Consider the following 56,404-nt stretch of genomic DNA (forward strand, 5'->3'; position numbering starts at 1 on the left):
CAGCCGGTTTCAGCAGCAACAGATGCCGCAAGGTCGCCAGCCCGATGCCCGTCGACATCGGATACGGTTAGCTTGCTAGCGCCTGCGGACGCAACCGCAAATGCGATGGCGCTCCCCGCACCTCCGGCGCCTAAGAGAAGCACGGACTTATTCGCCGGGTGGTTGCCTTCCCACTGCATCCCAAGAACGCAACCGACGCCATCAAATATCGCGCCGACCCAACGTCCATCTGCTTCACAACGGATGACGTTGAGCGCGCCGACCTGACGGGCAGTTGGATCTAGTTCATCGACAAATTCCAGCATCCGTTGCTTATGAGGCATGGTGACGAGCAGGCCGGAGAGATTGCCCATCGCTCGTGCACCGCTGACGAACTCGGACAGGTTTTCCGCCTTCACCCAGAACGGAACGCAAGCCGCGTCCACGCGCTGTTCAGCAAAAAGCTGGTTCAACAATTGTGGCGACTTAGCTGCCGTCAGTGGATCGCCCACTAATCCATAAAGTCGCGATTTACCTGTGATATGTGGATCCATGGCTGTTTGGTGTTCGATGTTGGCTGAAGGCGTAGTCTTGCGTGACTGCTCGGAAATGTGGCGTACCAAGCGCGTGTCGGACACATACAATCTCCGACCGAGCCCCTTTGATGACGAAGACCGCATCTCTTTGACGCAACGCGCTCAATTCGACTTTGGGCCGTCTGCGGCTGTCGGATGCGCCGAGAACTGGCGATCTCATGACACTCGAGAAGGCCCCAAGGGTATAAACAGTCACTTCCAAGGCGCCGGCGGTACGTCCAGATCCCAAGTCCCGTAGACAGCGGGCTCGTTAATCTCGATGACCTCGAGGTCGTCGGAGCGCCCTATCACGTTGTGCGGCACGCCGGCAGGCTGCGACAGGCCGTCACCAGCGTTAAGCGTCACGTCGCCCTCCACTCCGGCGAAACGGAACGTCACGGATCCGCGCAGCACATACAGGTAGTGCCCAGTCATGTCGTGCCAGTGCCAGCCAGTGGGATCGGTGAACGGCTTCAGCGCACGAATGTGTTTCGCTCCGATGCGACCGTTGGTCACCGCGGCGAGTCCGAGGTCGCGATACTCAGAGTCGGCGCGCAGGCCCTCCTGGTTCCAGGGCGACTCGGCCGCGCTGATGCGCGCAAACGCGCTTAGAGATTGCGCGAGCTCGCGCGGGCCGTCGTAACGGGGTGTGTCTTCGTTGTGCATGTGCGTTCCCTTTGTGCGGTGTCAATCGATTTGCAAGCGCCGCAGTCGCATCGTTTATGTTCGGCTCATGCCAAGTTGCACCAACACAGTGGTCGCAATGAGTAGGGCCGGCCAGAACGGCTACGAGCGAATCTGATTTGCGAGATCCTGGGCATCGGCAGTTTTGATTCCTCCGGCCATCGCTTCGCCGCGCAAGCGCTCGTACTCGACTTTGGGTACCGGGACCGCATCGCGGTCGCCGAGATCGTTGAGGCGGATCCGATACGTCTCCCGCGTAGTGAAAGCAGCGAACGCGGCGACAAGACAAATGCCGAACGTCAGCAAACCGATCTTCAGCGGAATATTGGTGGAGCCGGGGGGCGCGACAGCTACGAAGAGTGTTGGCGTCAGTGCAGCAAGCGTCGTCCCAACGTTTTGTCCGATGGCCATTCCCGTCACGCGCACCCGCGTGCGGAATAATTCTGGGAAAAGGCTCGGGAAGACACCGTTGAAGCCTTGGTAGGCAACGCCCCACATCAGCATCGAAAGAATCAGCGAGAGCCAGAGGTTATGGATGCTGATGGCGTAGAGGTATGCGAACGAGAGCAGCCCGGCGCTGAGGACGCCTGCGAGAACGGGCGGCCTGCGGCCAATTCTGTCAGAGAGATTGCCGACGAAGGGAATCAGTATGACCGAGCAGATGTTGCCAAGAACCGGAATCAAAAGAAAGACGCCGGCAGAAAAGCCGATACCGTAGGCCGGCTGGACCGCATACGCGGCGCCGAAAACCGTAGCGAGAAGCGCGATGACGGCGGTGAGCGCCATGCAGATTACGCGCAAGACATCGTCCCAACTCTGCCGGAGGACTTCGACGACCGGTGAGGCAGGAACTTCGCCATGGGCCTGCTCCTCGGAGAAAGCCGGAGTTTCCTCGACCTGGCGGCGAATGACGTAGCCGACGATGATAACGACAAAACTGAGGAGGAACGGAATTCGCCATCCCCAGGAAGCGAACTGGTCCTTCGGCATGTAATGCGCGAGGGGCAGGAAGACCGCTGCCGCCAGGAGCTGCCCAGCTTGCACCCCTTGGAGCGTGAAGCTCGCAAAGTAGCCACGCCGACCGAACGGTGCATGCTCAAGAATCATGGAACTGGCGCCGGAGACCTCTCCCGCGACGGCGAACCCCTGAATGAGCCGGAGGGTGACAAGCATCACCGGAGCCCAGATGCCGGCCTGCTGATACGTGGGCAAGAGTCCCACGCCCATCGTCGAAATGCCCATTAAAAACATGCAGAAAATCAGCACCGTCTTCCGGCCGTGTCGGTCGCCGACGTGGCCAAGCACCATCGCGCCTATTGGTCGGGCGACATAGCCGACGCCGAAAGTCGCCAGTGATGCGATGATGGCAACCGTCGGGTTGCCAGAGGGAAAGAAGAGCTGCGGAAAGAGTAATGACGCTGCGGTCGCGTAAATAAAGAAGTCGTAGTACTCGAGCGCTGAGCCGATCCAGCCGCTGGCCGCGGCTATCTTCGACTGGCGCTGACGATGGGCCTCAACCTGGGTGCTTCCGTTCATGACTTGTCTCCGTCGTGGATTGACTTTTCGGCGCCGTTCCGTTATTGTTGTAACACCGTTCCAGTAAGAACAATGTTATCCATATTATGAGAGTTGTCAAGGGAGCAGTTGACCGTTCGCTTCAGGCGATCGAGTTGCTCGCACGTGAAGCGCGCTGGATGCGTATGTCCGATATCGCCGCTGAACTCGAGCTGGAGAAAGGCCCCGCCCATCGCGTGCTTGCGCAGCTGTGCGAGCAGGGCTGGGCTGAACAAGATGAACAGACCTCCCAGTACCGCTTGACCTTGAAGCTTTCTTTGCTTGGTCAGCGGTTCCTGCACGGGCTCGGGTTGCCGGGCCTGGTGCAGCCGATTCTCGACGAACTCGCAGCGCAATGTCACGAGCTAGTTCGGCTGACGGTCGTCAATGAAGGGACACTCGCGTGGTTCGCTGCGTCTCAAGGCGCGGCGCCCGGTCTCATGTATTCGCCGTCCATGCATAGTCCCATCGCATTGCATGCCACATCGGTCGGAAAGGTGTGGTTGGCGACAATGTCAAACGACGAAGCAATCGGGCTCGCACTGCGCGGGGGGCTCGGCCAGCCCAACGGCGCAGGGACATCGAAGGCGATTAATAGCGTCGACCGATTGATACCGGAGCTCGAACTGACGAGGCAACGTGGCTATGGTCTGGTCGTCGAGGAAGCCGAGCCAGGTGTCGTCGCGATGGCCGTGACCGTGCGCTCGCTGATTGACGGGGCGGTAGTCGGGACGATGAGCATTGCTGGGCCGGTCTTACGCATACCGCCGGAGCGTTACGACGCCTTTTACGCGCTTCTGCGCGAAGCATCCGCGAAGTTGGGAGCTGTCTGGCCGCGACAGAGCGTCGATCGGCACGTCAACGAGGCGGCCTGAGATGCCGGACGCAGTTCATGCTTCTCAGCGAGTCGCCCTTTGGCATGAGAAGGCAGCAAGCATTCTCGTCGCAGCGCGCCGTCAAGGCACGCAAGTGGAGCGCCTCCCCGTTGAACTGCGGCCTTCAACGGTTGACGAGGGCTTCGCGATCCAGCGAAAGGTGAGTGATGCCCTTGAGAGTAGAACCGGCGCATGGAAATGCGCGCTGCCGTCGGCGGACAAGGTCATCGCCGCGCCGATCTACGCGGATTTGATCTACCGCAGCGTCGAATGCAGCTTCAGCGCCGGCTCGGTGCAGTCTACCGTGAAGGCAGAGCCCGAACTCGCCTGTTATCTAACCCGCGACCTGCCACCTCGAAGGTACGCATACAGCGAAGCCGAGGTGCTCGATGCTTTAGGTGACGTCCACCTCGCGCTCGAATTGCTCGGCAGTCGTTATTCGCATCCGGCGTCCCTGACATTTCCGGAATTGCTCGCGGACGGTTTGTTTAATGCCGGGCTCGTCATTGGGCCGCGCGTTGAGTTCGTCGAGGCGGCGAGGCCGGACGATCTTCCTGCAGAATTCGTCATCAGTCTGACTGCCGCCGGTAAAACCTCGGTTAGTTTTGCTGGTCGGCACCCTGATGGCAATGTCGTATCACCGATCGTGTGGCTGGCCAATTTTCTCCGCGAACGCGGCCTCGGACTGCAAGCCGGCCAAGCAGTGATCACGGGCTCCTACGCAGGCGTGCTCGAGTTGCCGCTCGGTCGGCAGTTGCAAATTGGGTTTGGTGCGCTTGGCACCTTGCCCATTCGCTTTCTCTGTTCTGAATAGGAGTACTTAATGCGTCTCGTCCGTTTTGGCAACCCTGGCCAAGAGCGTCCCGGTGTCCTTGACTCAAGCGGAGAAATCCGCGACCTCAGCGGCATCGTCGGTGACATCGATGGAAAAACTGTTTCGCCAGCCGCCTTGGCAGAGCTGCGCGGACTCGACCTCAGCAGCCTCCCGGTTGTGGAGACGGGCACGCGGCTTGGCGCTTGTGTTGGCAACGTCCGCAACCTTGTCTGCATTGGTCTGAATTACTCGGATCATGCTGCCGAAACCGATACGCCGATCCCGCGGGAACCCGTCGTGTTCAACAAACATACGGGCTCGATCAGCGGTCCAAACGACCCGGTTATCTTGCCGACAGACGCGCAAAAGCTGGATTGGGAGGTGGAATTAGGCGTCGTGATCGGCACCCCCGCCTGGCAGATCGACGAAGCAACCGCCCTGGATCATGTGGCGGGTTACTGCCTTGCCAATGACGTTTCTGAACGCGCATATCAGCTCGAACGTGAAGGCCAGTGGACAAAGGGCAAAAGCAGCTTCTCCTTTGCGCCGCTCGGCCCGTGGCTCGTGACGCGTGATGAAGTCCCCGACCCGCAGGTACTCGACCTGTGGCTCGACGTCAACGGCACACGTCGTCAGACTGGCAACACACGCACGATGATCTTCAACGTCGCGCATATTGTGGCTTATCTCAGCCGCTTCATGCCACTCATGGCGGGCGACGTCATTATTACCGGAACTCCGCCCGGCGTGGGCCTCGGTCAAAAGCCGCCTGTCTTTCTGAAAGCGGGCGATACGATGACCCTCGGCGGTAGCGGACTTGGCGAGCAAACGCAGAAGATCGTGCAGTATTCGGAATCGCTTGGCGCGGCGTGGAGCCGTGGCGAGTATCCGTCGGCACGATAAGACAACTCCACCTGCAAAAAGGAAAAGATATGAGCCTTGCTGGAACAGGCGTCGTCGCGATTTGGCATGATCTGCTGCCGGAGGCGAAGGATGAATTCTACGAGTGGCACAACCGTGAGCACATGCCCGAACGCGCGGGAATTCCTGGGTTCAGGCGCGGGCGGCGCTACATTGCGCTGGATGCGGGACCCGAGTACTTCAATCTCTATGAAGCCGACACCGTGGAGGTGCTCGGCGCGCAAGACTATCTCCTCCGGCTAAATTCGCCGACGTCGTGGACGAAGCAGGTCGTCCCCTCGTTTCGGAGCGTAGCCCGCTCGATCTGCCATGTAGCATATTCAGACGGTGTCGGACAGGGTGCCTATCTTGTGACGGTGCGCTTCGACGTGCCTTCGACGGCGCGCACGGAAGTCGTGAAAGGTCTGCGTCAGCACGTCCTGCCACCACTTGTCGAGATGGCGGGCATCACCGGAGTTCACCTTTGCCTAGCCGATGAGGTTGTCAGCAAGGTAGAGACAGCGGAGAAGCGGGCGCGGTCTGAAGGCACGCAAGTGCCGACATGGATCGTCTTGATCGAAGGATGCCGCGCTGACCGCGTCCGTTCAGCGGTGGACGCTTTCAATGCCGGACTCGTGGCTTTGCCCGGCGTCGGGATAGCTACGCCTAGCTGCGCGCTTTATCAACTCGAGTACACGCGCTGCAAGACGCCGTGGAGCGCCGGGTGACGCGTCGTTTGCACTTTCGAAGCAAGAGGCAGTGGAACTGTGGCATTACCCCCCGGTTTCTGTGCCGCAGAGAACCGCTGCTGTCACACGTCGGTGTGACGGGCGGCTTGCCCTCCGATAGCCGACATTGAGACGACGACAGTACGAGCGTCGCCTGTGGGTCGATCACCGTCATTCGAACCGGTAAGTCGCTATCTCCTCGGCTACCGCACGCGGCAACGTCGTGCTTCATTGTCCAATTGCCGAGCTCGCGGCAAGTCAGTCGCGCGAACCCTGTTGCCCTGCAGCGAACACTTACGCTTAACCAGGTTTTCCGTTCCACTACGCTCAAACGCCAAAGTCCGCGACGCGAGCCTGCCCGGCACCGCGCCCCTGAAATGTGGTCATGAATTGAACTGCAATTCCGCTAAATGCACAGTAATGCTTATCATCCTGTCAAACTCTGACCCATGACACGAAGAAACCGGCCGTCCGGAGCACAGCAGGGGCAATTCCGGCGCGTTCAGGTTCCATCAGTCGCAGGTCGCTAGTGCAAATCGTCATATCAATAGGAATGCGAAGCAAATAGAGCGCGCAAATCTGCCGATGGCGGGTTGACGCTGGTCCGTCGCTGACCTATATTGGCCGGGTAGTTCGATTCGGTCCTGTCGTCATGGCAATAAATGCTTACCCACGTCGAACCGAGCGGGTACTTGTACCTGTCCTTTCGACCCCATCGTCCACGCCCGAAGCACCGTTCGCGTTTTCGTATGACGGAAGGTTCAACAATGGGCGATGAAACCACACGTGACCCGATTTTTCCGGCAACCTGCGTGCGCTGCGGCGGCAGGGTTTCGGAGGCGGTTTCTTTCTGTCCGCATTGTGGCGCGCATGCGTGGCTTGCGTTCGGCGATCGTGCGTGGACGAAGAAGCCCGATGTAGCCACGGCGAGCGCAGCGCACGCGCGTGCGCATGTTCCGCATGACAAGCTGCTGTGGCCGTCGCAGTCGAGACCCGTGTTCGCGTCGGCCGATGTCCATCCATATGGCCACACGCGCCCGCATTCGCTTGGCGGTGCCCGCCATTGGCGATTGAAAACGAGCGTAGCGCTGGCGTTGCTGGCATGCGTCGCCCTTTATGGCGGAACGGTGCTGTTGCACCGGGATGACTCCGCCACGCGTGAACAGCAGACGACGTCGAGCACGGTGGAAGGCAGCGTCACGACAGATGGCGTGAGCCAGGCGAACCAGGGCTCCGTGCCGCCGCAGGGGCCGACGATGGTCCAGGGCCCCGGGGCGGCACAAGGCTCGATCACGCCGCAAAGTCCGACGGCGGGGCAAGACCCGGCGACGGCCGCGACTGTCGCGGCAGCGGCGATCGCTTCTTCGGCGGCGCCCGCTGCAGCTGCTTCCTCGGTGGTGTCCGCGCAACCTGTTGCGCCTGCGATCCCGGATCGCGAGACACATTCGCAGGACGAAAAAGCCTCGTCACCGAGCTCGACAGCGAGCAACAAGGGGTATGGCGACAGGAATCACAGGCTGATGTCGCTCGCCCTTGCGCGAGCGCATAGCGGTCTCGAGAAAAATGATCTGGCTATGGCCCGATCAGGGATCTACTGGGCGCTTTCATTGCAGCCGGACAATAGCGAGGCACTCATGCTGAAGCAGGATTTGCTCTCGCGGCAAAAGGCGCGTGATGCGGGGTTGCACGCGGCTCGCACCCGATAGCCTCCATAGCGACGATGTAATTCGTGATCGGGAGCGCGGCACGTTCGCCGGGATGATGAACGCCACGCGCGTGGGCGCCGCTTGCCACCACGATGTGCCTGTCGATAACTCGTCCATTCGACGTGCTAGCCAATATCCGTGGAGGGCGACCCGAAAACGCCCGGGTCGCCTCCGGAACGCGATCGGGTGGACCGACCACGACTTGAACGAGCCGACATGGCCCCACGAGGTCGGGCAGCGCTAGCAACTCGGCGCGTAATGCCGGATAGCCTGGCAGCCGCGCCACGATCCCAACGGAAAATCTCTCCTGCGGTGAGCATAAGGGGACGCATTTCGATGCGCCGGTCCACTTGCGAAGCGATGTACCTTATTGAGGCGCGTTACTGAGCGCTTTGGCCGCTCGGCAACGCGCTGTACACCGCTCAGCCTGACTTCTAGTACGCGACCTTGAAGGTCGGCGAATCTTCTGGCCGGCCGCTCCCATGTACGTGTGGAGGCGTGCCGCGCTTACCGGATGGAGCGGGACGTAACGGGTCCTGCCGCCCTTGCCGTGCACGCGCAGATGCGGCACGCCGCGGCGGTCGTGAATGTCACGAACCTTCAGCAGGCACAGTTCCTCGCGGCGCAGCCCGTGATACAGCAACACGGCCAGCATTGCACGATCACGCTGTCCCTTGAATGTGGTTGGATCGGGCGCATCGAGCAGGGCGCGGGCCTGATGATCACCGAGCGCCGGTGTTTTGCTCTCGTGGCTGTCGACCTTCGGGCGCTTCGCGCCCTTGACCGGGCTGAAGTCAACCGCATTCCTTTCACACAGGTACGCTGCCCCAGTCCCACCAGTCACGATGGTGATCCAGCCGTCTGAGCAGTTTTCGGCGCATTTGCTCCCGGTGATAGTGAGCGGCGACGCACGCTGTTGCCGTCACCAGCACGAATGACCCTACAACGATTGCCACTGCTTCGCTCATCGGAACCTCCATGGCTGATCTCCCGGGTTCACTGCAGATGTTGCCCTCCGTTGATCGCGATGTTGGCGCCGGTCACAAAGCCCGCTTCGCGCGAGCACAGGTACAGCACGAGTGCGGCGACCTCGTCGGGCTGTCCGAGCCGGCCGACCGGAATCTGCGGAATGATCTTCGTCTCGCGGATCTCCTCGGGCACCGCAATCACCATCTTCGTCGCGATATAGCCGGGCGAGATCGTGTTGACAGTGACGCCTTTTTTCGCCACCTCGAGCGCCAGCGATTTCGTGAAACCGTGCATGCCGGCCTTTGCCGCCGCATAGTTGGTCTGACCGAACCCGCCCTTGGAGCCGATGATCGACGACACATTGATGATGCGGCCCCAGCCGCGCTCGACCATGCTGTCGCACACCGGCTTCGTCATGTTGAATACCGAATCGAGATTGGTCCGGATGACCGCGTCCCAATTGACCTTGTCCAGTTTCTTGAAGCTGGCGTCGCGCGTGATGCCGGCGTTGTTGATCAGGATGTCGACCGGTCCGACTTCCACTTTGATCTGCGCCATGCATCTTTCGCACGAGTCGTAGTCGGCGACGTCGACCGCGTACGCGCGGAACTGTCGTCCCTCGGCTTCCATGCGTGTGAGCCACTCGTTCGCACCGGTGTTGCCGGGCGAATAGGTGACTACGACCGCATAACCGGCGTCATGCAACTTGATGCTGATCGCCTCGCCCAGTCCACCCATGCCACCCGTTACTACCGCGATCTGCTTTGCCATCGAATCGTCCTCACAAATACCAGCGGCGTGCCCGTCTGGAGCAACACTGCCTTCAGTCAAAAATTGGATGCATTGAAATGCCGGATTCTTATCCAAAATGAATAAAAGGAATCCTACATATATATATGGAACCGATAACGCGAGCATCGCTGCCCGCGTGAGTCTTAGCGCTTCGCGCTCGCGGCTACGGCAGCCGACTCGGCGGCACTACGTTTGGCGGCCCTGGACGCTGAGGCCGTGACGGATTCGAGATTGGTCCCGGCCATCTCCACGGCCTGTTGCCCCGTCTTCTGCAGCGATTCGTACAGCGTGGTGGTGGCGCTGATCGCGGACTTCCATGCGGCGATCGCCGCTTCGGAACCCGCGGGAGCACTCTTCGCCGCTTCCTCGACGAGTGCCTGAACCTTAGCGTTGTAGCGTTCGTATTGCGACTGTGCAACTTGCGCGATCTCGGCCTGCGTGGTTGACGCGATGTCGAAGAGTTGACGGCCGTATGCCAGTGATTTCTCCGCAAAAGGCGCGGTGAAACCGGCTTGCAGCGTGAACCACTGCTGCGGGTCTGTAGTGGCGGGCGCCTTCGTCAGGTTCTCCTGCGACTCCGCCAGCGTGGACTTGACGACCTGCAGGTTCAGTGCGACCAGTTTTTCGACGCCTTCAAAGACCTTGCCGGTCAATCCGAAGAATGCGTCGAGGCCGGCCTTCTGCGATGCGGCGATTTGCTCGGGACTCGATAGAGCCATTATTGAAATTCCTCAGGATTCAGTCCGCCGCGCGAAAACCCGGTCGACCGGATGTAGCACGGCGAATGGCGGTGATTGATGGACCGAAGCGCAGGGACGCCTGCCAGGTAGCATGCGTCGCGAACACTTCGGAGGGTCGTTACAGCAGGAGGCACTACACATTAAAGTCCAACAAAAGCTTACTTCGCTTACTTTTCTTCGGCGCGCTCGCGGCGTGATGCAGCGGCACGCGCCGTAATTCCCTAGCGCCTACGCGCGACGGCCTTGAGAAGGGAATCGCCGTCGCTGGTGACATGAGGACGCGAGCCTCCTGAAGCGAGGTTTTCCAGTGATATGAGTTGCTGCTCGAACAGCGTGTCGAGCTCGGCGCGGCCTAGATCAATCTGATCCGGCGAGGCCTTGATGAGCATCAAGGTGGCGAATTCATGGGGACTCAGCATATCGGGGTGCCGTCAAGATTCGGGCTGGCTTGTACGCTTGCGATCTGGAAAGTCCCACTGCGTAGGGATCGGCACAAACCGTGCTTCGAGCGGTTGAGCCGGGGACAATCTCATCACAGCAAGTGCTTGATTTGATTAATTGTGCAGCGCCGCTATCGTACGTTGGCGTCCGAATCTTGACGGCACCCCAAATACGACGCCGTGCGTGACAGGGTACTCGCCCTGTCGCGCGAGAACTCACAGGAAGCGTTCACGCTCGCCAAGGAACAGATCAGGCGGCACAGATAATCAGTCACGCACTGCGCCCCCGATGCTCGGACGACCGCTTTTCGGTTGAACCCGCCGGTTGGTGTTGACCACATAGTCGGCAAGCCGAGTCCGGCCCTCGGGCACAGCCCCTCGAACGCGATCGGTAAAATGACATTAACGCGACCGCGTTACGGATAGCTTCGACAATATCGTACGAGGACGACCGTTCCCGGAAAATCTGCTCAAATACCTCCCAGCGGTATTGCCAGCTGCCTCACCCTGAAAAAGGAAATCCGTTGTTTCAACTCGACCGTTTGCCGAACCAGTGAGGCTGCAGCGGCCGACGCCTGCTCGACGAGCGCTGCGTTTTGCTGCGTAGCCTCGTCCATAAGCGAGACTGCCTGATTGACCTGTTCGATACCAGTGCTTTGCTCGCGAGATGCGCTCGATATTTCGCTCATAAGCGCCGTAACCCGTGCCACGGCCGTGCTTACCTGGCGCATGGAATCGCCCGCTCCCTGGGCGAGCAATGCGCCGCTTGTCACCCGTTCATTCGAAGTCAGGATCAGATCCCTGATTTCTTTCGCGGCGGCCGCGCTGCGTTGTGCCAGCATGCGGACCTCTGACGCCACCACTGCAAAGCCGCGCCCCTGCTCGCCCGCACGGGCCGCTTCGACAGCCGCGTTTAGCGCCAGTATGTTGGTCTGAAACGCTATTCCCTCGATGACACCAATGATGCTGCTCATTTGCTGTGCGCCCGTCGCCAGCTGACTGATCATCCCGGCAACACGACCCACCTCCGCGCTACTGCCGCCAGTCGCTTCGGACGCGGCGCTCGCCAACGTGCTCGCCTGCATGGCATTCTCGGCAGTGTGTTTAACGGTGGCCGTCAGTTGCTCCATACTTGCCGCCGTTTCTTCCAGGGACGCGGCCTGTTGCTCCGTGCGCCGTGACAGGTCGTCATTGCCGGCTGAGATCTGTGCCGATGCTGTCGCGACGGACTCGGCGGTCTGGTGAACGTGACGGACGACGTCGGAGACCCTCTCGTTCATGCTGCGCATGGCGTCCAGCAATTGCCCCGTTTCGTCAGCCCTGTCGACGATGATCTCGCTAGTGAGGTCACCGCTTGCGACTGCCCTGGCGACAGTCACAGCGGCCCCGATCGGGCGCGTGATGCTTCGGGTCATGAAGACGGCGAGCAACGTCGCGGCAATCAGCGCGGCAATCGTGACCACCACGACAGCGACTTCCGCGACATGCGCCAACTCGGTAATCGTCGCGCCCTGTTCTGTCGTGCGCTGCATGACGATCTGGATCATTGCGTCCAGCGCCTTTCCGATCGGCTTGTCTGCGCCGGCGACGCTCCTGTCCCGAACATCAATTGCCGCCCCTGACTCCACAAGCGGAGACAGTCGGTCCATCGACGCCCGATACGCTCTCGTTGCATCGAAAAGCGCCTCGCTTGCCGTCTGTTCGTCCGGGCCGAGATGCCCACCGGTTTCCAGCGCCTTGACAGCAGCATCGATGTCGTCCATGTTCGCCAGAAACTTCGCCTTGTAGGCGCCCCCGCGAAGCACATAGTCCTTGTAATTATGAACGGCATCGCCGAAAGTGCCTTTGGCGTGCTGCAGAACCTTTAGCTTGGCAAGAGTGACCGATTCAAAATCGGTCCATTCATTTGTGATTCGCGTGAGCTTGATGAATGCCGTCGCGCCGAGTACCACTGTGAGGAGCGCGGCAAGGGAGAACGCGATTGCGAGACGCACCCCGATACGGAGATTTCTGAACCGAAGGAAAGTACCTGTCATTGTTTGTCCTTATCCTGGTCGTGAGAATCGAGAACCCCTTCAGATGCATCGCTGCTGGTCTCATCGAACCGATCGGGCTCAGGCAGATTCCGGAAGCGTGCCATGCTTCATGTATTACGGCCTGATTCAACGCGGACTTAAGAGACGGAGCGGCACGAAAAGGTTTGCGACCGGATTATTTTTTCATCAGAATTTACCGATAATTGACAAAGTAATTTCCTAATCGCGAAAGGAACCTAACTAACCTTCAGGTAAATGCCATAGAGCCTCTGCTGGAGTTCTCGATATGGTCCACCGCAATATCCTGGTGCAAGGTAGAAGACACCCAGGCAGGCGATTCCGGGCACGGGCCGACGCGGCACCCGACAGGTAGTCGGACGGGCATCCAGATCAGTCAGAGCCAGACGCACATCAGGTAGAGGACCCATCTGTTGTTCGATCTGCCAAGTTCAAGATCGCTTGCCGGTTAGCGGCCGAACGTTATTGGCTTTCCTGACTAAAAAGATCATCAACAATTCGCCGTGCAGCGCTGTGACCGCCCATCAAGGCATCTGCCTCCGTCGCAAACGGGCGACCGCCGATCTCACCGAAGCGCAGCGGCGAAAATACCGCGACCGCATTGCCTGCCTGAAGAATTCTGACTATCGCCACGTAGTCCGCGCGCGCAGCGGCCCCGGCATTCGGCCGCCCGCTAAAGTCAGATTCGACACCCACCACAAGGGTGTACCCGTGATATTCATACGTACGCGTCATGGCCTACTCCGCTTTCATCTGCCATCCGGCACTCACGGACGCCCGGCATCGCTGCCAGCCGTGTGCGGATCATCTCGAATTGGCCGTCGCGCGCGACAGCCCGATCTGCACGTCGTCGAGTTCAGGGTTGTCTTCCGATTGTTGGACCATGAGCTGCTTGACCCGGACACTTCCCGTACCCAGGGCGTTGTGCCCACTGTCGAGCGATACGCTGCAGCGTTCGACCAACAGGGTTATGTTGCGCTGTTGTTTGACCGAAATGAAGCGACGTTCGAGCAGCGTCACGCCTGCAAGGATGATCAGGATACTGATCGTCGCGCCGAGGGCGGCGGTGTACATCCCACCACCGATCGCCAGACCAATTCCTGCGACCGACCAGAGGCTGGCAGCGGTCGTCAAACCTCGCATGATCTCTCCACGCAACAGGATTGACTCCGCGCCGACCACTATAAATGGCCGCTCAGGATCGAACCGAGTCGGCCGCGTCGGGCAGAGGTCGGCCACCAAGAGTCATTCGCCGGCAGCCGTCGATTGGACATCAGGGCGACCGCTCCACACCAGCAACCGGCCGTTGCATCAAGACGGACATCGTGATTGACGCGCTGACGATGGCGTGGTCCCGACGTCGTCCTGAGCCCGGCGCGCTGCATCTCTTAGCGCGCCACTTGACGGCCGAGGCTATTAATCCAATAATTGAGCAACCACTTACTCAATCTAAGATACCTGACTATGGCTCGTCCCTTGAGCGAGGAAAAGCGTGATGCCCTGCTTGAAGCTGCTGCAGCGCTCATTGCCCAACTCGGCCCTGGCGCTTCTACAGCGAAGATCGCCAAAGCAGCTGGCGTGTCTGAGGGGACGCTGTTTACCTACTTTCCGTCGAAGGATGATCTCCTGAATGATCTGTTCGTTGAGATAGAAGGTGAGCTTGCGGAGTCGATGCTGGCGCCATACCCGATGGAGGCGTCAGCACGTGACAGGCTGTTCATCGTTTGGAGTCGGCTGATCGAGTGGGGACTGAATCATTCCACGGCGCGCAAGGCGTTTCGCCAGTTGAAGGTGTCGGATCGAGTGACTGCAGCGAGCCGCAAGCGCTGCCACGCCATGTTCCGAGAAGCTCGCTCGATCGTCGAACAGTGTCTTGCGGGGCATTCTGCTCCTGAACGAGTCGCTTTCTATATCGACACGATTCTGTTCGATTTGGCGGATATCACCATGAACGCCATTGCGGCCAAGCCGAAGGAGCGTGAAGCGATTCGACAGGCGGGGTTCGACCTCTTTTGGAAAGGCTCTGCGGCCTAAATTTTTTGCCAGTTAAATGAGTATGTAATCACTCATAATAAGGAGTTTGTATGTCGGACCACAAAGGCTTTACCGAGGTAGATGTCCCGAGTCAATCGGGCAAGTGCTTCATCGTCACAGGCGCCAACGCGGGCGTGGGGCTTGAACTGACCAGAGTGCTTGCTGCGCGGGGTGCACGCGTGCTGTTGGGTTGCCGCGAAAGGGGCCGGGCAGAGGGGGCCATTGCGCGCATCAAACAACAGACGCCCAGCGCCAACCTCGCATGGTTGCCACTGGACTTGGGCGACATCGAGAGTGTGCGTGTCGCCGTCGCGAACGTGTCGAAGGAGCCTCGCATCGATGCACTCATCAACAACGCGGGCGTCATGAACCCGCCCCTGACGCGCACCAGGCAGGGATTCGAATCGCAGTTCGGGGTCAACCATCTGGGCGTGTTCGCGCTTACCTCGCTGCTGCTGCCCAAGTTGGCGGAGACGCCGGGCTCGCGCATCGTTGTTACATCCAGCATTGCGCATTTGAAGGCAAAGATCGACTGGGACGATCTCAATGCCGAGCGCAGCTACTCCAAGGGGGAACGTTATGGCGCCAGTAAGCTGGCGAATGCGCTGTTCTTCTTTGAGTTGGATCGGCGCCTGGGCGCGACCGGATCCCCCATCACGGCTGTCGGTGCCCACCCCGGTGTGGCAAGCACCAGCCTGGGTAGGCACATGGGGCCCGTCCAGTTAGTAGGTCCCATCGTCGGCCTATTGCTCAACAGTGCCGCCAAGGGTGCGTGGCCGGCATTGCTGGCCGCGACGGGCCCCGTGAAGCCAGGAGGCTATTACGGCCCGACCGGATTCAGAGGGATCAGAGGCGTCGCCGGAGAGGCCAAACGCGCACCGCAGGCTGAAGACCCGGCACTTGCCAAGCGGCTTTGGGACGTTTCCGTCGCCATGACCGGGATCGACCCCGGATTGCCTGCAATCTGACCGTGCGGGCTGTTTCCACTCCCCCAGCCGCTGCATCGGGCAATCAACGAAGCGATCTGATTTGACCGCAAAATTTGGGGCTACACCTACGACCGACGATGTCCTTGTAGGACTGGACCTGAAAGGCAAACGCGTTCTCGTCACCGGTTATGCCTTCTGGCCTGGACATCGAGACCGCTCGGGCACTCGTTGCTAGTTCGTCGATTCGGATCCTGTTATCAGCAAAGTTCAAATTTGAAGGTGGCCTGTCCTACGAGGAGCCGGCTACACGGTGGACTCCTCGGATTGCGTTTGCTTCCGTTCCAATCACGCGGCGAATATCCCATACGCTCCCAGACATGCCTGCTTGAATGACCCTAACAGCATCGATTGTGTTGAAAAAGTCGCCCGTGGTTCGGAATGTTCGGTATCCTGGAAGACATCGATCGACGGGAGTGATTCGTCATGATGGGTCAACTGGGCCGCGGACAGGACAAACTCTTCTACTCGTTTAACCTCGATAATCACGTCCCTCGCGAACACCTGTTGAGAGGCATCGATCACTTCCTTGATCTGCGCGATCTACGCCAGCATCTCGCGCCGTTCTACAGTCCGATGGGGCGGCCATCGATTGATCCGGAGCTCATGATCCGCATGTTGATCGTCGGCTACTGTTTCGGCATCCGGTCCGAGCGCAGGCTATGCGAAGAGGTACATCTGAACCTGGCGTATCGATGGTTCTGTCGCCTGGGCCTGGAGGACGCCGTACCCGAACACTCGACATTCTCCAAGAACCGCCACGGTCGCTTCCGCGATAGCGATGTACTACGCCATGTGTTCGAGTCGGTGCTGGGTCGGTGCATGTCCGAAGGGCTCGTAAAGGGTGAAGGATTCGCGATTGACGCAAGCATCATCAGAGCCGACGTGAGCTCTGCACGCGGTGTTCCGGGTTCCGGGCCCATCGACTGGGGTTGCGTCAAGGGACAAAGCCGTGCAGTGCGCGAGTATCTGGAAGCATTGGAAGAAGCGAATCCAGCGGGCACCGAAGCGGCGGAGATGGCAGAGACATTGCCCCCTCCAAAGAGGATATCTCTGACGGATCCCGCCGCGAGCTGGACAGCGGCCAAGGGTGGCTTGCCGTTCTTCGCCTACTCGACCAATTATCTGATTGACCTGCAGGCAGGGATCATCGTTGACGTCGAGGCGACGCCCGCGAACCGTTCGCACGAAGTGGAATCAACCAGGACGATGATTGACCGCGTTGAGCGGCGGCATGATCTCAAACCTCGACGTCTTGCAGGCGACACCGCGTATGGCTCGGCAGCGATGCTTGCCTGGATGATCGAAGAGAAGGAGATTGCACCACATGTTCCGGTCTGGGATAAAACGACGCGCAAGGACAATACATTGTCCAGCAGCGAGTTCCTATGGGATGAACTGGCCAATGAATATCGCTGTCCCACCGGGCACGCACTACGCAGTGATCGGCGCAAATTCACGAATCCGCGCTCGCGCGTCACGAAGGCTGACACGATCATCTATCGGGCAAGTCAGCTCGACTGCGAGAGCTGTTCGATGAAGGATCGCTGCTGTCCGAATACACCATTCCGCAAGATCGCCCGCAGCATCCATGAAGCTGCGCGTGACGAAACGAGGCGTATTGCGAAGACGCCTGAATACAAGCGATCTTGCCGTGAGCGAAAGAAGGTGGAAATGCTCTTTGCCCATCTCAAACGCATCCTGAAACTGGACCGTTTGCGACTGCGAGGTCCAAGCGGTGCTCATGATGAGTTCCTGATGGCAGCGACTGCGCAAAACCTGCGAAGAATGGCCAAGCGGTTCATGTCAGGAAGCAAGCAGATGAACCAGGCAGTTGCATGACGAGAAATGAGGATCGTTGCCTCGCCCAAGTTCACCGCTTCGCCGATCGTCACAACTCGATAACGTCGTGCCAACTCCAGCGCCCTGATCCAAAACAAGACTTTTTCAACACAATCGCATCGTTACCAGACATTCAATATTTTCCGCGCGACTGTCGCCTGTGGGTCGATCTGGGACGGCCATCATGCAGCTATTGCGTCAGCACGCCCCTCTGCGCCGGTCCGATTAGCTTATCGAGTCGACTGAAAACGCGATGTCCTTCTGTGCTTCGAGCACCGTCAGGCGCTCAGCCAACGCAGCCCTGATCGAGTCGTAGGCACCGCCGCCAAGCGTCAGGCGTAACGGCGGATGTGCCGAGTCCGCCGCGACGATCATTGCGGCGACCGTCTCGCCTGCATCGCCCCGAATTGCAAAGCTGTTGGACGCAATCGCCCGCCTGACGTCGCCCGCCGGGGTATCGTCGTACTCGGGCATCGGCACCGCGTGATCGAGACCGGCACCGAACTGCGTGCTCGTCGGCCCCGGCTGCACGATCACGAAGTCGATGCCGAATGGTGCCACCTCCTTCGCTACTGACTCGACGAAACCTTCGATGCCCCATTTCGTAGCGTGATAGAGGCTGAAATTCGGGTAAGCGATCTGTCCACCTTCGGACGAGACCTGAACGATCCGGCCGCCGCCCTGGCGGCGCAGGTGAGGCAGCGCGGCACGGATGACCTGAATCGATCCGGTGAGATTGGTGGCGATCTGCCGGTCGATCTGTTCATCAGTCACTTCCTCGGCTGCGCCGAATAACCCATAGCCCGCGTTGTTCACGACCACGTCGATACGGCCCATCGTTTCGAATGCGGCAGCGATATTCGTGTGCACCGCACGGATGTCGGTGACATCGAGTGTCAGCACATGCAACCGGTCGTCGTACTGTTTTTTCAGCTCATCGAGCGCCCCCTCGCGCCGCAGCGTCGCGACGACCCGATCGCCGCGTTGCAGCAGGCGCTCGGCGAGTAGTCGGCCGAGGCCTGACGACGTGCCGGTGATAAACCAGGTCTTCATCATGGTGTGTCTCTCCATAAAGTGGATGGAATGGCATTGCCTGATCACCAGTCTAGGTACCCGTCATTGGTCAGAGAAGTCTCTATAGTGCGTATGACCCCGTGAAAATTCGCCACCAATGACCAAGCCGACACTTGCCGATCTCACCGCGTTTTCCACTGTCGCAGCGCATCGGAGTTTCCGCCGTGCCGCCGATGCACTCGGCGTTTCGCGCTCTTCGCTAAGTCACGCCATGCTCGCCTTGGAGCGCGAATTGGGCGTGCGCCTGCTCAATCGCACGACGCGTAGCGTAGCGCCGACAGAAGCCGGCGAAGCATTGCTCGCGCGGCTTGCGCCCGTGCTCCGCGATCTTGACGAGGCACTGGATGCCGTCGCCGATGCGCGCGGCAATCCGAGCGGCACGCTCAGGATCAATGCCAATGAGAGTGCGGCGCGGCTGTTGTTGAAAACAGTGGTGCCGCGTTTTCTGAAGCGCTTTCCCGGCATGGCGCTCGATCTGGTCGCGGAGGGACGGCTCGTCGATATCGTCGAGCAAGGTTTCGATGCCGGAGTACGGCTTGGCGAGTCGATCCCGCGCGACATGGTGGCAGTGCGCATCAGCGATGATCTTCGCTTCGTAGTCGTTGCAGCGCCTTCGTATCTCGCGGGTCGAACACCACTCATCACGCCCGACGACCTTCGTAGCCACGACTGCATTCGCCAACGTCTGCCGAGCAGCAAGCGCTACCGCTGGGAGTTCCGCAAGCACGGGCAGGAAGTGGCGATCGATGTTCCCGGCGTGCTCACGCTGGATCACAACGGTCTGATGGTTGAGGCCGCGTCCGATGGTTTGGGCCTCGCGTATGTACCGGAGTCCGCGGCCCGCGACTGGCTGGACGACGGCCGGCTGGTTACCGTGCTGGAAGACTGGTGCCCGTTCATCCCTGGGCTCTGCCTGTACTATCCTGGGCATCGCCACGTGCCTGCTGGTCTGCAGGCGTTCATCGACGTGCTTAGGGAGGTAAATCGTTAACGCATGTGAATGTCCGTTGTCGAGGATCCTGACCGACCGCTCAGGTCACGTGCCACCGATCGACGACGGGCAGGGGGCGGCCAACTTCTGTCATTCGCGAGGATGGCGTGGACGACGGCTTTCCGAGGCACAACGGAGATTTGCTCATCGCCGTGCAAGCCCGCAAAGGGACACGAGACTAACGAAGTTCGCCCGCAAACACACCACAGTGTCTGTTCACCGCAACGTTCGTGTGATCGAGCCCGGGAAGGGTGCCACGGGTTTTAGGACTTCCGCGACATTCCACCGCATGAAAGTGTAGGGCGCTTCATACTCATAAGCTCTGTCACCTCATGCCGATCTTCCGCGGATGAGATCGGGACAGTCAGCCATTTCCCGTCAGGGTATGCTCGGGCTTCATCGTAGAGCTTGACCAACTGTGGGCTCCAGGAATAACGCCGCGCCTCAAACTTCTCTCGCTCAGCTCGCCCCAAGACCACCAGAACCGAAAGCAGCCTGTACGCCGGCAGCAGGGTGCAGAAGGCCTTGGTCTTCTTGTAGCGCAGTGACCAACCGCGTTTCTTGCCACCATATAGCCAATCTGGCGCGAAAACACCGGGGTAGCATGCCTCGATCCAGCTCCGCAGTTCGACCCAATGCTCAAACGCCTCCGGCCCTATCCAGTCGCGGACAGTACGCTCATCGGGTTGTGAAGATTTGTCAGCGATTCTGTCGCCGATATCGTTGAACTGTTTCAAGTTGCTTTCCTCTTCGTCTTCATGCGTGGAATGCTTCTGATGGTGCCGATGCTCTCCTTGCCGACGAATCTTTCATAAGCCTCTCGCAGGCAAATTAAATGCTTTGCAAGAGTCCCCATATCCTCTGCAAGCTGCAGTCGAGGTATCTAAAGTTCATCTATCCACGCTTCGGTAGGACCAATCGCCTTAATCGGAGACGGCCATGGTTGCGATGTCATCAAGGCAAATAAGCCGGCGCCGAAACCGAACTGGTCAAATTCAGGCGACTGCTAAAAATCGCCTGCGCATACCCATAATCGTCTTCCGCCAGTACGCCGTGATAGGCAGCTTCCTTGCCATTCGCTACGCTCCTGTGGGTAATATCTCATGTCCCGCCGAATATGCCGGTCCGGATATCTTGCCTTCTGTTCAGGTCACGACTTTTGAACGATAGGCCTCGTGGGCTGGACGGATGCCAGAAGGAGGGAAAGCGATGCAGCCAGCAGAACGACATCCTTAAGAAGGAACTGGCCCGGCAAGGCTGAAATTGCTGGAAACCCACCCGCTGTCGCTTCGGCGACCCCAGGGGTGCTCAAGAAGAAGGTGAGTGTGATCAGATAGGTCGCAGCCGACATCGCTGCTCCCAATGCGGAGAAAATGGGCTGGAAGGCTCCGATAATCAGAGCTGCTGCAGTCGACAGTTCAAGTGCACCTATAACGTAACTTGCACCTTGAATTCCGAATAGGGAGTGCAACCAGCTCATGATGGGGCTGTTGATGATGAACGGAGCGATGCCGTTGGCTTCGTAAGCAGTGAATTTCATTGCACCGAACCAAATAAAGATGACGACCAGCGCCCATCTGAGCACGGCCAGACTCGAGAGCGATCCAACGCTTTTTTCGGCGATTTGAAGACGGAACTGATTTGCGCGAATGCTCATTTTGGGTTTCCAATTCAGGTTGTTTTCCGGGTCGCTAGGAGCCGCCACTTTAGGCCTGCCCAGTACCGGTTGCGAGACTGCATGTGCTCAATGAAATGCGAAAAAGGATCAAAGTCACGAGGGGGCTGCTCGACGCCAACCACCTGTCGTTACCTTGCCAGGCCAACGATGTGTCGCACGAGTCCTGGGGACAGCCCCAACGTGCATTTCAGGCGAATAGTTTCCGGTACTGGACGAAACCCGAGCGATCACCGACGCTGTCGTAAAGCCGCATGCCGGTATAGTTGGTTTCGTGTGTCAGCCAGTGCACACGGGACACCCCGCGACGTTTCGCATCCGCATAAACATGCTCGATCAGCGTGCGGCCAATGCCGCGGCCACGTGCATCGGGAGCAACAAACAGGTCCTGAAGATAGCAGTAGTCGCCTGTTGTCCATGTGGATCGATGGTAGATAGAATGTACCAACCCGGCGGCGTGTTCGCCCACCATGGCAAGCGCCGCGTGCATCGGCTCAATCGGGTCCAGGAAGCGCGCCCATGTCTCGAGCGTCACGGACTCGGGGATATCCACTTCGTAGAACCGCTGATAGCCTTTCCACAGAGGAAGCCAAATATCAAAATCGTTGTTTTCAACGGCTTTGATCTCAACCGATAGCATAGATTTCTCCTGAGATTCAGCTCGGCGCGCATCAACGGGACCGGCCTCGCGAGCCCCTTGCGCACTTACCCCGCGCCTATTCGCCGATGGGTTTCACACCGTACTTTTGATAGTAGGTGTTCCTGATCTCGTCCTGACTTCGAGCAGGCTCGGCGAATACATGCGCCGGCGACAGCAGTGAAGTGATCGAAATGGTTTTGATCCTGACGACGTGATCGACGGGGTACTCGAGGCCGTTCGTCGCGCGGACCCAGTCCGCGATCATCGAATACTCATCATCGCCTGGCGGCAGTATCGACGCATGGCCCTTGAATCGATAACCGCGCCTCTGGAAGATGTCGATTACGTTGATCTCGACGGCGGGATTGCGCCTCAAGTTTCGTATCGTCCGGGGCGAGGCGATATCGGCGAAGTAGAGAACACGGTTCCTGACCGTCAAGGACGCCTTCGGCGAAAGATTGGGCGTCCCGTCCTCGTTGACTGTCGCGACGAATGACAATATCGCCTGCTTGATGATCGTCTCCACGTCGGCGTTGATTTCAATCACGGATATCCTCGCTTGAAAAGAATTTGAGCGGCTTTATGCATCCCTTTGCAGAACTTCCTGACGGCCTTGCTTCAGGCCGCGGTCACTGCCAACCCGCGCTGCACCGCCGGACGCGCGAAACCACGCTCGAACCAGCGCTGGACATGCGAGAAGCGGTCGAAACCGACAAGCTCACGCGCTTCGTAAAAGCCGATCAGGTTGCGCACCCAGCCGAGCAGTGAAATATCGGCGATGCTGTAGTCAGCGCCCATCACCCAGTCGCGGCCCGCGAGCCGTTGGTCGAGCACACCGAGCAGCCGCGCTGATTCTCCGACGTAGCGGTCGCGCGGGCGCTTGTCCTCATAGGCTTTGCCGGCGAATTTGTTGAAGAAGCCAACCTGGCCGAACATCGGCCCGACACCGCCCATCTGCCACATCAGCCACTGGATCGTTTCGTAACGAGTGTTGGGACCGGTGGAAAGGAGTTGCCCAGTCTTCTCGGCGAGATAGATCAGGATCGCTCCCGATTCGAACAACGCAAGCGGCCGTCCACCCGGACCGTCGGGATCGAAGATCGCCGGAATCTTGCCATTCGGGTTGAGGGCGAGAAAGGCCGGATCGTGGTGCTCGTTCGCCATGATGTCGATGCGGTGCGCCTCATACGCAAGACCCGTTTCCTCCAGCATGATGCCGACCTTCACGCCATTGGGCGTCGGTAAGGAAAAGAGCTGGAGCCGATCAGGGTACCGCGCCAGCCAGCGCGTGAAAATTGGATGATGGAGTGTCATGCTTTTTTTCCTGGGTAAACAAGCGGTGCCGAGCCGGGGCATGGCCGGCTCTTCCGCCTGGATGCATGCCGGAACAATCGCCACGAGCCAAAAGGACAACGATGATCCAAGGGGGACGCCAGAACGTTTCGCGCGCTCCCCGATTTCTCGCGGACTTATCACGACCGAACGCGGATAATCGTCTTCCCGTGGATCCGCTCGGTCCCGTTGAAGGTGGCAACGGCGTCGTCGAGGGTCGCGACGTTGCCGATGTTCGTGCGCAGCCGTCCGTCACGCACACGCTCGATGATCGCGGTCAGTTGGGCGCGGTCAGGCACGACGACGAAGTCGATCGCCAGGCCGTCGGCGGGACGTGCCTCGGTCGGGCCAGCGATAGTCACCAGCGTTCCCCGGCCTCGAATCAGGCCTGCGGAACGCTTCGCGATGTCGCCGCCGAAAACATCGAAAACCTGATCGATCGCGCCAATGTCTTCGAGGACGTCGTTCTCGAGGTCGACGAACTCCTGCGCGCCGAAGTCAAGTGCCGTCTGCCGATGGGCAGCACGTCCGGTCCCGATGACGTAGGCGCCGGCCTCACGTGCGAGCTGGGTGACCATCGAACCGACAGCGCCGGCCGCGCCGTGCACGAGCAGGCTCTGCCCAGCCCGGATGCGACCGTGCTCGAACAGTCCCTGCCACGCGGTCAGGCCCGGCATCGCCACGCTTGCGCCTACCGTGTAGTCGACGTCGCCCGGCAGCGGCGCGAGGTTGCGTGCCTCGACGGCCACATACTCCGCCAGCGTGCCGCTGCGATGCGAGTCCGTGATGCCGAACACCCGCTGTCCGACCGACAGCCCCGTCGTGCCATAGCCGAGCGCGCTGACCACGCCAGCCAGCTCTTGCCCGGGAATAACCGGCGTCCGGTCACGGCCGAGGCGATCGGTCCAGGTCGAGGGCCACGTCAACTCATCCCCCGTGAATCCGGAAGCATGAACCTGAACGACGACGTCGTTTATCGCTGCCTCCGGCTCGGGCCGCTCCGTCAGCTGCATCCCGGCCGTTCGCGCGGCCTGGTCCGTCACAATAATCGCCTTCATCGTCCACCTCCTTGTGAGTGGTCTATTGTCATTTCCGAATTCCCTCGCAGACGGGGGTATAGAGTTCAGATCGAGCCGGCCGGCGTAACCGCGGGAAAGTCCTTCTCGGGATCGAACACGTTATTGAAGAAGTTCGTCAGCGAGTACATGGCTACCAGCGCTACGATCTCCATCACGTTTGCATCTGTGTAGCCGGCATCGCGGACGGCTTTCAGATCGGCGTCGCTGACTTGCCCGCGGGCCTCGATGACCTTGCGCGCAAACTGGACGGCGGCGTCGCGCTTCGGGTCGGTAGCATGTCCTCTGCGGGCGAGAATGATTTCATCGGCTGGCAGCTTGGCCATGTGCTCGGCAGTAAAGCTGTGCACCGTCAGGCAGTAGTTGCAGCCGTTCACTTCGGAGACAGCGAGACCGATACCGTCACGCGTCTTCACGTCGAGCGCCTTGCTTAGCGAACCGAGCAGGGTGGCCCATGCGTTGAACGCGATCGGGCTTTGCGCGAAGCTCGCCATCATATTCGGGGTGAACCCGATATTTTTGGTGAACGCATCAAGCGTCGGCTTCGAATCGGCCGGCACTTGTTCCTGCGTCAGAGCAGTAGTTCTTGGCATCGTAGTCTTCCTTAAGTTACTGGTTTTACAGATGGAGAACGGTCCCCGCGGGGACCATCCGTTGGTTTACTTCGCGCCCAGGTCCTGGGTCGAAGCGGGTTTGCCCTTCAAGCAGGAGACACCTTGTGCTTTTCTTTCACTTGAGGTGGCTCGGTCTTTTCGGTTTGGCCGCTGCCACGGCGCAGCGCCTATACCAAATCCAGCACTTCGGCCACGGGACGGCGCGGCTTCTGCGCCCAGTTTCCGGCTCGCTCCGTTCCTACGGACAACAGCAGGACCGGTACTTCGTCCGCGGCCAGTCCGAACTCGCGGTGTACTGCTTCGTCATCGAAACCGATCATCGGCGTTGAACCCAGGCCCATCGAGCGGGCCGCATAGATCATCGCCGCCGCGCCGAAAGTGGCGGTGCGTACGGCCTCGTCGCGCCGGCGCTGCGGGTAAGCCATATACAGATTGCGTGCCGGGATTTCCCACTCCGGCACCATGGATGCAGGCATGACGCCCGCTTCCACCAGCGGTGCGAGACGCTCCGGTATCACACTGGTTTCGACCAGCTGGCCGCAGACGATGAAAGTGACCGCTGCATCTTTGATCGCGGGCTGGTTCCAGGCAATCGGACTCAGTCGCGCCTTGGCTTCGGGCGTTCGTACGGCGATGAAGCGCCAGTTCTGCAAGTGGAACGATGTCGGCGCGCTAGTGCCGATTCGTACCAGCTCGCGGATCTGTTCGTCGCTCAAGGTCGCGGCTGGGTCGTAGTACTTGGCCGCGCTGCGGCTCAGGATGCATTCGATGACGGGGTTGATCATGGTGATTTCGCTTTTCATGAGAATTCCTGTGCGTAGATGAGGTGCCGGGCGAAACCTGAATGTGTGATGCCATGCGCGCGCGGCAAGGCGGCTTAGATATCGGCAGTGACGCCGGTGGCGGATTCAATCGCGGGAATAGCGATACGGCTCATGGTGTGAACCCTTCGTCAGGTGGTTAGGAGCCTCCACTTTAGGCCTCGTCGATACCGCTTTCGAGTCTGGATTTACTCAATAAAATATCCAAAAGGATCAAGTCGACGCGGACGATCCATCCCTCGGTTCTCAACACGGCACGGCGCATGTCGTCTCGTCGAGATCGAGGCTTATGTGCTGCGGGTAAAGACGAACGCGTCGAGGGTCGCTCGCGCGAATGAGCGGCAGCGCCGACCCCTCTAGCGCCTCATTCGGGCCGCACACCGAAAGCGAAGCGATGATTCGCGGCCGTTACTGGACCTTGCGCGCGAAACGGCGCCATTGCCCCGGCGTCATGCCCATCCTCTCGGTGAACACGCGCCGGAATGACGACACGGATTGATACCCCACCGACTCGGCCACGGCCTCGGTGGTCATCATCGGTTTCTTCAGCTCGTTGGCAGCCAGGCTCATCCGGATATCGGTCAATAGTTCGACGGCCGAGCGCCCGAGCGTGTCCTGAAAGTGCCGCATGAAGGTGGCGCGTGACATGCTGCATAAGTCGGCTAACTCAGGCAGGTTCCAGGGCCGCGCCGGATCGGCGAACATGGCTGAAATGGCCGGCGCCAGTCGTGGATGGCCGGCCAGCGCCAACAGGCCTGCCGGGGCCTGTTCGGATTCGCTCGCCTCGCGCAGTACCAGCGTGAAGAGCACCGAGGAAAGGGCGTTGAGGATCGCGTATCCACCGACTTTGTCGCCCGTGGACTCCTCGCGCATCAGCCCCACGAAACTGGCCAGGTGGTTCGAAGCAGACCCTACACCCGTTTCACCATGACCTTCCATGGTCCGGACAACTACATTCGTGGGCAGGTAATTGCGAATCAGCCGATCATGAGGCGGCCCGATGAGAAATCGCCCGCACAACATGTCCAGACGCTCGCCTTGGCCGTCATTCTCGCTAAACGTCAATCCGGCGGAATCCCGGCGTTCGCACGTAGGCCCGGGCGCATGTCCGCTGCCATCGTGCAGCACGTGCGCCGACCCGTGAGGCAGCAGCACGATATCGCCGGCCACCAGCTCCCGGGCCGTGTCTGTCTCAGGATCCTCGATTATGGCCCGGCCCTTGAGCACGACGTGGTAGGGAACCTCATGCGCAGCGGACTGGGCCCAGGCCACACGCCATGGCGCACCATAGGCGCAGCGGACCTCCAGCCGGCCGGTGATGGTGATCATTTGCAGTAGGTGGCTCAGCCAATCGACTTGGGACATAGGACTCCGTTAGGCCTCGGCATGGAAAAGATCCGGAAGTCAGGGTACTCATGGAGGGTATTACGCCTCCAACCGAGAACTGGCACAATGCGGTTTTTCCAATATTGCCTTCGGATTGTCCGAAGGAAGTCGAGCTGACTACCGAGCAGGCCCGCGCGTGGAAATGGATGATTGAGTGTCGCTTTCTTCGTCCTTCACGGACAGCGCCGGCGCATCTCAGTGGCCAGCGCTTTGCCCGCCATCGACGTGCAGAATTTCTCCAGTAATGAACGGCGCCGAATCGAGAAAGAGGATGGCGTCGGCGATATCGCGTGTTTCACCCAGGCGTCCGATGGGGTTGAAAGCTCCCAGCGCTTCGTGAATTTCAGGCGCGTGCATCGGCGTCTTTATGTTTCCGGGTGCGACGGCATTCACGCGGATTCCCTTCTTCGCGTATTCGATCGCCAGTGACTTCGTGGCAGCGTTGATGCCGCCCTTCGTCAGCGCCGCCAGGACCGTGTAGACCCCGCTGATTGCAACCTCATCTATGCTGGCCGTGACACTCACCACATGACCACTCGAATGCTTTTCCATCTCGGCGATCGCGAGCTGCGTGATGTAATAGAAGCCCGCCATGTTCACGTTCATCACGGCGGCATAGTCTTCCGCGGTGTGTTCGGTAAAAGGCTTGCCGATGTAGATGCCGGCGTTGTTCACCAGCGTATCGATCCGGCCAAATCGTGCGACACCCTCGAAAATGACACGTCGGGCGGTTGCGGGGTCGCCGATGTCACCGGCTACCGTCAGGACGTTCGCGTCGTCCGACGGCTTGGTCGAACGTGAGGTTGCAACGACGGCATAGTCGAGCTCGCGAAATGCCCGAACGATCGCGGCACCAATCCCGCGCGAGGCGCCGGTAACGACAACAACCTTTCGTGACGTGCTCATACTTTAGTACCTAACGTGATGGTTTCTGGGGAAAGCCAGCTGCTGCGGAAGCAAGAATCATCCGATGGCGATTGATGGGCACTTGCGATCGATATAAACGCGGACGAAATATCGAATCCCCGCGGCGTATCGGCTTACCGGACAGCACACAAATGGCATCCGCGCGCGCAAGACCGATACCCCAGATCTGATTCGCGTAATGACCCAGACAGGGATCGCTCCAGCGTACGCTAATCGTCGTCGACGACAACTTCTCCACGATTGAGACGTGCAAGGGCGAATGTTCGTTTTGCATGGTCGGGCATCGCTCATCATCAAAACCTTGTCGGTAAGCCCGGATGAGTTCCCAAGAATTTTTGGCATCCGGGCTTTAGCGTCACGCTCGTATCAACCTCCAGGTACACCTGGAAATGGTCGATACACCGTCAGATCGAGCCGGCCGGCGCAACAGCGGGAAAGTCCTTCTCGGGATCGAACACGTTATTGAAAAAGTTCGTCAGGGAATACATGGCCACCAGCGCGACGACCTCCATCACGTTTGCATCCGTGTAACCGGCATCGCGAACAGCTTTCAGATCGGCTTCACTGACCCGCCCTCGGGTTTCGATGACTTTGCGCGCAAACTGGACGGCCGCGTCCCGTTTCGGATCGGTCGCGTTGCCCCTCCGGGCGAGAATGATTTCATCGGCCGGCAGCTTCGCCATGTGCTCGGCCGTAAAGCTGTGAACCGTCAGGCAGTAGTTGCACCCGTTCACTTCGGAGACAGCCAGGCCGATGCTGTCACGCGTCTTCACGTCGAGTGCCTTGCTCAACGAGCCGAGCAGGGTTGCCCATGCATTGAACGCGATCGGGCTCTGCGCGAAGGCCGCCATCATATTCGGGGTGAACCCGATATTTTGAGTGAACGCATCGAGTGTCGGCCTTGAATCGGTCGGCACCTGATCACGCATTAAAATAGTAGTCCTTGTCATTGCATTTATCCGTGTAGGTTACCTGGTTTTATTTTTACTTAAATGGGGCTCCGCACGAGGCTTACCATCGCCGGTTGGATCGTGGCTATAAGCGACCCGCGGAGTTCGGCCGCGCGCGCCTCATCGATGAAGCCTGTGGCCTGCAACGGCAGATAATGGACTGCATGGAGACCGATGCAGCCGAGTACAGCGGTAAGATAGGGCGTTAAGAAATCCGGCTGATTGGCCCGATCGCCCGTGAACACACCACCCGAAGCGATCGCGACGAATACGGGACGGTCCCGAAGCATTCCGACCTTGCCGGTCGGTGTCGACTTCATGGTGCGGCCGACACGAAGGATCTGATCGATCCACGCCTTCAGGACGGACGGGACCGTGAAGTTGTTCATCGGCGTTCCGATGACGATGACATCGGAACGCTCGACATCCTGAATAAGTCCCTCGGCCAGAAGTACTGCGTCGGCGGACCGCCCCGCCGCGGCCAGCGACGCGGGCGTCGAGAGCGCGGCGGCATAGGCGGCCCCGGTATGAGGTATCGGTTCATATCCCAGATCCCGGCGGTGAATATGCGCGTCGGGGAGGATCGCGAGAAGCTTCTCGACGACCGCCGCCGACAGCTGTCGACTGTGCGACTCCGGTCGCGGGCTGCAATCGATATGCAGGATATTCATGCCTCTTTTCTCCGGCCGCTTCACGAAGGCAATGGCGGCATCGAGCGCCTGTTCGGGATCAGAGTGGCGGGTCTTACCGCGTACCTTCCACGTGTCATCGGTTCCACCGATCATTAAACGAGCGCCAACACATCGGCCACGGGACGACGCGGCTTCTGCGCCCAGTTTCCCGGTCGCTCGGCTCCTACGGACAGCAGCAGGACCGGCACTTCGTCCGTGGCCAGTCCGAACTCGCGGTGCACCGCTTCGGCATCGAAACCGATCATCGGCGTCGAACCCAGACCCAGTGAGCGGGCCGCATAGATCATCGCCGACGCGCCGAAGGTGGCGGTGCGTACGGCTTCGTCGCGCCGGCGCTGCGGGTACGCCATGTACAGATCGCGTGCGGGGTTCTCCCATTCCGGCACCATCGCGGCCGGCATGACGCCCGCTTTGACCAGCGGAGCCAAGCGCTCCGGTATGACACTCGTATCGACCAGCTGGCCGCAGACGATGAAGGTGACCGCCGCATCAGTGATTGCGGGCTGGTTCCAGGCGATCGGACTCAGCCGGGCCTTGGCCTCAGGCGTGCGTACGGCGATGAAGCGCCAGTTCTGCAAGTGGAAGGATGTCGGCGCACTGGTGCCGATCCGCACCAGCTCGCAGATCTGTTCGTCGCTCAACGTAGCGGCAGGATCGTAATACTTGGCGGCGCTGCGGCTCAAAATACATTCGATGACAGCATTGGTCATGTTTCATCCTATAGGTGACAGGATAGGCTGTGGTACGAGAGGCTTTGCAGGTTTGGATTTGCTTGCGTTCCGGCAGATGCAATGGTTCGCGTCAGGCGGTTCGGATCAAATCTCTCCGACGCGGTAGACGCTTACTTCACCATCGTTAATCCTGGATTCGATTGCGCCGGATACCACCTACGCGCAAACGAAAGCGAATTTCTCGTGCAGGTGAGGTACCGAATCAGCGACCGGCGTGTACGAACTTCTATAGCGACCAGCGATTTGCCCGCAGATTGGGGATCTCCTGTTCAAAATTCGGCTTCACGATTTCGGTGGCCTCGTGTGCAGCAGCGCCAGCGCTTACGAAGCTCGCAGCTTTCACGCAAAACGCAGACAGAATCGGACGAATGATCATGGCCAGCTATCTCCGTGTTGGCCTTACATTTGTATCAACGATGGTGCGATTATTCTGTACCATCGATGGTGCGAATTGAAGAACCAAGATCACCCATTTTTGTGTGTACTAAGAACATGGATTCAGACTTGCAGATTCAGCTCGACCGGACAGCGAAGCTGTCCCTGGCAGAACAAATTCGTGAGAGCATCAGCAGGGCCATAGGGTCAGGCCTGCTCGCACCTGGCACCCGACTGCCCTCGTGGCAGGACCTGGCCGCGCAGCTCGGCGTGGCGCGCGGAACAGTTCAAGCGGCATATGAACGGTTGTCCGACGCGCAGATGATCGAAACATTCGGGGCAGGGGGTACCCGCGTGGCCCCGCGGCCCCGCGTGGCAGCGACTCAACCCCGAGCGCCGCGGCTCGGACCGTTTATGAGGGCCTATGAGGAGATGAACGCTGGGCCGGCGATCTTTCAGCTCGGCATTCCGGCGTTTGAAGGGCTACCGGAGAAGCTTTTTTCACGGGCGCGCTCTTCCAATCTACTGAAAACCGGATGTTTATCGTCCCTGCTCTATCCCGATCCAAGAGGGGAGTTCGAACTGCGCAGGGAGATCGCGGGCAATCTCTCCATCGCTAGAAACTTCCACTGCCACCCTGAGCAGGTGTTTATCACTTCGGGATACAGCTCCGGCTTAGGCCTGGCCCTGCGGGTGTTAGGTTTGGACGGTAAGAAAGTCTGGATGGAAGAACCCGGTTTCATGGTCACCCGAAAAGGGTTGGAGCTCGCTCGCTTGAATATCGTGCCGATACCGGTGGATGCAGACGGTCTCAACGTAGACTATGGCATCGAGAAAGCCGAGGACGCTGCGTTAGCCGTCTTGACGCCCGGTCAACAGGCTCCCCTGGGCTCGACGCTGTCGTTGAGGCGACGTCTTCAACTGCTTGAGTGGGCGGCCTCGAGCGATGCCTGGATCATTGAAGATGACTACCTCGGCGAGCTACAACTGCAAGGCAGGCCGGCACCTGCCATGGCGTCCTTGGGCGAGGGCAAGCGGGTCATCCACATCGGTTCCTTCAGCAAGACTGTTAGCCCGGCTCTGCGGCTTGGATTCGTCGTGGCGCCAACCGAACTGGCCAACGCATTCGCCGAGGTAGCCGCAACACTTGCCCCCGCGCCATCACCAGTGGTTCAACTCGCCACGGCTCAATTTATGCATGACGGCCACTACATCCGGCGCGTGCGTCGGCTCAAGCGTCTATATTCTGCCCAGCGTGACGCACTATCCGAGCAGTTGCGAATGCGCGACGCGGAGTGGGTTAATGCCGGCCTGGCAGTACTTCTCCGACTCCCCGACGGCGCACCCGACGTGCGGATCGTTCGCGAAGCGATGACCGTTGGCATGGCGCCATCGCCTTTGTCCGTGTGGTTCGCAAATCCGTCCTGGACTTTACCTGGCCTTTTGCTCGGGGTTGCTACGGCACCTGAACAGCACCTCGCCACATCGTGTCATCGACTATTCGAGATCATTGACCGATATCGCTCATGAGACATGCCGGGCGTCACTTGGGGTTTGATGAGCATGACGAATTGCGCCAGGGCATGTTCGATCTGTATAACGTGCGTTGCGAGCCGCGCTCGACTCCCGCGGGTTCGCAACTGCACAAATTCATCGGGGTCGCGCTTACCTGAAGCCTGCGGCGCGCTCCCCGCGCGCGCAAATCCGCTACCGTCGCGCTTCCATCGCCATCCGAACGGCCAGGCCCGTCAACACAGTTCCCATCATCCAGCGCTGCATCGCAAACCATCTGGGCCGGCGCGCGAGAAATCCGGCGATCCAACCCGCCGTCATCGCGACGAACGCGTTCACGCTGATACTCACCGCGATCTGCACGAAGCCGAGTGCGAGCGACTGGCCCAGCACGCTACCGTGCCGCGGATCAATGAACTGCGGTAGCAGCGAAAGATAAAGCACCGCGATTTTCGGATTCAACAGATTCGTCACAAAGCCCATCATGAACAGCTTGCGCGGGCTGTCGGCCGGCAGGTCGCGTACCTGGAACGGCGAATCTCCGCCCGGCTTCACCGCTTGCCACGCAAGCCAAAGCAGATAAAGTGCGCCGCCGAAGCGCAAAGCGTCGTACGCAAACGGCACCGCGAGTAGCAGCGCAGTGATGCCCAGTGCCGCAAACAACATATAGACGACGAATCCGAGCGCGACGCCGCCTAGCGAGATCAGCCCCGCGGCGCGGCCCTGGCAGATCGAACGTGAGACCAGGTAAATCATGTTCGGGCCCGGCGTAAGCGCGATGCCCAGTGCGACGAGGCCGAAGGCCAGAAGAGAAGTGTGTTCAGGCATTGCATGTCTCCATGACAAGATCGTGGTAATGTCCAGGCGCGCGGTGGTTCGCGGCTCCGGCCGACGGGAGGCGACGTCGAAGCGCGGTTTGCGTTCCCTGAGGGTGACCCATTGCGCAGCGCCAGTTGCGCGAAGCCGTTGACTATTCCACGACAACGGCTTGATATCTCTCGTATCGGCACGCGTTACGTCCATGAGGAGCCGGGCGAAACCTGGATGTGTGATGCCATGCACGCCCGGCAAGGCGGCTTACTCGACTTGCGGAAAGTCGACGTCGGTGCCGTTCATACGATTGAAGGTATTGGTGAAGATGCCGAGCGCAATGGTCAGCGAGATCTCCGCCAATTGGGTGTCGGTGTAGCCGGCCGCGCGGATGGCATTAAACTCGTCCTCGCTGATCGTGCCGCTCGTGGTATGCAGGTGGGACACGAAGCGCACCAGGGCATCACGCCTGGCGTCACCCGTGGGCTGCCCCGCGCGAATGGCGCGCAGCGCATCGACCGGCAGGCCCACTAGTTTGCCCACGAAGCTGTGCGCGGCCACACAAACGTCGCAACCGGTCTTCTCACTGACTAGCAGCTTGATGGTTTCGTGCTCTTGCCGGCTCAGGCTGCTCGAGTTCAATGTGCGCTGGGCATCGAGCACCGCAGCCAGAGACGCCGGTACAAGGTAGCCCAACGCGGCGTACGTATTGGGGACGCGGCCACCGGAAATCTTCTTCACCCGCGCATAGATATCGGCAATGGCGCCGGTTGCGGACATGATGTCGGGAATAGCGATACGGCTCATGGTGTGAACTCTTCATTAGGTGGCCAGGACTCAGGAGAACGGACGCAGCGTCAGTTCGAGGCCCAAGATGATGAGGAATAGGAGAAAGCAACGGCGGAAGGCTTTCGGGCTGATCTTCTGCCGCGCTATCGAGCCCAACCACATTCCAGCGAGAGCGGGAATGACAGCCAGCAGCGACAGGCCGAGCTGGTCGAGCCGGAACGCGCCATTGGCCAGGAGCCCTCCTGCGAGTGCAACCGTGGAGACGGTGAACGAAAGGCCAAGAGCCTGCACGAGCTCGTCTTTCTGAAGACCGAACGATTGCAAATAGGGCACAGCGGGAATCGTGAAGACGCCGGTGGCGCCAGTCAACAACCCGGTAACAATGCCGATGACGGGCGAAAGCCAGAACTCGAGCCGTTCCGGGACCGAGAGCGTTGGCAAGAACAGTGCATAGGCCGCATAGGCGATCAGGGCGATTCCCAGAGCACGTCCCGACCAGACGGGATCGACGACTACCAGCAGTCGCGTCCCCAGAACGGTACCGATCACGATGCAGAGCATCATTGCCCACAGCCGTCGCATGAGGCGGAGTGTGTCTCGCCCAGCCAGCATTTGCCACACGTTGGTCACGAACGACGGAATTATCAAGATCGCCGCCGCCGTAAGCGGTGACATGGTAGCCCCAAGCACGCCCATTGCAACCGTGGGCAAGCCCATTCCGGTTACGCCTTTAACGACACCGGCTCCGAGAAAAGTGGCAAGGAGCAGGCCGGTCAATTCGATGTTCAGAGTATTCATGCAGGGTATTACGCCTCCAACCAGGAACTGGCACAATGCGGTTTTTCCGATGTTACCTTCGGATTGTCCGAAGGTAATCTGTCAAGGTGGCTGCATGAGATTCGATCTCGCGGATCTGCGTCTGTTCCTCTGTGTGGTCGACGCCGGCAGCATTACAGCCGGGGCCAGACAGGCAAATCTTGCATTGGCCTCGGCAAGCGAGCGCATCAGTAACATCGAATCGGATGCCGGTGTCGCCCTGCTTGAAAGAAGCCGCAACGGGGTGGTAACCACCGAGGCAGGAGAGGCCTTAGCGCACCATGCGCGTCTGATACTCCGACAGCACAGCCTATTGCAGGGAGAACTGCGCGACTTTGGCGCCGGTACGCGAGGTACGTTGCTGCTGTACGCGAATACGGCGGCGTTGATGGGCCTCCTGCCGCAGAAGCTCGCACCGTGGCTGGCTCAGCGTCCGCGCCTGAACATTGATCTGAGAGAGCGTACGAGTGCCGAGATTGTGAAGATGATTGCCGCAGGCCTGGCCGAAGCGGGCGTGGTATCGGATGCGGTCAACGCCACAGGCCTCACAATCCAGCCTATCGCTAGTGACCATCTCGTCCTGATTGTTCCTGTTGCGCACAGACTCGCAGAATCGAAGGCAATCTGCTTTGCTGATGTCACGGATGAACGGTTTATTGGCTTGGAGGCCGGGAGCGCGCTTCAGGATCATATCGACGAACACGCTGCCGATCTGCGCAAGACGTTAGAACTCCGTATCCGTATGAAGAGCTTCGAGGGATCGTGCCAGATGGTGTCGCAGGGAGTGGGGGTAGCGATCATCCCACTGGCGGTCGCCAGGCGCTTTCGACGCAGATATCCGTTCAAAACTATTACGATCAGCGATAACTGGGCACGCAGACGGCTTTGTCTGTGCTTCCAGCAATGGCACACGCTGTCTGCTCCGATGCAAAGCCTGCTGTCGCATCTCGGCGGCGGAGCGCAGAGCCTGTAGTCGCGCGGCCGGCAGCGGGTGAATGCCATCTGGATTTCCCGGCCGAAAAGATCCATGTCGACGTGCGCTGATTTCATGTTCACGATGTGCGGATGCGATTAGTTCTACCGCGACACCACCACCGAGCTGCTGTGCGTCATACTGGCGGCCCCGTTCTGGCAGACCGTCAGGCATACGCCAGACACCTTCGATTTCGCGCTCCACGATGCCGGCCCGACGCATTTTCTCGGCGACAAACCGATCAACACCAGGATTCTCCTCGCGCCGTGGTAGGAATTCCTGCGACTGGCCATCTCAATCAAGCAAGGTACGGTGACAGCCTCGCTCATGCTTCGCAAGCTCGCGAGCTACCCCGGGCAAAATGGACCCGCGCGCGCCCTGCGCGAGCTCGGTCGCATCGAACGCAGACTCTTTCTGATCGCGTGGCTCCTCGGGAACACCGTCTATCTCGAACGCGCGGTCCGCTATGCGGTTGCATCCGGACGTTCCACTGTTGGGGTTGAATGACCGCGAAGGCTCGCGTGCCGCCGATCGACCTCGGGCAGTGACCGGTGGCAGGAGCATAAGTAATTGGGCGGTCACGAAGGTGGTCGGACACGCGCATGCTCATCGTAATCATCTCCGGTCTTGCCACACAAAGCCTCCACAGGAATCGGAGGTCAAGCATGGCATGCCGTCGCAAATAAGCTGCGACATCTGTATTTAGCTGAGATGCGACATTACAATTTGGCGCCTACATCAATGAGGTTGACTCTTGGCACCTACGGCGCGGTGTTGAGCGACAAAGGGAATGGCCAGTGTCAGCGTTTATCGACGCCTGAGTAATGTTTTGCAAGGAAAAGCCAGCAGGAACCGTTGCGTCGCTGCCCTGGCCGTTTCTGTTGCGCGAATTCCGGCCGTGAGCCTTGATCTGTCGTCGGTGGACGCCATAAAAACGCAACGCTCCCAAACATACCAGTTGTCGAGGCCATTCTCAAATGTCGTAGTGGCAGCAAAGTAGAAATGTCGTGGTTTGTGCCTTTGTTATCTCTTTGACGAGGTTTTGAGTACAGGGTCCTGGAGGCTGGCCGTGGTTCTGCCAATCGCGGTGTTCAGATCCTCAACGGTAATCTCGCGCTGCTTCCGGGTGCCGGTGGGGCGCACCTTCGGCCGCGGCGCTTCGCCCTGATTGGTTCGTGATGGTGAACCCGACGCACGGCGGTTATCGCGATCCGCCTGGATCAGCTGCGCGACCTGCAGCACGTGACCCAGCCGCTTGTGATCAACCACGGCGCCCTGATCGATCTCGGAGAGCCGGTCGTAAGGCCTGCAGGGAAGGGCGGCACCGTCGGCGCGGATCTCGATGCGCCCATCCGGATACTCATACACATCGATGTAGCGTCCGACCAGCCTGCGGGTCGCTTCCGTATCGTCGAGCAGGTAGATCACCCGGTCATACTGCAGCGTCAGCGAGCGCGTGACCCGACGCGGTTCACGCCACGTCAGGATGGTATCGAGGTCCTCGTCCGCACGCAGTGGCCGGTGTGCGTTAAATGCGCTCCTTGGTGCCTTGCCAAAGCGCGTGTTGTAGTCGGCGATGAAGCGGGGCGCATAGGCATTGGCCGCTTCCTGCGTGTCGATGCCACGCAACCGCAGTTCCTTGACGAGCCGGTCCTGCAGCGTCAGGTTCGCGCGCTCGACGCGCCCCTTGGCCTGACTCGAATTCGCACATAACCCATCGATGTTCAGCTCGAACATCGCCCGGCCGAAGTGTGTCACGCCTTTGCCGCCGGTCGTTGCCGTCTGCGTCGAGCGGAACACGCTCGCCTTGTCGCTGTAGAACGCCACCGGCTTGCCATGCTGTTCCAGATACACCCGGGTCACCTCGAAGTAACTGAAGGTCGATTCGGTCGCCGTGAAGTGCAGCGCCATGATCCGGCTGGTCGCATCGTCCACATACACCAGCAGCGTGCACGCCGGCGCCCGTTCCTCGAACCAGCGGTGATCGCTGCCGTCAATCTGCACCAGCTCGCCCAGACACGCACGACGGCTTCTCGGCTGGTAGATCTTCGGCGGCCGCTGCCGGCGTGGAATCCACAAGCCGGCATCTGTCATCAGGTGCCGCACCGTTTCCTTCGACAGCGCCAGCCCGTGACATTCACGCAGCTTCTCGCACGCGAGCGTCGGCCCAAAATCCGGGTAACGATCCCGGATCAGGTTCAATGCGCGCTCGGCCACGCCGTCTGCCAACTGGTAGTTGCTCGGGTGGCCACGATGCCGTGACAGCAGTCCCGAAGCGCCCTGGCTGCGATAGCGCACGGTCAGCCGCTCAACCTGACGCCGGCTCAGATGGAGCCGTTCTGCGGCCTGCCACGTCATCAGCATGCCATCGACCACCGACTGGATCGTCCTGAGCCGGTCAACCTCGCGCATCGTCATGGTGATCGTCCCGGATGTCGTCATGCGAGCCTCCCGTCAAAGGTCAGCCAGCATGACATGCGACGTTTCAGCTTTGCCCAGGTACGACATTACAGCTTTGCCGTAACACCAGTTCGGTTGATTAATATAATTATGTCAAATAAAGGAATGCGAACTATATTGGCAGCCGAATCAATTATGCACCTACCCAGTCGGCAGGATCTCGGCCCGAATGATAATCTGCCAAGGCTTGCCGATACGTCGATTACGGGATCGGTGAATGGTCCGTTCCCATCAAAAACCCCCTCAGTTGCCGCTCCGCTTCGAATACTTCGTGAAGAGGAGCCCTTGCGAGCTGGGCGTCATACAGCGTCAGCAGCGCTTCAAAGTCGCTGATTGCCTCAGACGCGAGCCGCCACTCCCCCGTCTCATGAGCGTGCGCCAATGTGTTCTCGACCGCGTATTCGGCGATCTTGAACTGCTCCACCGGTTGTTTGCCATAACCAGCACGCTCCAGATACCAACTCAGGTACACCGCGCGCATACCCGAGTTTCGAGGCCGACCACATCGGCAGCCTGTCGGTCTGGCGTGGCAAGTTCGACAAGTCGCAGGGCACGGTGACGCTCGATCGCGCGGCAAAGACCGGTAGCGTAACCGTTGGCACGCCGGCGTACCAGCGATCGCTCTTGCGCGGGCAGCAGCAAGAACTTGACCGCAAGGCGATCGAGCAGCACGAGCGCATGGATCAGCAGCGGATGGCCGACCAGAGGCGCCAGAAAAATTTGAATCCCCAGATGGGATGGCCTGGAGGCGGGCCCTCTGGTTACTCAACCCGGTCGCAGCCCCCTTTTATAATCCGGCGGCCAACCCCATCACTGGCAACCCACTGAATTTGCGACCTGTACGAGGGATGGTCAGCGAAGGCCCGGGATTTTCAGTTACCGGCTCGTTCGGCTCACCGGCATATCAGCGGTCGATTATTCGGGGACTTTAGACGCATTCAGCCAATTCATAGGCGATTAACGACGCGGACACGTTTCCGGACGCAGAATAGGAAGACTCTGCTGCCACGGCGGACAATGACGAACAGGTGGCGGCATGAGGATCACGAGGCCAGCTTCGTCGAGCGGAAACCTGACGGAGTCAACAAGCGCGAAGCGGAAAAAAACCGGCCGTCTGCGCCGTCGCGTCACCGGTGCTGGCCGATATCTGGTATCTGATTCGCGGCGCGACCTGCGCGCATACCAGCGCTGCTTTCTGAAGTCGGCCACGCTCCACAATCAGATACTTGAATATTTTTGAAGTGACCGTCGGGCAAACCGTTTTGTTGGGGCCGCGCGGCGTGCGGTCGTCTCATGGTCAGCCTGCAAGCGGACTGTCGCTAACATTGACTGAGTGGCCCAAACAGGTCGCAACGGTCCTCAGGCTGCAGTACGGTAACGGCGCCGTACATAGACTAATAACTGGGAAGATCAGGGACAGCGTAACGCGAAGACTCTAAAGAGCATCCTAGGGGCGAGCGCGAACCCGCCATGACCCGTTTCGATGGCCGGCTGGCAAAGGCAGCAACCTAAACACTTGCGGCCATTCGCCCGCACTTTCGCGCGGACAATCGAACGGCGGTTTTGCTCACGATAGTGTTGAAAAAATCGGTACCCCTCCGTATCGGGAGGTTTTCATGGGTCACTTTGCCCTTAACTGACACGCACGAGCGGCGTGTAGACCGATCTGAGAGATCCATTTTTCGCCGAGCGGATCGGCAACGGCGCACAGCGACTTTTTCAACACTATCCTCACGGTAACGGACATTCGCGCCGGTCGTGCCCGTCCGACGACTTCTTTTTCCGTACTTGCTCATGGTGGATGGTTTATTGTTTGCTTGTTTCCGCCCTTTGACGATCAGATTCTCAGCTGAAACCTCGACCGCCTTCAATCTCCCGCCTCAATCCCCGTACACCACTTCCGACTTTAGCTCTCGATCGTACTGTCGGTAGGCCCGAGATTTTTCGGCAGATCTTCCGGTTCCAGCTCAGCCTGCGCGACATCGAGGAATGACTGTTCGAGCGCGGCGTGAACGTCAGCTACGAGACTATCCGCCGCTGGTGCGCGGGGGCATATAAACTACCTTGACACATGCCATTTCTCAACTAAATTCCTATCTACGCATTGTTCCATTCGACGGAGGCCACGCCAAGCCTTCCAGCGTTACGAAGCCCGCATCAAAAGTGGATCGCGCCGTTGCATCCCAATGCCATGGCTTGCTCCAAACACCGCATTGAACCTTGGGGTTCAGGATGTCAGCGTACGAGCAAGACCAACATCGGCTACGAAGCCACCAATCCGGCAGGCTCCGCCGCCGGTACTTGAGCGTACTGGGGAATGGCCGATGAAGCCTCACCTTGTCGTCAAGCTGTTCAAGCGGCTGGTCGACGGTCGCGGTATCCCATATTGGGTTGATTTTATTAACGACAAGTCGGCTTTGCGGGAGACTTTTCATCCCGATGTGGATCGCTTGCTGCGGGAACTGGGTTATAAGTTCTGGGTCACGCAGGAATACCAGGCTGCAGCAGGCGAATGGAGTGCAGCAGAGTTGCGCGAAGGTCTGGACCGGACTTACCGGTTGATTCTTCAGCAGGACGCCTGCCAGCCCAGAGATCTCCTGCAGCGGATAAAAGCCATCCCGGCAGTCGAGGATGTTCGTGACTTGCGGGTCGGAGAGGCGGAAATACCGGCGCACCAGTTTGCGCTTGGCGCCTCGCTCGGGATCCAGCGGCCTTCCGATCTAATCTATCTTCCCTACGCGCGAGCGATGACCAAGGGAATACCTGAGATCAAAATCGCGGTCCTAGACACCGGCGTCAACCTCGATCATGCAGAGCTACAGGGCAAGATTGCCGACCGCGCCGATTTCGTGGATCTGACGGGGCTCAATACGTCGGACTTCATCGGCGACATCGACGGCTACGATGATGCCCCGGAAGACGAGATCGGACACGGCACTCATGTTTCCGGGATCGTCGCCAGCCGGGGAATAGCGATGGACGAGGGGGTCTCGCCTGGGTGCCGGATTATGCCGGTTCGCGTACTGGCGACGATGAAAAGCGGCGGCGGCCTAGTCGGCGCGGGTATCGTTGACAACATCAATACCGGCATCAAATGGGCAGTTGATCGCGGGGCAGACATCATCAACATGAGCCTTGGGATCAAGCACACGGGCGGCGGACTGCCGCATGAGGATGTCATCCGGTATGCATTGAGCAAGAACGTCACAGTGGTGGCAGCGAGCGGCAACGACGGCACTGCCGAACGCTACTATCCCGGCGCACTGCCAGGCGTATTTGCCGTCGGCGCTGTCGATAGCGTCGGGCAGGTCACCACCTTCACTTCCTATGGTGCGAATATCTTGGTCGTAGCGCCGGGTGTGAACATCTACAGCTCGTTCGCGCACCATACCTACGCGTTCGCGTCTGGGACCTCACAGGCATCTCCGTTTGTTGCGGGTGCCTTGGGATTGATGAAATCCTATGCCATGGAAAACGGTACGAAGCTTTCCAATGAGGATATTGCGCTTATCCTGAAGAGCACGTCGGACAAGGCCGATAGCCGATTTCGAAGCGAACGCGCGGGATACGGGCTGCTAAACCTTGCTGATGCGTTCAAACTCTTGGCTCATTCGCTCCGCTGACCATTCAGGCGGGAGGTAAATCGAGATGTCAGTCAATCTCAGTTTCGACGGTGGAACATCGTTTCCGGTCAACGGCGGCTCCGCCTTCAGGATCAGGCGGCCCCTGATTACGACTAATGGGTTCGTCTCCGATGTAGATCCGACAGTGAAGAGCATTCTTGACGAGCTCAATACCTTAATGGGCAAGAGCATCTTCAGCCCGCCGGATTTCACAGCCAGCCACCAAGCGCAGCCAAATGCGCGCCAGCAATCGGGCGGCGGAGACGTCAAGTCCATCCTCAAGCATCCACTGACGCCGAAGCGTATTTCCGAAACTGGGGCGGACTGGGAGGATGCCAGCCTCGGGCGCATCCTCAGCAATGACCGCGGCGACCCGAACAATCACCTTACCCTGTCTGAATACATTGACCGAGTGCCTGCCCTGTCCGAGCTGAAGTACGCCTTCCAAGGTGACCTTTCGGCCAACTGGTCCACGCTGGACTACAACACCCAGACTGTTATTGACGGGCATTCGGCGATCGTCGATTACCTGATTACGTACGCATTCCTAGTGATGAAAGTTCAGGATGTTGACGTTATTGGCATCAGGAACTTCGTCCTGGGAAACCGGGCCGGCGTCAAGAACATTGTGAATTACGCGGTCGTCAGCGCTGCAAGGTCCGTCGTCACCGACGAGCACCTCGACGTACCGGACTACAACAAGCGGGGTGACCTGGTCGCCAGGCTCACCGGCGCCGGCCCGTCGCTGTCGTCGGCGTCGTTCCGCAAGTCGGTGCTGGCGCTGATCCACGACTACACGTTCAACATCAACGAGATGACGCTGATCAAGAACGTTGAGGTAAAGATCGGCTCGATTCCTTCTGGCATCAAGCCGCTGCTAGTCAAATACATCAAGAGTTCGCCGATACCCATCACTGCGACAAATGCCGAATACTTCATGCCGTTGTTCATCTCTAAAATCAATGGCGCGGCAGACATTACCGATAGCGCACAGACGGCCGTCACGGAGGATTCCGACAAGGATTTCGCCGTGGATTATCTGCAGGACGACTCCTCGCAGATCCAAATCAGCCAGTCAGCGATCCGCTGCGCTGCCCAGCTCTACTACGACATGGTGCTCGGGGACGAGTTGGACACCTTCAGCGTCGTAAATTTCTTCACGCACAAGTACCTGGTACGGGGTAGCATAACCATTGAGGATAGCCAATTACGAGACGATCTTCAGACCTACGTCTTTTCAAATAAGTTTACCGATCTCAAGACAAAGCAACTGGTCGATCGGACGCGACCGGCGGAACGGCAGATGTTTTACCGTCAGGTGTTCAACTGGGGCAATGCCCAGATCACCGAAGATATCGTGCCGAACCCGGAGTTCGACAAGCTATGGAAGGTGCTGATGCTGGAATCAGCGAAATACCTGGAGCGAGCGCAGTTGAGCCCGAACCCTGACAGCTTCGTGTCGCGGCAGAACGTCATGCAGGCGGTGGAGGATCTGCAATACAACCTCTCGACCCACTGCACCGGCATTGCCAACGTTATTTCACCGCTTATCTATGCCGAGCTGAACTTCGTAATCCAGCGCATATTCATGCACCCGGAGATCCTGCGGCAGATTGTACCCGCCGGGGGAACTTGGTGGCGGGTGGTCGAAACACTCTATGTGGCGATGAAGAACGTGCGCCCGAAGTCGACCGTCTACTACAACAAGGCAAAGCTCGGCCACGCGATCATCAAGGCGGTCGCCGATTACAATCCGCCGTCGTTCGAGGACGACAAGAATTTCTCGTCTTTCATCAGCGACGTCGACGCCTACATCACCACCCAGAGTATCTTGCAGGAGGTTCTGACCGACGAACTGACCAAGGACGCCGAAGGTAAAGCAGCGAAACCGGGCGTAGACTCGATGCCCGCTACGGGCACGCGGTACATGCCACAGCCAGTGCCGACAGCTGCGCATGCGGGCGCCGATGAATGGGACTTCTGATCTCCTCAATTTCCTCGACGGTGTGACATCATGCAAAACGACTTGACCATGGTTCCGAGCGAGCAGCAGATCAAGGATACCGCCCGGCAGATGGCGCGAGAGGTCTTGGCGGGCAGTGCGGTATTCCATGCAATGCCGATCGACGAGCAGAAAAGCATCTATTTGTCCATGGTCGACGAATACATCGCCAAGGAACAAGCTAAGTATGGAGTCACGGGACAGCGGCCCCTTTCCCGACCCATGGCAACCGATTCAGGGGCCGACATGGGCTACAAGGGCTATGACCCGGCATTCGGTGGGGACACGCGCTCGTTCAAAGAGCTTGTGGATTCCGTAGATTTTCCCAAGTTTGTCGCGGACCTGCTGAAGGCGGTATTCGATGCCAATCTCAAGGTGATGAAGACGCAGACCGACAGTTATATCAAGCTGATGAAGGAATGCACTAAATCGACCGCCGACTTCATCAAGAAAGTGAAGGACGATGACACCTTCGGGCGCTTGGTGGAGAAGCACCAGGACAAATACAACCTGGACAAGGAATCTACTACCAACCCCGACGGCAGCAAGGCTGACAAGCTGATTCTGACCACCGTCGACAACGAAAAAGTGGACTTGGCGGATGCGGAGGTGAAGCGCCACATCCTTGAGGCCAAGGTCGAGATGGCCAAGGAGCACAGGGCCGCCCTGCGCGAAGTGCTGCTCATGGGCGTTACCCGGCTCGTGGTCGAGAAAGGCGAGATCGACGCCGGCGTCGAGTTCACCATCCACGCCACCCGCGACAGCACCTCGCATCATGACGACCAGAACATTAACGTGGTGCAGGCGGACCTGGAGTACGGCGGTGGCGTACTCGGCAGCCTCTTCGGTGGCCCGAGCGGCAGCATGAGCATCAGCAATACCAATATTCAGGTCAACACTTCGGACAAGAAGGCGACCGACGATCTGACCGCGAAGCTGACCGGTCACGTGAACATAAAGTTCAAGACCGATTACTTCAAGCTCGACAACTTTGCGAACATGTATGCGGACGGCGGTGTCGCCGCGCTGAAGCCGCCGGGCGCGCCTGGCGCTCCTGGCCAATTGCCACCGCCGGCGCGCTAGAAACATGATCAGTCATGGCCTTGGCGATTCTCGACCTGTTGTCTTCCGAAAAGGGGGACGTTCGCTTCAGCGCCGATACGGGGACGAGCCGCTATTACCGGCTCGAACTTGGGAAGAGTGTGCAGCGCAAGTCTGGAATCGAGTGGGTCGACGGTGTCTTCTACACAACCCCAATTGCCACGAACAGCGCCGCCGGCAGCTTCCTCAACTCAGCGACGGAGATCGCCATACCATCCGGAAAGCTCCCGCGGGGACCAGTCTATGCGCAGCTGTTCAGCTTCAAGACAAAGGACGGCATGTCGCCGGCGTTCTCGCACGTGCTCCCGCTCCCGGTCGGAAACACTGGTGCGACCGGCCTTCCGGGCGACATCGATGTGCCATTTCCTTTGGCTGCAGGCACCATGAACGCGATTGAACCCTTCGTGCCCGCGCGCGTCGTTCCCTGCAGGACCGCGCGACAGGCCTTTGCTTCGCAGGCTTCTCTGGAAGATCTGCTGGCTTCCATCGTTAAGGCTGCCGCGCCGGTGGTTGCGGACGTGCTGCGCAGTGCGGCCGGCGGTGGACAACAACACGCCACCGCGGCCGGCCCTGGCGGCCCAGCCTCAAGCCAGGCCGATATCCTCGCCGGCTTGCTCAAGACCATCCTGGTGGGTATCCCGAGCCTGAACGCACAGGCGCTGAGCGGTCTGCAATCTTTGAGCGGCACGCTCAATGCCAGCAATCGCTTCGGCGACAATTACCAATTTTCGCGGCCGTTCATCTTCGGTATTGACGACGCTCTGTTGGGCGCGCTGATCGGGCCGGTCCTGCAAGTGCTGCCGCAACTGGTCAACGCCGCCAACCAGCATCGCTTGCAGATGAAACAGGCCGACAACAAGCTTGTCACCGACCTGCTTTCTGATGTAGACAAGCGCATGCTGCTCACGCAGTTGCTGCAGGCGCAGCGAGGGGGACTCGCAGGGCAGCCCACAGCCAACCCCGACCTCGACGAGCTTTTGAAACTTCTCCAGCAGTTGCCTGCTCCGGGCACCGCAACCCAGAGTTCGCTTGGCCTCGCCGGATCCCAGAGCTTGTCGGGCGACGTCCGCATCTCGTCCGCGCTCAGCACCAGCGCCGTGCTGTCGTTCGTGATGGCGGACCCCGTGCCGTGGAACGATGCACGCAAGGCCGCCTTCGCGAGGAACCAGGACTTGCAGTTTAAAATCCAGCTGATCGTCGCAGGACCCATGCCCAGGCAGCCGCTCGCAAAAGCCATTTTCAATATCACGTTCAAGGACGCGTCGGATCAGTCGGTCCATCACGAAAAGACTTTCAAGCAGAAGAACGTGGAAGCCAACACCGTCATCACGTTTGCGTTCTCGGAGGGCGAACTCGCCCATCTGCCGGCCAACCGGCCGCTGAACGTGTTTGCTGAGATGCGCTGGCTCAATAGCCAAAACGGCAGCGAGTACAAGGCACTCGGGTCGACCGAGATTGTCCTCGTCGGCAAATACTTCATGGTGGAGCAGGGAAGCGGCGCTCTGACAGCGCAGGCCGAACAGGAACTGACCGACATGAACCGGTTCCGGCCATTCTGGAACAAGGTCTGGGAAGCGCCCGCGCTCGACGCGGCGAGCGGAAGCGCCGACGAGCGCAAGCAGCTCTGGGAGCTCGACGTTAATGGGAAATACACGGTGCTGCTGTCTGGCGTTCTCGAGGCCAATGGCATCATGCCGACCAGGCTTCTGCAGGGCGAGCAGGACGGGGAAGGAATGACCCAGCGCGCCAATGGGCGTATGAAGGCCGGCATTGAGCTCAGCCTCGCGGAGATCAACAAGCTGCTTGCCTTATGGCCGGGCCAGGCCCCGTTGGATCAGGAGCGGCTACTTGCCTTTAACAACGAGACGTTCGAGAAGCGCGGCGCCGGCGAATTCATCTACCACTTCAAGCTCAGGGGCCGGGCCGGGCAGCGCGGAATGCTCTTCGTCGTGCCGGTCTTCCGACTGTTCGAATTCGTTCTGAACACTGTTGCGCGCACCGACGATACCGGACAGGTAGTCGCGGCTTCAGAAGAGAGAGTGCACTTTCCGCTGCCCGTTGCGGCGCGCGTCATAGGTTTGACTTCCCAATGAAGGATGAACGCCCATGATCGCAAGAGCATTCTCCGACGAGCACGATCCCACCGACGGCGAGGGCGCGGGTGATCCGCAAGCCGTCGACTACAACTTCGAGGGTTTCACCATCGAAGTCTCCGAGAAAGTGATGCTCACGCCGGCGTTCCCCGCGTCCGCCAGACACACGAACGGCGAGGCGCGCCCATGATCGACGAGGCTTTCATGCCGTTTCATCAGTTGATCGAGCGGATGCTTTCGTTCAACGGTCTCATCGTGGACGAGCGAGTCGGCATTCGGTCCTGCATCTACGAATGCGCAATAGATTCGCCCATAGAACTGAGCATCTGGCGAAGTGGCGACAGCATGTTGGCGATCGGCTCGGCCCCTCCCTTGTACTACGTCGACACATCCGTCCAGCCGTCGTTCCATCACGTGAGGTTCACCGCCGAAATTTTGGGGGAGCCCGATGGGACCTGACAATGCCACGTGGCAACTGGAGGAGTTTGTCGATTCCCTAGTCGTCGAACTCGATCGGGCGCGCGAAACCTTGGCCGTCAAGGCAATCAACAAGCCGCTCAGCTATGCTGTCAAGGACTTGGCCCTTGATCTGAACATCTTTCCTTCCTACGACGGCGACCAAGTGAAGTTCGTCACGGCCCAGCCCGGCCAGCAGGGAGCATCGAAGATTACCATCCAGCTTGCCTCGATCACCGACCAGCAGGTGCGCGCGACCACAAAGGTACCGGGGATCAAGAGCGATATCACGATTGATGACATTCCGGTCGACAGCAAGACAAAGCGACAACTTCGCAAGCTTGGCGTAACGTCAGTCGACGATTTAAACAATGTTGAGCGCAAGAACGTGGACCTACAGAAGGTCTCCGACAACTCGATCGACTACAAGGCCCTTGCCAATCAGATACAGAAGAGCAGGCGCGATCAGAATCCGCCGAAAGTCTTCGGCGCCACCTTGTCCCGAGATGATGACGATACCCCTTATTTGTTGATCCGCGGAAAGAACCTCGTCGTCGATCCGACGTTCCGTCCCGTGGCCGTTCTTAATGGGACGCTTGCCGAGGTCATGTCTGGCAGCGACCAGGAAATGAAGATCCAGATCGCCCGCGAACACGCATTCCGAGAGAACAACGCAGTCATTCTGACATTCGATCCGTTCGCCGTCGTAAAGATGAATGTAAGAGCTTGACAGAGGTGGATATGAGACTGGATTTCCAGGCTGATTTCGACGTACTGATGAAGCGCTGCTATGGCAACGGCGACGCGCGCCGCCTGCCGGCGGCTGCGTTCCGGGATCTGGTCGCGAACTACTACGGCAAGCCGGCGCGCAGCGCAGCGGGTAACGGCGCGCAGTCACTAGCGGCGGTTTTATCCGTCAATAGCGATGATGGCGCGGTTCTGCCGCAACGCTTGCCACGCCGCGAGGGGAACGAATACGTTGTCGGGTCTGCACCACCCTCCTTCGCGCAATCCGATGAGTATTTGCTCGCCGCCCAAGATCTGTCGCAACCGAAGGCGGTGCAGCCTGCGCCTGCGTCGGCCTTACCCGAAGCGCCTGTCCAGTCGGGGGAGAATCAGCTTGACGTGCTCGCGCCGCTCGCGGCTCTGCAACTCGTTGGCCCGCTCGCGGATCCCGGCTCACCTGGTGTGGATGCCAAGGCGGAGGCGCTGTCGCCCGCTGTCGGGCCGGGCAACGCGGACCATGCCGAACCGCCCGCTAACGCCGCGGTTAGCAAGGCCAAAGCCACCGACGACGATTTCATCGCCGACATGCAGTCCATTCTGAGCGGCCAGAAGGTCTTCGACCCCAAGACCCGAAAGACCGTTGACAAGGACAAGATCGGGCAGGCGCCGCCTGGCGCGAGCGAGAACGTCGGCGGGCGGCCGATGCCGGATGCCGCTGACAGCCAGGCGATCTTCGATCGAATCGCCCAGAGCATGCAGTATGCCAACGCCTACGACCTTGGGACCGTCGAACTGGAGAGCCGGTTTGCCGATTTCGATAGGATCTCTGACCTCAAGCAGAAGGCCGACACACGGGACCAGTCAAAGGGGCGCCAGCTCTCCGGCCAGGATCGCCCGTCGGTCCCGAAAGCGGACAGCACCGATTTCATCGAAGATCTGGACGCCATTCGCAGGCAGCACGCGGCCGGCGATGCTCAACCGGTCGCGCCCATGGCGCGGGCAACGGATCCTAGGATTGAAGCTCTCGGTCTTATCGGCGCCGCCCGCAATGGCGCCTACGCGCTCTGGCACAAATATCCTGCCGTGCGGTTTCTCGGCGGCCGGCGCACGAAGGCCGAGCAGGCCGCCGCCATGGCCGTCAATGCTACAGTCGATCGTAAATGGATAGAACGGACCTACCCGGCCGGCGATGCACGCGACGCATGTCAGAAATGGCTCGACGACAACCCGGCCAAGACCGGGGTGAACGAGATCGCCCAAGGTCTTTCGGATGTGCTTGCCAGGTTTCCCGACGGGCAAGTGGCAGCGTTGACAGGCAGCGTCGCCGGGCTTGCCTTCGACCTCGAGGCCTGCACTGCCGGTGAGGACGAGGTCAGGAACGCCGTCGGCAATCTCGAAGGCTTTGACAGGTTAGTTGAAAACGAAGGCGGACCCAATCGATGGCACATCGAATTCAAATAGGCGGTCTCCGCGCCTCTTCGATCCGCCGCATCTGGCTCGGGCGACCGCACGCGGCGCAATCTAGCCCTGCCTGTTCGCCTCGCAAGTGAGGGCACCATGGAAAACCGCTTCGTGGATATGGACACCCAGTTCAAACGAATCTCGCGGACCCGCGGCTTGCGTGAGAACGGCCCGCCAACAAGGGCGGTCGCGGATGCTGGCAGTGGCGCAACCAGTTTGCCCTTCTCCCAGTGGGCCACGCCGCTCTCCACCGCCAACCGGGTACTCGTGATCCTGATCGAGAACGGCGGCATCGATCTCGGCATTCCCGAACTGGTCGACAAGTTGCTCACGGGCGTTCCTGCGGCGAGCGTGCTACCCGACAGCTATCGGCAGAAGATCATCGATTTCATCAGGCAGAAGATTAGGGAGGTCACTGATAACCTGCTGGAGTCCGGCGAGCTAGCGATCAACCGCTATACGGCCGCAAAGCCCGATAAGTTCAGCGACGTCATCGTGCTGCGCGACGGCACGGCGTCGTATCTGGATCTCAAGCGCACGCTTATCGCTCAATCCCAGGCCGGCAAAACCATTGACGTCTTCATCCTCACCCATGGCGCCAGCGACCAAATCTGGCTCTCGGGCGCCAGCGGCATCGACGGCAAGAAGATCCGCGACATGAGGGCGGAAAACGGCGCGCCGCTGTCCATCCGTAGCGTGTACATGATGAATTGCGTCGGGTCGTCGCTCAATGGCGCCTGGCTTGACGCCGGTGCCAGGGTGTCTTCGGGCTCGATCAGGAACAACTATCTACCAGAGCCCACGACCTTCTTCTTCTGGAACAACTGGAAGGCCGGTCAGAGCTTCGAAACCGCGGTCACTTCGGCATACCGCAAGACCATCAACATAATGAACGAGGCCGTGCGCGGGTTTCTGCGCACGCTACCCCTTCCCGGTGCCGTTTCCATCGCGGATGCGGTGGATTTCGAGAGCCTTGATTTCGTTAAGGACAGCGCCCCCGTTGTTCAAGGCCAGCGCAGTCTGACCATCAGCTCCGACGATCTCACGTCCTCCCGGAGCACCGCCAGCAGCCTCGCCACCACTGTGTTGTCGCTGAGCGTGCTGCGCGCGCTTGCGGTTTCTCGCGTGGCCTCCGCTCCGCCGACGAAGCGGACCGTCTCGTCCGACGGCATCGAGCTCATCAAGCGGTTCGAAGGCTTTATGGGCAAGATGTACAACGACCCCGCCGGCCACTGCACCATCGGGTATGGAACGCTACTGCACGCTGGGAACTGCGACGGACGTGCGACGGAACAACCCTACGCCAACGGCATTTCCGACGACAGCGCGACCCAATTGCTTACGCAGCGCATGCGCGAATTCGAGCAGATCGTCAACGACAGCGTGAAGGTCCAGCTCAACCAGAGCCAGCACGATGCGCTGGCCAGTTTCGTCTACAACATCGGCGGCGGCAATTTCCAGAAGTCGACGCTCCTGAAGCGCCTCAATCAAAGTGAATATGGCGCTGTGCCGACGGAGATGAGAAAGTGGACCAAGGCGTACCAGGACGGCAATCTCGTTGATCTGCCGAGGCTGGTGAAACGCCGGGAGGTAGAGGCGGCGCTGTTCCAGCGGCCCGACTCCGAGACCGCACAGAGCTTGTCTTGGATTGGGCGAGCCGAGTACGCGCGTTCCTTTTCCGGGGTCGATTATTCGATCCCGGGGATGTTGCCGGTGATCGCGCAGCCTAAACCGAACGCGTGCTGGGCGACGGTCTACGCCATGCTGTACTCATGGAAGACCAACGCGTCTGTCGAGATCCGCAATGCACTCGCCGCTGCCGGCGCCCGGTATGTTGAGATCTTCGACCGCGACAATGGGCTGGATGCGGCCTCCGCCAAGACGTTCTACCAGGACGTCGGGCTCGTCCCGATCACCTCATTCAATCCGACGACAGACGGCTGGGAGCAGTTATTGCGGAAGTACGGCCCGCTCTACATCGACGTTGGCTACGACGCTCCGTACACGGGGACGCACGCCACCATCGTCACCGGGATCTCTGGAGACGGCTCGGCCGACGGCACGTCGATCACTTACGTAGATCCATACGGGGGCAAGACCGTCACCCTCAAGTTCCGGGACTTCATCGCCAAATATGAAGCGCAGAGCGCGGTCGAGTGGCCCTACGTGATTGTACATTGGCCGCCCGGCGCACAGGTGAGCACGCAGGCTAGCCTGCCGGTCACCCATTCCCATGTCTACCGCAGCCCCAGTAACGTCGTCCAGCAATCGGACTATTCGCTGGCGCAGACCCCAGCAGCAGCGTTGGTCGCCGGCATGGAGATCGCGGATGCAGCGCAAATCGGCCTAGGCGCAGTGGCGGTCGTGCAGGCGCAGGTTTCCGCATCGCAAGGTTCATTCTCGCTCACCTACGATAAGGCCCAGCGGATCCTAAGCAACGAAGCGCGCGCAAAAATGCCGGGTTCCCAGAAGGCCAAGTTGAGCTACTCATTACATCTGCTTTACCTGAGCATCGGACGGCTCAATTCGGCCGAAGCCGACATTATCATCGAGTGGGAAGGCGATCCTTACGGCGAGATCAGCACGCCGGTGATCCGACGCAATCTCGCCACCTCGACCGAGTGGTCAAAATCATCTGCCAACATCACGGTCAGCAGGATCGAGCGCATCCCGCTGCCAAAGACCGACCCGCGGACCTGGCCGATTGTCTACACGTACGAGGGAACCTACGATCCCGTAGGCAACGGATATTTCGAGTTCAGCGGGGAGTTCGAGGTCAATGCCTTTGGAGGCCTGAAATTTAATCGCCACGAAGTGGTGTCACGGTCGTTGATGGACTGGGCGATCGGTGGCAGTCCGGAGGACAAGGTGGCAAAGGGCGACGATGTCATTGTCGCGGTTCCGGAGATACCGAAGGATCAGCTCGAGTATTTGCGCGCCAAGCTGCCATAGGCCGAACATGACACGCCTGCTCATGGCATCTCCGATGAACCAGCCGTCCATTGAAGATTGCAGCTCAGGCAAGACTCCACGCGTCGGCCTCACTCCGAAGCGATCATTCGTCGCCCGCGGGACGCAAACCGGACGGACTACCTTCTATATTGCCGATGACCTACCAAATATTGCCGCAAAGCGGATGATCGCTGTACCTTCTCACAAAGCGCACACCCATTAGCCAGCGCGCGCGGAAGGAACTTGCCGAAGTGCTCGGCGCGCACGAAGTCTTGTCCGTAGTGATGGCACTTCCGTATGGCTTCGAGCAAATCACATTGCCTGGATGAAGGTTACGGCTGATTGGTATAGGAATACATATGGGCTCTGGTGCAAATAGCCGGTTCGGCCGAGATGTTTCGTATAAATATGGATACCTTATTGATTGAAGAGGACGGCATTCCAAACGGAGGGTGCTGCGGTGTCCTTGAGCCCGAGAGCGCAGAGGTCGAACTGCCCCTTGCGAATGCGATGCATCAACTCGATGCCTGAAATCGTGGTCGCGGCACTCCTGAACCGTTTGAAGCCGAGCATCACGTTTGTTCTCGACTTGATGTTTCGATGGTCCTGTTCGATCAGGTTGTTGAGGTACTTCGAGGTCCGGACTTTCGTGTCCTCAGGCAGCAGGCCATCGGCCTTCATCTCATGCACCGCCCGGTGCGTGGCAGCATACCCATCCACTGTGATCGTCTCCGGTGGCTGGTTCTGATGCTTGATGGCCTTGGTGAAAAAGGTTTTAGCCGCAGCCACGTCTCGTTTTGCTCCGAGCATGAAGTCCACCGTCTGCCCGGTCCCATCTACCGCCCGGTACAGATAAACCCACTTGCCACGAATCTTCAAATAGGTCTCGTCAACACGCCAGGACCGACCTGTACGTATACCAAACCGATTCCAGCGCTTGATGAACTCTGGTGTGAAACGCTTTACCCAGCGCATAATTGTCGTGTGCGCCAGCGACAGGCCGCGTTCGGTCATCATCTCGACCAGATCGCGCAGGCTGAGCTTGTAGCGAAGATACCAGCGCACACAGAGAACAATGATCTCGCGATCAAAATGCCGTCCATCGAACATCCCCTCCAGACCTTTCCGCTTGCTCATCACCGGCCACCAGATTGATTGGATCGCTACTTTAACCAATCCATTGAACCTATTTGCACCAGAGCCCGGCGAGGGGGGGACGCGGGATGCGGCGATCGACGACGCGGTAGAGATGACACTCGAGGTCGGCCCGCTGTCGCGCGCTCTCGCTTATCAGCCCGACGACATCCGGGCCCGCGCCTCGGCCGCGGTTCGTGCCGCCTTCGCGGGCCTCCCCGGCGAGCGGTCGGTGATGATCGACGGCGCGGCGTGGATCGTCATGGCACGCAATCCGGCAAGCTGACAGGGATTAACAGGGGAAACGCCCCCGCTCGGTGGAGCGGGGTGTCAGATTGATGTCCCTTCTGGCTTGGAAGCCGCCATTAGCGAGCTAGAGGCTTTGATGGCATGACCTGCTCCCGGACGGGAAACTTACTTCTTCATTGAAGTGGCATGCGAGCTTGATGGTTTCCGCAAAGGCGGCATTGGACAGCGCGCAAGCGACAAGGCTGATCAGGATAGCTCTTGACATAGATATCCCCGGCTTTCATTGACCGGAGTATAAATCGGTCATAGCGAACGGCCCTTGCGCCCCGGGTGCCTGCCGTTCGCGGTGCGGTGCAACGAGCGTCTCAGAAGGGTCGGGCTGCGTCAGTCCGCCCGTCGAATGCATCGCCCGAAAGCGGCCAGTGGATTGCGCTGCTTGGAAACGGCCAGTCGTCACTGCGCACTCCCGACCCTGAGCAGCCCTCCGTCAGACCGGCGCCCGCGACCGGTTGTTGCAGCAAAGCCGACGTTCCTGCCAGCTCCGCTTAGATATATTGAAGTTTGGTCAGGCCTAGAGGCGATACACTCGCTGCGCATTGTCATGGAACAACGCACGCCGTTCCTGCGGCGAGAACTCCTTTGTGATCGCCTTGAACGCGTTGAAGACGTCGTCATAGGTGCTGAACAGCTTGTCAACGGGGAAGTTACTCGCGAACATGCATCGCTCCACGCCGAACGCGTCGATCGCATTCAGGACGAACGGGCGAATACTGTCCACCGTCCATTTCCAATCGCCCATACCCAGCCCCGAAATCTTGCACGACACATTGGGCGCCGACGCCAGCAGTTTCATGCCCTTCTTCCATCCTTCGATTTCTTCCGGCGTGCGATCAACCGGCATGCCCGTGTGATTCAACACGACAGGCGTGTCCGGGAATTCGCGCGCCAGCGCAACCGCCTCATCCATCTGCGTGTAGTAAAGCTGCAGATCGAACGACAGGTTATAGCGTTTGAGCAGCGCATACCCCTTGCGCCACTGGCGATCGCTCATCAGATGCGGACTGTCGATAAACGTCTTCACAGGGTCGCGATGGAAATTCAGGCATTGCCGGATTCCACGTACATTTGGAAATTCGCAATGCGCTTCGATCACCGCCTGCACATCGGGAGAAGACAGGTCCGCAAAGCCAACGATGCCATGCGGATAACCGTGCTTGTCGGCCACGCCCTGCAGCCACCGCGTTTCGGCAACGGGATCGTTGTGGTCGTACTCGACCTGAAGATGCACGGTCTTCACCACGTTCTGGTTCTTGATGTCGGCCAGAAAATCGTCGATGAGATAGTCGTTGCGTATTTCCGAGTAGTCGCCGAATACCCGCTCGAGCATCGGCCCCTGCAACCACGGATAGTTCCCGGTCTTGAGATCGTACAAGTGATGATGCGGGTCGATGATGGGAAAGTTGTCCACGGTGTCTCCGGATCTCGTTGATTCGTTCAAATCGAAGCGCCGTCCACGGCAAAGTGGACGGCTAGCAGATCAATTCGCTGCTCAATAGTTACCAGCGGAAGGCGGATACACGCGCTTTACAGTGGCTTGTGCTTCAGGGTGATCGATCGTGTCCTTCGTAACGAGCGGTTCCTTCAGCGCCAATTCCTGCGTGGTCGGCTTGTGGTTGAGCGCATTGAACACCTGGCTCGTCGCATCGATGCCCTGTCCGACCGCTTCTTGCAGGAAGATGCCCTGAATCGAGCCGTCGCGCAGCAGGCGGATCGTCGTCGGGCTGCCGTCCGCCGTCACGACCGCGACTTTCCCCGTGAGGCCGCGCGTTTGCAGCGCCTTGGCCGCGCCCGTGGCGGCTTCGTCGTACATGCCGTAGATTGCCTTCACATCAGGATGCGCGGTGAGAATGTCGTTGGCTTGCGAGACTGCCTCGTTGACAGTCAGGCCATGTGTTTCCAGCACCTGCACGAGTTCGCAACCATCGGCCTTGAACGATTCCTGCGCGCCCTTCATATACTTCTGCGCGTTCTCGCGATCCTGTGGCAGCGACAGCATCGCAACCTTGTTACCGCCGCGCTCCTTAGCCAGCTTGCACACGTATGAACCTTGCGCCTTGCCCGTTTCATAGTTGTTTGCAGTCACAGCCGAAGTAAAGTCGGTCTGTCCCGCCTGCGGCCCGATTCCCGTGAACGCGATCGGCACGGACTTTTCTTTCAGCAGGCGCAGCACGGGCGGCGTGCTGGTCGAACTGACGGGCCCCATCACGATTGCGGTGACACCACGCGTCAAT

General features: G+C 59.5%; 54 protein-coding genes and 6 pseudogenes (1 of these 60 cut by a window edge). 26 read left to right on the plus strand and 34 right to left on the minus strand.

What is annotated here, in order from left to right; translation table 11 throughout:
- The 3 genes from AC3WOG_RS35615 to AC3WOG_RS35625 form a co-directional block, all read right to left on the minus strand.
- The coding region (locus tag AC3WOG_RS35615) for a shikimate dehydrogenase family protein (RefSeq protein ID WP_492582570.1) at positions 1–617 on the minus strand (617 nt) is incomplete at its 3' end.
- A gap of 150 nt (positions 618–767) precedes the next feature.
- The gene (locus AC3WOG_RS35620; RefSeq protein ID WP_154562583.1) at positions 768–1,220 is read right to left on the minus strand and encodes a cupin domain-containing protein; all 453 of its coding nucleotides are present in this window, start codon (positions 1,218–1,220) and stop codon (positions 768–770) included.
- A gap of 120 nt (positions 1,221–1,340) precedes the next feature.
- Positions 1,341–2,774, minus strand: coding sequence for an MFS transporter (locus AC3WOG_RS35625; protein ID WP_492582571.1), 1,434 nt, complete (start codon positions 2,772–2,774; stop codon positions 1,341–1,343).
- 86 nt (positions 2,775–2,860) lie between these two features.
- Between AC3WOG_RS35625 and AC3WOG_RS35630 the strand changes: the two genes are divergently transcribed.
- The 6 genes from AC3WOG_RS35630 (at position 2,861) to AC3WOG_RS35655 (ending at position 8,189) form a co-directional block, all read left to right on the plus strand.
- Complete coding sequence (locus tag AC3WOG_RS35630; RefSeq protein WP_171927816.1) at positions 2,861–3,667, plus strand: IclR family transcriptional regulator; 807 nt, start codon at positions 2,861–2,863, stop codon at positions 3,665–3,667.
- 1 nt (position 3,668) lies between these two features.
- A complete protein-coding gene (locus tag AC3WOG_RS35635) occupies positions 3,669–4,481 on the plus strand; it encodes a 2-keto-4-pentenoate hydratase (protein WP_492582572.1) in 813 nt (270 codons plus the stop codon).
- A gap of 9 nt (positions 4,482–4,490) precedes the next feature.
- Entirely contained in the window at positions 4,491–5,384 is an 894-nt protein-coding gene (locus tag AC3WOG_RS35640) for a fumarylacetoacetate hydrolase family protein (protein ID WP_492582573.1), read from the plus strand.
- Positions 5,385–5,413: 29 nt separating this feature from the next.
- Complete coding sequence (locus AC3WOG_RS35645) at positions 5,414–6,109, plus strand: hypothetical protein (RefSeq protein WP_492582574.1); 696 nt, start codon at positions 5,414–5,416, stop codon at positions 6,107–6,109.
- Between the two features lie 767 nt (positions 6,110–6,876).
- A complete protein-coding gene (locus AC3WOG_RS35650) occupies positions 6,877–7,815 on the plus strand; it encodes a hypothetical protein (RefSeq protein ID WP_492582575.1) in 939 nt (312 codons plus the stop codon).
- Positions 7,816–8,102: 287 nt separating this feature from the next.
- Positions 8,103–8,189, plus strand: coding sequence for a cyclase family protein (locus AC3WOG_RS35655; protein ID WP_492582765.1), 87 nt, complete (start codon positions 8,103–8,105; stop codon positions 8,187–8,189).
- Here AC3WOG_RS35655 and AC3WOG_RS35660 read toward each other — a convergent pair.
- The 7 genes and pseudogenes from AC3WOG_RS35660 to AC3WOG_RS35690 all read right to left on the minus strand — a co-directional run.
- The gene (locus AC3WOG_RS35660; protein WP_492582576.1) at positions 8,183–8,659 is read right to left on the minus strand and encodes a tyrosine-type recombinase/integrase; all 477 of its coding nucleotides are present in this window, start codon (positions 8,657–8,659) and stop codon (positions 8,183–8,185) included. The two genes, AC3WOG_RS35655 and AC3WOG_RS35660, sit on opposite strands and share 7 nt — an antisense overlap.
- Positions 8,660–8,811: 152 nt before the next feature.
- Positions 8,812–9,555 carry an acetoacetyl-CoA reductase gene (gene phbB / locus AC3WOG_RS35665; RefSeq protein ID WP_492582577.1) on the minus strand — a complete coding sequence of 248 codons (744 nt, stop codon included), beginning with the start codon at positions 9,553–9,555 and terminating at the stop codon, positions 8,812–8,814.
- Positions 9,556–9,719: 164 nt separating this feature from the next.
- On the minus strand, positions 9,720–10,295 hold the full coding sequence (locus tag AC3WOG_RS35670) for a phasin family protein (protein WP_492582578.1): 576 nt from the start codon (positions 10,293–10,295) through the stop codon (positions 9,720–9,722).
- 242 nt (positions 10,296–10,537) lie between these two features.
- A complete protein-coding gene (locus AC3WOG_RS35675; protein ID WP_492582579.1) occupies positions 10,538–10,735 on the minus strand; it encodes a hypothetical protein in 198 nt (65 codons plus the stop codon).
- Between the two features lie 491 nt (positions 10,736–11,226).
- On the minus strand, positions 11,227–12,792 hold the full coding sequence (locus AC3WOG_RS35680; protein ID WP_492582580.1) for a methyl-accepting chemotaxis protein: 1,566 nt from the start codon (positions 12,790–12,792) through the stop codon (positions 11,227–11,229).
- A gap of 480 nt (positions 12,793–13,272) precedes the next feature.
- Positions 13,273–13,545 (minus strand): hypothetical protein, encoded by a 273-nt coding sequence (locus tag AC3WOG_RS35685; RefSeq protein ID WP_492582581.1) that lies wholly within the window; start codon positions 13,543–13,545, stop codon positions 13,273–13,275.
- Positions 13,529–13,989 (minus strand): annotated as a pseudogene (locus AC3WOG_RS35690) (MgtC/SapB family protein); the annotation flags it as partial. The gene AC3WOG_RS35685 and the pseudogene AC3WOG_RS35690, both read right to left, overlap by 17 nt.
- A gap of 285 nt (positions 13,990–14,274) precedes the next feature.
- On the opposite strand from AC3WOG_RS35690, the gene AC3WOG_RS35695 reads away from it, so the two are divergent.
- The 3 genes from AC3WOG_RS35695 to AC3WOG_RS35705 all read left to right on the plus strand — a co-directional run bounded on the left by AC3WOG_RS35695 (position 14,275) and on the right by AC3WOG_RS35705 (position 17,672).
- Complete coding sequence (locus AC3WOG_RS35695) at positions 14,275–14,844, plus strand: TetR/AcrR family transcriptional regulator (RefSeq protein ID WP_492582582.1); 570 nt, start codon at positions 14,275–14,277, stop codon at positions 14,842–14,844.
- Positions 14,845–14,894: 50 nt separating this feature from the next.
- A complete protein-coding gene (locus AC3WOG_RS35700) occupies positions 14,895–15,812 on the plus strand; it encodes an oxidoreductase (RefSeq protein WP_492582583.1) in 918 nt (305 codons plus the stop codon).
- Between the two features lie 444 nt (positions 15,813–16,256).
- A complete protein-coding gene (locus AC3WOG_RS35705; RefSeq protein ID WP_492576091.1) occupies positions 16,257–17,672 on the plus strand; it encodes an IS1182 family transposase in 1,416 nt (471 codons plus the stop codon).
- Positions 17,673–17,897: 225 nt separating this feature from the next.
- Here the strand turns inward: AC3WOG_RS35705 and AC3WOG_RS35710 are convergent, their stop codons facing one another.
- Positions 17,898–18,728 carry an SDR family oxidoreductase gene (locus AC3WOG_RS35710; RefSeq protein WP_492582584.1) on the minus strand — a complete coding sequence of 277 codons (831 nt, stop codon included), beginning with the start codon at positions 18,726–18,728 and terminating at the stop codon, positions 17,898–17,900.
- Between the two features lie 115 nt (positions 18,729–18,843).
- Between AC3WOG_RS35710 and AC3WOG_RS35715 the strand changes: the two genes are divergently transcribed.
- Positions 18,844–19,737 (plus strand): LysR family transcriptional regulator, encoded by an 894-nt coding sequence (locus AC3WOG_RS35715; protein ID WP_492582585.1) that lies wholly within the window; start codon positions 18,844–18,846, stop codon positions 19,735–19,737.
- Positions 19,738–20,000: 263 nt separating this feature from the next.
- Here the strand turns inward: AC3WOG_RS35715 and AC3WOG_RS35720 are convergent, their stop codons facing one another.
- From AC3WOG_RS35720 to AC3WOG_RS35785, 14 genes are all read right to left on the minus strand, one after another.
- Complete coding sequence (locus AC3WOG_RS35720) at positions 20,001–20,474, minus strand: DUF3788 domain-containing protein (protein ID WP_492582586.1); 474 nt, start codon at positions 20,472–20,474, stop codon at positions 20,001–20,003.
- 413 nt (positions 20,475–20,887) lie between these two features.
- Positions 20,888–21,394, minus strand: coding sequence for a YkgB family protein (locus tag AC3WOG_RS35725; RefSeq protein WP_492582587.1), 507 nt, complete (start codon positions 21,392–21,394; stop codon positions 20,888–20,890).
- Between the two features lie 208 nt (positions 21,395–21,602).
- Complete coding sequence (locus AC3WOG_RS35730) at positions 21,603–22,052, minus strand: GNAT family N-acetyltransferase (RefSeq protein WP_492582588.1); 450 nt, start codon at positions 22,050–22,052, stop codon at positions 21,603–21,605.
- A gap of 76 nt (positions 22,053–22,128) precedes the next feature.
- Positions 22,129–22,599: a pyridoxamine 5'-phosphate oxidase family protein gene (locus tag AC3WOG_RS35735; RefSeq protein ID WP_492582589.1), complete on the minus strand. Its 471-nt coding sequence runs from the start codon at positions 22,597–22,599 to the stop codon at positions 22,129–22,131.
- Positions 22,600–22,670: 71 nt separating this feature from the next.
- On the minus strand, positions 22,671–23,366 hold the full coding sequence (locus AC3WOG_RS35740) for a glutathione S-transferase N-terminal domain-containing protein (protein WP_492582590.1): 696 nt from the start codon (positions 23,364–23,366) through the stop codon (positions 22,671–22,673).
- 158 nt (positions 23,367–23,524) lie between these two features.
- Positions 23,525–24,442 (minus strand): NADP-dependent oxidoreductase, encoded by a 918-nt coding sequence (locus tag AC3WOG_RS35745; RefSeq protein ID WP_492582591.1) that lies wholly within the window; start codon positions 24,440–24,442, stop codon positions 23,525–23,527.
- 65 nt (positions 24,443–24,507) lie between these two features.
- A complete protein-coding gene (locus AC3WOG_RS35750) occupies positions 24,508–25,053 on the minus strand; it encodes a carboxymuconolactone decarboxylase family protein (RefSeq protein ID WP_492582592.1) in 546 nt (181 codons plus the stop codon).
- A gap of 188 nt (positions 25,054–25,241) precedes the next feature.
- Positions 25,242–25,877: a nitroreductase family protein gene (locus AC3WOG_RS35755; RefSeq protein WP_492582593.1), complete on the minus strand. Its 636-nt coding sequence runs from the start codon at positions 25,875–25,877 to the stop codon at positions 25,242–25,244.
- 426 nt (positions 25,878–26,303) lie between these two features.
- Positions 26,304–27,260 carry an AraC family transcriptional regulator gene (locus tag AC3WOG_RS35760; RefSeq protein ID WP_492582594.1) on the minus strand — a complete coding sequence of 319 codons (957 nt, stop codon included), beginning with the start codon at positions 27,258–27,260 and terminating at the stop codon, positions 26,304–26,306.
- Between the two features lie 216 nt (positions 27,261–27,476).
- Positions 27,477–28,187: an SDR family NAD(P)-dependent oxidoreductase gene (locus AC3WOG_RS35765; RefSeq protein ID WP_492582595.1), complete on the minus strand. Its 711-nt coding sequence runs from the start codon at positions 28,185–28,187 to the stop codon at positions 27,477–27,479.
- 10 nt (positions 28,188–28,197) lie between these two features.
- Complete coding sequence (locus tag AC3WOG_RS35770) at positions 28,198–28,482, minus strand: DUF3331 domain-containing protein (RefSeq protein WP_492582596.1); 285 nt, start codon at positions 28,480–28,482, stop codon at positions 28,198–28,200.
- 130 nt (positions 28,483–28,612) lie between these two features.
- The gene (locus tag AC3WOG_RS35775; protein WP_492582597.1) at positions 28,613–29,158 is read right to left on the minus strand and encodes a carboxymuconolactone decarboxylase family protein; all 546 of its coding nucleotides are present in this window, start codon (positions 29,156–29,158) and stop codon (positions 28,613–28,615) included.
- Positions 29,159–29,196: 38 nt separating this feature from the next.
- A complete protein-coding gene (locus tag AC3WOG_RS35780; RefSeq protein ID WP_492582766.1) occupies positions 29,197–29,829 on the minus strand; it encodes an FMN-dependent NADH-azoreductase in 633 nt (210 codons plus the stop codon).
- 113 nt (positions 29,830–29,942) lie between these two features.
- Complete coding sequence (locus AC3WOG_RS35785) at positions 29,943–30,560, minus strand: nitroreductase family protein (protein ID WP_492582598.1); 618 nt, start codon at positions 30,558–30,560, stop codon at positions 29,943–29,945.
- A 513-nt stretch (positions 30,561–31,073) separates the two neighbouring features.
- Here AC3WOG_RS35785 and pdxR point away from each other — a divergent pair.
- Positions 31,074–32,486: a MocR-like pyridoxine biosynthesis transcription factor PdxR gene (gene pdxR, locus AC3WOG_RS35790; protein WP_492582599.1), complete on the plus strand. Its 1,413-nt coding sequence runs from the start codon at positions 31,074–31,076 to the stop codon at positions 32,484–32,486.
- Entirely contained in the window at positions 32,483–32,629 is a 147-nt protein-coding gene (locus tag AC3WOG_RS35795; protein ID WP_492582600.1) for a hypothetical protein, read from the plus strand. Before pdxR ends, AC3WOG_RS35795 begins: the two co-directional genes overlap by 4 nt.
- 34 nt (positions 32,630–32,663) lie before the next feature.
- Here the strand turns inward: AC3WOG_RS35795 and AC3WOG_RS35800 are convergent, their stop codons facing one another.
- The 3 genes from AC3WOG_RS35800 to AC3WOG_RS35810 all read right to left on the minus strand — a co-directional run bounded on the left by AC3WOG_RS35800 (position 32,664) and on the right by AC3WOG_RS35810 (position 34,865).
- Complete coding sequence (locus AC3WOG_RS35800) at positions 32,664–33,296, minus strand: LysE family translocator (RefSeq protein WP_492582601.1); 633 nt, start codon at positions 33,294–33,296, stop codon at positions 32,664–32,666.
- Positions 33,297–33,545: 249 nt separating this feature from the next.
- Positions 33,546–34,085 carry a carboxymuconolactone decarboxylase family protein gene (locus AC3WOG_RS35805; protein WP_492582602.1) on the minus strand — a complete coding sequence of 180 codons (540 nt, stop codon included), beginning with the start codon at positions 34,083–34,085 and terminating at the stop codon, positions 33,546–33,548.
- 30 nt (positions 34,086–34,115) lie between these two features.
- Positions 34,116–34,865 carry a sulfite exporter TauE/SafE family protein gene (locus AC3WOG_RS35810; protein WP_492582603.1) on the minus strand — a complete coding sequence of 250 codons (750 nt, stop codon included), beginning with the start codon at positions 34,863–34,865 and terminating at the stop codon, positions 34,116–34,118.
- 94 nt (positions 34,866–34,959) lie between these two features.
- On the opposite strand from AC3WOG_RS35810, the gene AC3WOG_RS35815 reads away from it, so the two are divergent.
- On the plus strand, positions 34,960–35,856 hold the full coding sequence (locus AC3WOG_RS35815) for a LysR family transcriptional regulator (protein ID WP_492582604.1): 897 nt from the start codon (positions 34,960–34,962) through the stop codon (positions 35,854–35,856).
- 48 nt (positions 35,857–35,904) lie between these two features.
- Here the strand turns inward: AC3WOG_RS35815 and AC3WOG_RS35820 are convergent.
- Positions 35,905–36,084: pseudogene (locus tag AC3WOG_RS35820) on the minus strand (DUF3363 domain-containing protein); the annotation flags it as partial.
- 45 nt (positions 36,085–36,129) lie between these two features.
- Here AC3WOG_RS35820 and AC3WOG_RS35825 point away from each other — a divergent pair.
- Positions 36,130–36,345: pseudogene (locus AC3WOG_RS35825) on the plus strand (Tn3 family transposase); the annotation flags it as partial.
- A gap of 534 nt (positions 36,346–36,879) precedes the next feature.
- Here the strand turns inward: AC3WOG_RS35825 and AC3WOG_RS35830 are convergent.
- On the minus strand, positions 36,880–38,298 hold the full coding sequence (locus AC3WOG_RS35830; RefSeq protein ID WP_492582605.1) for an ISNCY family transposase: 1,419 nt from the start codon (positions 38,296–38,298) through the stop codon (positions 36,880–36,882).
- Between the two features lie 220 nt (positions 38,299–38,518).
- Positions 38,519–38,797: a hypothetical protein gene (locus tag AC3WOG_RS35835; protein ID WP_492582606.1), complete on the minus strand. Its 279-nt coding sequence runs from the start codon at positions 38,795–38,797 to the stop codon at positions 38,519–38,521.
- Between AC3WOG_RS35835 and AC3WOG_RS35840 the strand changes: the two are divergent.
- From AC3WOG_RS35840 to AC3WOG_RS35890, 11 genes and pseudogenes are all read left to right on the plus strand, one after another.
- Positions 38,797–38,919, plus strand: a pseudogene (locus AC3WOG_RS35840) (polyisoprenoid-binding protein); the annotation flags it as partial. The gene AC3WOG_RS35835 and the pseudogene AC3WOG_RS35840 sit on opposite strands and share 1 nt — an antisense overlap.
- Before the next feature lie 1,342 nt (positions 38,920–40,261).
- Positions 40,262–40,360, plus strand: a pseudogene (locus tag AC3WOG_RS35845) (IS6 family transposase); the annotation flags it as partial.
- A gap of 280 nt (positions 40,361–40,640) precedes the next feature.
- Entirely contained in the window at positions 40,641–41,939 is a 1,299-nt protein-coding gene (locus AC3WOG_RS35850) for a S8 family peptidase (protein ID WP_492582607.1), read from the plus strand.
- A 25-nt stretch (positions 41,940–41,964) separates the two neighbouring features.
- Positions 41,965–43,923 carry a hypothetical protein gene (locus AC3WOG_RS35855; protein WP_492582608.1) on the plus strand — a complete coding sequence of 653 codons (1,959 nt, stop codon included), beginning with the start codon at positions 41,965–41,967 and terminating at the stop codon, positions 43,921–43,923.
- A 30-nt stretch (positions 43,924–43,953) separates the two neighbouring features.
- On the plus strand, positions 43,954–45,024 hold the full coding sequence (locus AC3WOG_RS35860; RefSeq protein ID WP_492582609.1) for a hypothetical protein: 1,071 nt from the start codon (positions 43,954–43,956) through the stop codon (positions 45,022–45,024).
- Between the two features lie 14 nt (positions 45,025–45,038).
- Positions 45,039–47,135: a hypothetical protein gene (locus AC3WOG_RS35865; RefSeq protein ID WP_492582610.1), complete on the plus strand. Its 2,097-nt coding sequence runs from the start codon at positions 45,039–45,041 to the stop codon at positions 47,133–47,135.
- A 13-nt stretch (positions 47,136–47,148) separates the two neighbouring features.
- Complete coding sequence (locus AC3WOG_RS35870; RefSeq protein ID WP_492582611.1) at positions 47,149–47,325, plus strand: hypothetical protein; 177 nt, start codon at positions 47,149–47,151, stop codon at positions 47,323–47,325.
- Positions 47,322–47,594: a hypothetical protein gene (locus tag AC3WOG_RS35875; RefSeq protein ID WP_492582612.1), complete on the plus strand. Its 273-nt coding sequence runs from the start codon at positions 47,322–47,324 to the stop codon at positions 47,592–47,594. The genes AC3WOG_RS35870 and AC3WOG_RS35875 overlap by 4 nt, the downstream gene beginning before the upstream one ends.
- Entirely contained in the window at positions 47,584–48,321 is a 738-nt protein-coding gene (locus AC3WOG_RS35880) for a hypothetical protein (protein ID WP_492582613.1), read from the plus strand. The genes AC3WOG_RS35875 and AC3WOG_RS35880 overlap by 11 nt, the downstream gene beginning before the upstream one ends.
- A gap of 11 nt (positions 48,322–48,332) precedes the next feature.
- Positions 48,333–49,778 carry a hypothetical protein gene (locus AC3WOG_RS35885; RefSeq protein ID WP_492582614.1) on the plus strand — a complete coding sequence of 482 codons (1,446 nt, stop codon included), beginning with the start codon at positions 48,333–48,335 and terminating at the stop codon, positions 49,776–49,778.
- A 96-nt stretch (positions 49,779–49,874) separates the two neighbouring features.
- Positions 49,875–52,730 (plus strand): glycoside hydrolase family protein, encoded by a 2,856-nt coding sequence (locus AC3WOG_RS35890; RefSeq protein WP_492582615.1) that lies wholly within the window; start codon positions 49,875–49,877, stop codon positions 52,728–52,730.
- Between the two features lie 417 nt (positions 52,731–53,147).
- On the opposite strand, the gene AC3WOG_RS35895 is transcribed toward AC3WOG_RS35890, so the two are convergent.
- Positions 53,148–53,867 carry an IS6 family transposase gene (locus tag AC3WOG_RS35895; RefSeq protein WP_492582616.1) on the minus strand — a complete coding sequence of 240 codons (720 nt, stop codon included), beginning with the start codon at positions 53,865–53,867 and terminating at the stop codon, positions 53,148–53,150.
- 67 nt (positions 53,868–53,934) lie between these two features.
- On the opposite strand from AC3WOG_RS35895, the pseudogene AC3WOG_RS35900 reads away from it, so the two are divergent.
- A pseudogene (locus AC3WOG_RS35900) lies at positions 53,935–54,150 on the plus strand (SAM-dependent methyltransferase); the annotation flags it as partial.
- 534 nt (positions 54,151–54,684) lie between these two features.
- Here AC3WOG_RS35900 and AC3WOG_RS35905 read toward each other — a convergent pair.
- Both AC3WOG_RS35905 and AC3WOG_RS35910 read right to left on the minus strand, forming a co-directional pair.
- On the minus strand, positions 54,685–55,581 hold the full coding sequence (locus AC3WOG_RS35905; RefSeq protein ID WP_492582617.1) for an amidohydrolase family protein: 897 nt from the start codon (positions 55,579–55,581) through the stop codon (positions 54,685–54,687).
- Between the two features lie 81 nt (positions 55,582–55,662).
- Positions 55,663–56,404: the 3' portion of a substrate-binding domain-containing protein gene (locus AC3WOG_RS35910; RefSeq protein ID WP_492582618.1), read on the minus strand. 275 nt of this gene lie beyond the right edge of the window; the window shows 742 of its 1,017 coding nt (coding positions 276–1,017); its start codon lies off the right edge, out of view; its stop codon occupies positions 55,663–55,665.

This window comes from Paraburkholderia sp. FW306-02-B, assembly GCF_058782725.1.

What these genes read in the sequence shown, in the direction of transcription:
- AC3WOG_RS35635 (WP_492582572.1), top strand. Translation starts at nt 3,669, where the DNA reads ATGCCGGACGCAGTTCATGCTTCTCAGCGAGTCGCCCTTTGGCATGAG.
- phbB (WP_492582577.1), bottom strand. Translation starts at nt 9,555, where the DNA reads ATGGCAAAGCAGATCGCGGTAGTAACGGGTGGCATGGGTGGACTGGGC.
- AC3WOG_RS35685 (WP_492582581.1), bottom strand. Translation starts at nt 13,545, where the DNA reads ATGACGCGTACGTATGAATATCACGGGTACACCCTTGTGGTGGGTGTC.
- AC3WOG_RS35890 (WP_492582615.1), top strand. Translation starts at nt 49,875, where the DNA reads ATGGAAAACCGCTTCGTGGATATGGACACCCAGTTCAAACGAATCTCG.
- AC3WOG_RS35780 (WP_492582766.1), bottom strand. Translation starts at nt 29,829, where the DNA reads ATGAATATCCTGCATATCGATTGCAGCCCGCGACCGGAGTCGCACAGT.
- AC3WOG_RS35880 (WP_492582613.1), top strand. Translation starts at nt 47,584, where the DNA reads ATGGGACCTGACAATGCCACGTGGCAACTGGAGGAGTTTGTCGATTCC.
- AC3WOG_RS35885 (WP_492582614.1), top strand. Translation starts at nt 48,333, where the DNA reads ATGAGACTGGATTTCCAGGCTGATTTCGACGTACTGATGAAGCGCTGC.
- AC3WOG_RS35850 (WP_492582607.1), top strand. Translation starts at nt 40,641, where the DNA reads ATGAAGCCTCACCTTGTCGTCAAGCTGTTCAAGCGGCTGGTCGACGGT.
- AC3WOG_RS35695 (WP_492582582.1), top strand. Translation starts at nt 14,275, where the DNA reads ATGGCTCGTCCCTTGAGCGAGGAAAAGCGTGATGCCCTGCTTGAAGCT.
- AC3WOG_RS35830 (WP_492582605.1), bottom strand. Translation starts at nt 38,298, where the DNA reads ATGACGACATCCGGGACGATCACCATGACGATGCGCGAGGTTGACCGG.
- AC3WOG_RS35620 (WP_154562583.1), bottom strand. Translation starts at nt 1,220, where the DNA reads ATGCACAACGAAGACACACCCCGTTACGACGGCCCGCGCGAGCTCGCG.
- AC3WOG_RS35805 (WP_492582602.1), bottom strand. Translation starts at nt 34,085, where the DNA reads ATGAGCCGTATCGCTATTCCCGACATCATGTCCGCAACCGGCGCCATT.
- AC3WOG_RS35700 (WP_492582583.1), top strand. Translation starts at nt 14,895, where the DNA reads ATGTCGGACCACAAAGGCTTTACCGAGGTAGATGTCCCGAGTCAATCG.
- AC3WOG_RS35710 (WP_492582584.1), bottom strand. Translation starts at nt 18,728, where the DNA reads ATGATGAAGACCTGGTTTATCACCGGCACGTCGTCAGGCCTCGGCCGA.
- AC3WOG_RS35725 (WP_492582587.1), bottom strand. Translation starts at nt 21,394, where the DNA reads ATGAGCATTCGCGCAAATCAGTTCCGTCTTCAAATCGCCGAAAAAAGC.
- AC3WOG_RS35740 (WP_492582590.1), bottom strand. Translation starts at nt 23,366, where the DNA reads ATGACACTCCATCATCCAATTTTCACGCGCTGGCTGGCGCGGTACCCT.
- AC3WOG_RS35875 (WP_492582612.1), top strand. Translation starts at nt 47,322, where the DNA reads ATGATCGACGAGGCTTTCATGCCGTTTCATCAGTTGATCGAGCGGATG.
- AC3WOG_RS35675 (WP_492582579.1), bottom strand. Translation starts at nt 10,735, where the DNA reads ATGCTGAGTCCCCATGAATTCGCCACCTTGATGCTCATCAAGGCCTCG.
- AC3WOG_RS35715 (WP_492582585.1), top strand. Translation starts at nt 18,844, where the DNA reads ATGACCAAGCCGACACTTGCCGATCTCACCGCGTTTTCCACTGTCGCA.
- AC3WOG_RS35810 (WP_492582603.1), bottom strand. Translation starts at nt 34,865, where the DNA reads ATGAATACTCTGAACATCGAATTGACCGGCCTGCTCCTTGCCACTTTT.
- AC3WOG_RS35860 (WP_492582609.1), top strand. Translation starts at nt 43,954, where the DNA reads ATGCAAAACGACTTGACCATGGTTCCGAGCGAGCAGCAGATCAAGGAT.
- AC3WOG_RS35755 (WP_492582593.1), bottom strand. Translation starts at nt 25,877, where the DNA reads ATGAAAAGCGAAATCACCATGATCAACCCCGTCATCGAATGCATCCTG.
- AC3WOG_RS35800 (WP_492582601.1), bottom strand. Translation starts at nt 33,296, where the DNA reads ATGCCTGAACACACTTCTCTTCTGGCCTTCGGCCTCGTCGCACTGGGC.
- AC3WOG_RS35760 (WP_492582594.1), bottom strand. Translation starts at nt 27,260, where the DNA reads ATGTCCCAAGTCGATTGGCTGAGCCACCTACTGCAAATGATCACCATC.
- AC3WOG_RS35895 (WP_492582616.1), bottom strand. Translation starts at nt 53,867, where the DNA reads ATGAGCAAGCGGAAAGGTCTGGAGGGGATGTTCGATGGACGGCATTTT.
- AC3WOG_RS35815 (WP_492582604.1), top strand. Translation starts at nt 34,960, where the DNA reads ATGAGATTCGATCTCGCGGATCTGCGTCTGTTCCTCTGTGTGGTCGAC.
- AC3WOG_RS35770 (WP_492582596.1), bottom strand. Translation starts at nt 28,482, where the DNA reads ATGCAAAACGAACATTCGCCCTTGCACGTCTCAATCGTGGAGAAGTTG.
- AC3WOG_RS35670 (WP_492582578.1), bottom strand. Translation starts at nt 10,295, where the DNA reads ATGGCTCTATCGAGTCCCGAGCAAATCGCCGCATCGCAGAAGGCCGGC.
- AC3WOG_RS35775 (WP_492582597.1), bottom strand. Translation starts at nt 29,158, where the DNA reads ATGACAAGGACTACTATTTTAATGCGTGATCAGGTGCCGACCGATTCA.
- AC3WOG_RS35865 (WP_492582610.1), top strand. Translation starts at nt 45,039, where the DNA reads ATGGCCTTGGCGATTCTCGACCTGTTGTCTTCCGAAAAGGGGGACGTT.
- AC3WOG_RS35855 (WP_492582608.1), top strand. Translation starts at nt 41,965, where the DNA reads ATGTCAGTCAATCTCAGTTTCGACGGTGGAACATCGTTTCCGGTCAAC.
- AC3WOG_RS35795 (WP_492582600.1), top strand. Translation starts at nt 32,483, where the DNA reads ATGAGACATGCCGGGCGTCACTTGGGGTTTGATGAGCATGACGAATTG.
- AC3WOG_RS35650 (WP_492582575.1), top strand. Translation starts at nt 6,877, where the DNA reads ATGGGCGATGAAACCACACGTGACCCGATTTTTCCGGCAACCTGCGTG.
- AC3WOG_RS35835 (WP_492582606.1), bottom strand. Translation starts at nt 38,797, where the DNA reads ATGCGCGCGGTGTACCTGAGTTGGTATCTGGAGCGTGCTGGTTATGGC.
- pdxR (WP_492582599.1), top strand. Translation starts at nt 31,074, where the DNA reads ATGGATTCAGACTTGCAGATTCAGCTCGACCGGACAGCGAAGCTGTCC.
- AC3WOG_RS35785 (WP_492582598.1), bottom strand. Translation starts at nt 30,560, where the DNA reads ATGACCAATGCTGTCATCGAATGTATTTTGAGCCGCAGCGCCGCCAAG.
- AC3WOG_RS35680 (WP_492582580.1), bottom strand. Translation starts at nt 12,792, where the DNA reads ATGACAGGTACTTTCCTTCGGTTCAGAAATCTCCGTATCGGGGTGCGT.
- AC3WOG_RS35870 (WP_492582611.1), top strand. Translation starts at nt 47,149, where the DNA reads ATGATCGCAAGAGCATTCTCCGACGAGCACGATCCCACCGACGGCGAG.
- AC3WOG_RS35765 (WP_492582595.1), bottom strand. Translation starts at nt 28,187, where the DNA reads ATGAGCACGTCACGAAAGGTTGTTGTCGTTACCGGCGCCTCGCGCGGG.
- AC3WOG_RS35625 (WP_492582571.1), bottom strand. Translation starts at nt 2,774, where the DNA reads ATGAACGGAAGCACCCAGGTTGAGGCCCATCGTCAGCGCCAGTCGAAG.
- AC3WOG_RS35745 (WP_492582591.1), bottom strand. Translation starts at nt 24,442, where the DNA reads ATGAAGGCGATTATTGTGACGGACCAGGCCGCGCGAACGGCCGGGATG.
- AC3WOG_RS35750 (WP_492582592.1), bottom strand. Translation starts at nt 25,053, where the DNA reads ATGCCAAGAACTACTGCTCTGACGCAGGAACAAGTGCCGGCCGATTCG.
- AC3WOG_RS35730 (WP_492582588.1), bottom strand. Translation starts at nt 22,052, where the DNA reads ATGCTATCGGTTGAGATCAAAGCCGTTGAAAACAACGATTTTGATATT.
- AC3WOG_RS35630 (WP_171927816.1), top strand. Translation starts at nt 2,861, where the DNA reads ATGAGAGTTGTCAAGGGAGCAGTTGACCGTTCGCTTCAGGCGATCGAG.
- AC3WOG_RS35640 (WP_492582573.1), top strand. Translation starts at nt 4,491, where the DNA reads ATGCGTCTCGTCCGTTTTGGCAACCCTGGCCAAGAGCGTCCCGGTGTC.
- AC3WOG_RS35705 (WP_492576091.1), top strand. Translation starts at nt 16,257, where the DNA reads ATGATGGGTCAACTGGGCCGCGGACAGGACAAACTCTTCTACTCGTTT.
- AC3WOG_RS35645 (WP_492582574.1), top strand. Translation starts at nt 5,414, where the DNA reads ATGAGCCTTGCTGGAACAGGCGTCGTCGCGATTTGGCATGATCTGCTG.